The sequence below is a fragment of the Tropicibacter sp. S64 genome, from assembly GCF_049803835.1.
Taxonomy (GTDB): Bacteria; Pseudomonadota; Alphaproteobacteria; order Rhodobacterales; family Rhodobacteraceae; genus Pacificoceanicola.
This window is the reverse complement of sequence record NZ_JBNAGK010000002.1, coordinates 1-42,997: the sequence shown is the minus strand read 5'-3', so window position 1 is coordinate 42,997 and position 42,997 is coordinate 1. Positions and strand designations below refer to the sequence as shown.

Sequence of the window (42,997 nt, the reverse complement as noted above, 5' to 3'; positions counted from 1 at the left end):
GGGCTTCGGGGGGCACCGGGCTCCCCCTGAGGTTTTCCGCCCGGGCGGCCCCCGGGCGACCGGCGCGGGCCTGCGGCCCGCGTTTTTCGAGTATTTTAGAAGAGAAGAAACAGGGGGCCGTCCTTCGGCGCGACCGGCGCGGCAAATCGCGCAGGGGCTTCGTTTTGCACGCGGTATCGCGTATATGATGCTCAGGTATGCGGATCGGGACGGGAGGCCGGAACATGGCTCTTAAATCGCTCAAGAAGAAACGCCGGATCCAGGTGATCGCGCTGGCGGCGGTGGCTTTGCTCGTGTCGACCTCCCTCATTGGCTATGCCATGCGCGATGGCATCAATTTCTTCCGCTCTCCCAGCCAGGTGATGGAGACTCCGCCGGCACCGTCCGAGACTTTCCGCATCGGCGGTCTGGTCGAGGAAGGCTCCCTGGTGCGCGGTGACGGGCATCAGATCCGCTTCAACGTGACCGATGGTGGCGCAACGGTTCCGGTTGTCTACAGCGGGGTTCTGCCGGACCTGTTCGCCGAGAAGCAGGGCATGGTCGGCACCGGGCGCTATGTCGACGGCGTCTTTGAGGCGCACGAGATCCTGGCCAAGCACGACGAGACCTACATGCCGAAGGAAGTCATCGACGCTCTGAAGGAGCAGGGCACCTACGTCGATCCGGGCAGCTGAGCCGGTCAGGCACGGGGCAGCAGCAGCGTCGCGCAGAAGCCGCCGCCGTCGCGGTTGGCGAGCAGCAGGGCGCCGCCGGATTGCCCCGCGAACCCCTGCACGGCCGAGAGGCCGAGGCCCGAGCCCTGACCGACGGATTTCGTGGTGAAGAACGGCTCAGCCAGCATCTCCAGCGAGTCGTCCGCAGCGCCTGGGCCGTTGTCCTCGACCGTGATGGCAAGGTAGGGCGGCGGTGCGTGCGGCGCACCATCCGTCGCCGGGCGTTCGAGCTGGCTGCGGGAGTGCAGCCAGATGTTGCCGCGTCCTTGCAGCGCATCCTGCGCGTTCAGGCAGAGCTGGATCAGCACGGTTTCCAGCATGTCCCGATCCACGAAGGTCACGAAGTCCGGTTCCCGTGCGGCGGATTGCAAGGTTATGCCGGGCTCCAGGAGGTCGTGCAGGACGGCCTCCATCTGCCGGTGCAGCTCGCGCGCGGTGATCGGTTCCGGACGCAGCCGGGAGCGACCGCTGGTGGCCAGCAGCTGGCGCACGGTGATGGCTGCGCGTTCGGCGGCCTTGTGCGCCTCGGACAGTGCCTCGTCCCGTTCCGCCTTGCTGCCCAACATGCCGGCGAGTTCGAGATTTCCCATGATCGCCGTCAGGATGTTGTTGAAGTCATGCGCCACGCCGCCGACGAACTGGTTCAGGGCACGGGCCTTCTGGGACTGGGCATAGCGTCGGCGCGACTCCCGCAACGCCGAGTCCCGGGACAGCTGCGCCGCAACGCCCATGCCGTAATAGGCGCAGAGCGCGACGGCGGCGGCGATCACTGCGATCCGGTTGATCGTGCCGTCGACATGCGGCAGTCGCATGGCGACGATGCTCAGCACGGCGAGCACGAATTGCAGTCCGTTGATGACGGCGATCGCGCGGTCTTCCTGCCAGTGCTGCATCTTGCACAGCAGCGTCGCCACCAAGGTCAACGCGCCGGTCAGGACCAGACCGGGAATGCCGGACCAGATCAGGTAAAGTGGCCCTGTGATGAAGACCATCAGGGCGAGCGCATAGAGTGCGAGCGAAATCCGGAAATGCACCCGAGCGGTGCGCGCGGTCCGGCGCCACCTCAGCGCACAGGCCAGTGACCCCTCGCTGACCAGCATGCCGGCAAGCCAGGCAAGCAGAACCCGTTGGTCCGAAAGCATGCCCAGCATGACCGCCGCCAGGGAGACGAGTGTCAGCCGGAAGGCGACTTCGATCCGCGAACCGAACTCGGCTCGCATGAGGCTGTCGAGGCGCGCATGGATCGGGTGTGTGACCATCGAAATTGTTCAGCAATTAAATTACGTACAAGCCGAGAATACGGGCAAACAAGCAAAAAAGAAGGGGAATGTCGCACAAACACGCATCACTCGGCGATGCGACGCGACTGTCAGCAAAAAAGGGCCACCTCAATGCGGCCCTTTTCTTCCGGTCTTGCTCGTCCGGTTGCGCGGTGCGCCGGAAGTCCCGGCGAACCGTGCGTTCACTTGAGGATCGAGCGTCCCGCGTATTCTGCCGTCTCGCCCAGCATCTCCTCGATGCGGATCAGCTGGTTGTATTTGGCCAGCCGGTCGGAGCGGGCGAGGGAGCCGGTCTTGATCTGGCCGCAGTTGGTGGCAACCGCGAGATCCGCGATGGTGCTGTCTTCGGTCTCGCCGGAGCGGTGCGACATGACGTTGGTCATCCGCGCCCGGTGCGCCATCTCGACGGCCCGCAGGGTCTCGGTCAGGGAGCCGATCTGGTTGACCTTGACCAGCATGGAGTTGGCGCAGCCGCGCTCGATGCCCATGGCGAGGCGGGCCGGATTGGTCACGAAGAGGTCGTCGCCGACGAGCTGGATCTTGTCACCGAGCGCGTCGGTGAGCAGTTTCCATCCCTCCCAGTCATCCTCGGCGCAGCCGTCTTCGATGGAGATGATCGGGTAGTCATTCACCAGCGCTTCGAGATAGGCGACGTTTTCGGCGGAGGTCAGGGACTTGCCTTCACCCTTCATCTCGTACTTGCCGTCCTTGAAGTACTCGGTCGAGGCGCAGTCGAGCGCGAGGTAGATGTCCTCGCCGGGGGTGTAGCCTGCCTTCTCGATGGACTTCAGAATGAAATCAAGCGCTTCTCGGGTGGAGGCGATGTTCGGGGCAAAGCCGCCCTCGTCGCCGATTCCAGTGGAGAGGCCCGCGGCGGACAACTCCTTCTTCAGCGTGTGGAAAACCTCGGAGCCCATGCGGACTGCCTCGCGGATGTTCTCCGCGCTGACCGGCATGATCATGAATTCCTGGATGTCGATGGGGTTGTCCGCGTGCTCGCCGCCGTTGATGATGTTCATCATCGGCACCGGCAGGACGCAGGCGGAGGTGCCGCCGACGTAGCGGTAGAGCGGCTGACCAGTGTATTCGGCTGCGGCCTTCGCCACGGCGAGCGACACGCCGAGGATGGCGTTCGCGCCGAGGCGACCCTTGTTGTCGGTGCCGTCCAGCTCGATCATCGCGAGGTCGATGGCGACCTGTTCGGTGGCGTCGAAGCCGACGATGGCCTCGGCGATCTCACCGTTCACCGCTTCCACGGCCTGCAGCACGCCCTTGCCCATGTAACGCGACTTGTCGCCGTCGCGCTTTTCGACGGCCTCGTGCACGCCGGTCGAGGCACCGGAGGGCACCGCGGCGCGGCCCATGGTGCCGTCTTCGAGGGTGACGTCGACTTCGACGGTCGGATTGCCGCGGCTGTCGAGAATCTCGCGGGCGTGGATGTCGATGATGGTGCTCATGGGATTTCCCCTTATGGCGGTGTGATTTGTCCGCACTCATATCAGCCGGGGCGGGAATGTAAACAATTCTGTTACCGCTAACGGCCCCTTTGTTTTATAGGGTTGCGCTAACCGTTTGCGATAACGGCGGCTTTTGCGAGGCGGCGCTCGCGCAGGAAGCTGTAGAGCCCGGCCCCGAGGATCATCGCGCCGCCGATCAGCGTCCAGCCATCCGGCCAGACGTCGAAGATCACGATGGAGAGGATCGTGGCGAAGATCAGCCGGGTGTAGCGGAACGGCGAGACCACGGAGGCCGGCGCCATGCGCATGGCCGTTGTGATCGCGAGATAGCCGGAGGTTGTCACGAGCACCGCGCCGAGGATGTACATCGCGGTTTTCGGCTCGCTTGTCAGGGGCTTGTCAGCCATGGCGAGCAGCACGAGCGCCGGCAGGATCGTCGCGGCGAAACCCCAGGTCGAGATCGAGAGGGCGGTGATATGGGCGGGCGCAAGGCGGGTGATGAGGTCGCGGGCGGAGAGGGCGGTGATCCCGAGGACGGCGAACAACTCCCATCCGGTGAAGGACGCGCTCCAGGGCCGGATGACGATCATCATGCCGGTCAGGCCGACAAGCACGGCGAGCCAGCGGCGCAGACCGACCTGCTCCTTGAGGAACAGCGCCGCACCCATGGTGACGATCAGCGGCCCGGCCTGGGTGATCGCGGCAAAGACCGGCAAGGCGGTGTAGGTGACCCCGACGATCATGCCCACGGCGGCGACGATCTCCGTGGCATTGCGCAGCAGGACCATCGGGTGCAGCGCGTCGCGGGTGAAGACGGGAACGCGGCGGACCCGGGCGAGCAAAAGGAACAGGATCGTGCCGCCCAGGCTCATGCCGAGCATGGTCTGCCCGATGGAGGCCGTGGCGGTGGCGAGCTTGATGAAGGCATCTGTCCCGGCGAGCAAGGCCATGGACAGGATCATCAGCAGAATGGCGCGTATGGTTTCCAAGGGGTCCGGGCGGGCCTTAGGTGATCACGTCCGGTTCCGCGCGTCCTGTCTTTTCCCGGATCCCGGCCAGCGCTTCGGCCGCTGCGATCACCGGCGCGAGGGCCTCCTGTGCATCCATGTGCAGGTTTTCTGTCTCAAGGGTTTCGAGGTAGACGCGCAAGGTCGCGCCCACGGTTCCGGTGCCCGACAGGCGCAGCACAAGCCGCGCGCCGGTCTCGAAGCCGATGCGGATGCCTTGATGTTCGGTGCGCGAGCCGTCGATTGGATCGTCATAGGCGAAGTCGTCGGCGGTTTTCACCGTCAGGCCAGCCACCTGCGTGCCGGGGAGGGTGGCCATCCGGGCGCGCAGGTCGTCCATCAGTGCGTTTGCAGCCGCCGCGTCGACGCCTTCGTAATCATGCCGCGAATAGTAGTTGCGCCCGAACTCGGCCCAGTGCTGCGCCATCAGCTCCTTCACGGAAATCTTTTTCTGTGCCAGGATGTTGAGCCAGAACAGTACGGCCCAGAGACCGTCCTTTTCGCGCACGTGGTCGGAGCCGGTCCCGGCGCTTTCCTCGCCGCAAAGCGTGCAGCGCCCGGCGTCGAGCAGGTTGCCGAAGAACTTCCAGCCGGTCGGTGTCTCGAAGCAGTCGATGCCCAGAGAGGCGGCAACCCTGTCCACGGCCTGGCTCGTGGGCATCGACCGCGCGACGCCCTTGAGACCGCCGGAATAGGCCGGAACGAGGGTAGCATTCGCGGCCAGCACGGCGAGGCTGTCGGAGGGGGTGACGTATTGATGCTTGCCCACGATCATGTTGCGGTCGCCGTCGCCATCGGAGGCGGCGCCGAAGTCCGGCGCACCCTCGGACATCATCTCATCCATCAGGGGCTTGGCCCAGATCGGGTTCGGATCTGGGTGGCCGTTGCCGAAATCGGTGGAGGGTATGCCGTTGATCACTGTGCCCTTTTCCGCGCCGAGCGTGTCTTCCAGGATGGCGTGGGCATAGGGGCCGGTGATGGCGTGCATGGCGTCGAAGCGCATGCGGAAACCGGAGGCGAAAAGCGCCTTGAGCGCGTCGAAATCGAAGATCGACGCCATCAGGTCGGCATAGTCGGCGACCGGGTCGACGACCTCGATCACCATGTCGCCCATGGTCTGCTCTCCCAGGGCGGAGAGGTCGGCGTTCTGGGTCTCGAAGATCCGGTATTCGGTAATGTCCTTCGTCGCCGCAAAGATCTTTTCCGTCACGCTCTCCGGCGCGGGGCCGCCGTTGGCGGTGTTGTACTTCACGCCGAAGTCGCCCTCCGGACCGCCGGGGTTGTGGCTGGCGGAGAGGATGATGCCGCCGTCGGCGTGGCGCTTGCGGATCAGGTTGGAGGCGGCGGGGGTGCTGAGCAGGGCGCCCCGGCCGACGATCACCCGCGCGGCGCCGGAGGCGGCGGCCATGCGCAGCACCACCTGCGCCGCCTCGGCGTTGAAGTGCCGCCCGTCGCCGCCAAGCACCAGCGTCTTGCCCGCGACACCGCCGATCCCGGTCCAGATCGACTGGATGAAATTCTCAAGAAAATGAGGCTGTTGGAAGACCCTGGTCTGTTTCCGCAGGCCTGAGGTGCCGGGTTTCTGACCTGCGATGGGCTGCGTGGCGACGGTGTGGATGCTCATTGGATCGACCTTGCTTGCGGTAACAGTCCCCCATGGTATCGCGTGTAACCGGGCCTCGTGCAAGCGGCGTGATGCGCCGCATCACCACTGCTGCGCGGACTGCCCGGTTAACGGAACGCGCGGTCCGGTTAACGGGGCGCACGGCGGGGGCTGCATGGCCGATGGTGTGTGCGCCGCTTGCCATTTCACAAGGCTGTCCGGTCCGGAGGCCCGGGTGCCGCGCAGGTCTTCACGGAGTTTGGTGCGATTCTGGCCAAGTTTCGTACATATTCCCGAACGTGACTGACGCGTGGTACCGATACCATCGGGTTTCAGGCGGTGACCTTGCGTCAGATATGGTTAATGCAGGCGGTTTCGCGTGTCGGCGGCCTGCGCCAGCCCCACCCCAACCCTCCCCACGGGGGAGGGCGCGGCACCCGGACAGGAGCGGCGACGCGGGAGGATGGCGGGATTCCCTCCCCCTTGGGGAGGGGCAGGGTGGGGGTGATTCAGGGTGGGGGTGTGACGCGGCCGGTCTACCCGGCCACCGCCTTGACCTCGGCCACGATCCCGTCGACCACCCGGGTCAGCAGCCCCTCGTCCTCGCATTCCGCCATCACACGGATCAGCGGCTCGGTGCCTGATTTGCGGATCAGAAGCCGCCCCTTGCCGGTCAGGTCCGCCTCGGCGCTGGCAATGGCCTGCTGAACCGCCAGCGTCTCCAGCGGCGTCTTGCCCGCGGCGTAGCGCACGTTCTTCAGCAGTTGCGGCACCGGTTCGAAGTTGCGGGCGAGGCGCGAGGCCGGGTGGCCGGTGCGGACCATCTCGGCGAGGAACTGCAACCCCGCCATCAGCCCGTCGCCGGTGGTGGCATAATCGGTCATCACGATATGGCCGGACTGTTCGCCGCCCAGGTTGAAGCCCCTGGACCGCATGGCCTCGACCACGTAACGGTCGCCCACCTTGGTGCGCTCCAGCCGGAGCCCGCGGCTCTGCATGAACCGCTCCAGCCCAAGGTTCGACATCACCGTCGCCACCAGCGCACCGCCGCGCAGACGCTCTTCCTCGGCCCAGCGGGCCGCCATCAGCGCCATGATCTGATCGCCGTCCGCCACCGCGCCGGTCTCGTCGATCAGGATGATGCGGTCGGCGTCGCCATCGAGGCAGAGTCCCACGTCCGCGCCATGGGCGATCACGGTTTCCGCGGCGATCTGCGGCTTGGTCGAGCCGCATTCGGCGTTGATGTTCAGGCCATTCGGCGTGGTGCCGACGGGGATCACGTCCGCGCCCAGTTCCCAGAGCACCTCCGGCGCGGTCTTGTAGGCGGCGCCGTTGGCGCAATCGATCACCACCTTCACCCCGTCGAGCCGCATGCCGTGCGGCAGGGTGGACTTGACCCGCTCCTGGTAGCGGAAGCGGCCGTCGTCGACGCGCTTGGCGCGGCCGATGTTGCCGGGGGCCGCGGGTTGCGGGCCCTCGTCCACCAGCTCCTCGATCTGCGCTTCGACCGCGTCCGAAAGCTTGAAGCCGTCCGGGCCGAAGAACTTGATGCCATTGTCATCGGCGAGGTTGTGCGAGGCCGAGATCATGATGCCGAGGTCGGCGCGCATCGAGGTGGTCAGCAGGCCCACGGCGGGTGTCGGAACCGGACCGAGCAGCAGCACGTTCATGCCGGTGGAGGTCAGCCCGGCGGTCAGGGCATTCTCGAACATGTAGCCCGACAGGCGGGTGTCCTTGCCGATGACGACGCGGTGCACGCCCTGGTGCTCGCGGCGGAAGTGCCGGCCCACGGCGGCGCCGAGGGTCAGCGCCAGTTCCGGTGTCATCGGGTAGGTGTTGGCCTTGCCACGCACGCCATCGGTGCCGAACAGTTTGCGGGTCATGACGGGTTACTCCTGGAATCCGAGGGTGATCGCACGCCAGAGCGCCAGCGCCTGGGCGGTCTCGGCAACGTCGTGGACGCGGATGACCTGCACGCCCTGGGCGGCGCCGGCGAGGGCGGCAGCAATGGAGCCGGGCATGCGGGCATCGGCCGGGTTCGCGCCGGTGATGGTGCGGATGAAGCCCTTGCGCGAGGCCCCGAGCAGCACGGCGCAACCGGTGGCATGGAACAGCGACAGGTTGCGCATCAGGGTGAGGTTGTGCTGCAGCGATTTGCCGAAACCGATGCCGGGGTCGACGAGGATGCGGGCGCGGGGGATGCCGCGCGCCTCCAGCAGGGCGATCTGCGCCATGAGGAAGTCGAAGACATCGAGCAGCACATCGCCGTATTGCGGGTTCAGGTGCATGGTTTCCGGCAGGCCCTGGGTGTGCATGACGCAGACCGGCAAGGCGGTTTCGGCGCAATAGCCCGCGAGGCAGGGGTCAAAGGTGAAGCCGGAGACATCGTTGACTAGCGCCGCGCCTTCGGCGACGGCGACGCGCGCCACGGCGGTCTTTCGGGTGTCGATGGAGATCGGCACGCCAACCTCGTGGCGCAGAGCGCGGATAACCGGCTCGATCCGGGCGATCTCTGCCTCGGCGGGCACTTCCAGCGAGCCGGGACGGGTGCTCTCGCCGCCGACGTCGATGATGTCCGCGCCCTGGCTTGCCATGGCCAGTGCGTGCTTGAGCGCGAGGGCCGCGATGTTGTGCCGGCCGCCGTCGGAGAAGCTGTCGGGGGTGACGTTGAGGATTCCCATCAGGTTCGGATGGTCGAGCCTCATCCCGGCGATGTCGGGCCGCGGCGCACTGATCCGGTCGCGCCAGTCCTGCGGGACCGCGTCGAGCGGAACCTCGGTGGCAGGCGCGCCGCGGCGCAGGTGATCGGCATGGGTGAACCATCCCGGGCCGCCCGCGACAGGCAGGGCATGGTCCGGGCGGGGCGCGTCGAAGCGGATCAGCGGGCGATAATAGTCGGTGTTCATGGCGGTTGACTGGCGCATCGGGTCTGACTTGGCAAGATACAACTGCGGACATGGACGGTTCCGGCGGCGGATTTCGCCCGATGCCCTTCGGCGCGGCAGGGGCGGCGGGAGCGCTGTCCCGGGCTTCTTTGGTCCATAAATACCTCATTCGGACCTCTGCAAACGCGCCTCCCTCCGAGGCTGCAAAGACCGGGCGACCGCGTGCCTGCTGTAAGACTGTGCAACAGATCCGTGATCGGCGGGACGCTGCGTAGCCCGGGGCTGTGCCCCGGGCCGCCTGCGAAGGGTTCTGCGCTCTGGTGTCTGGCCAAGCCACGTCCCATATGAAATACCCCAAGCAGAGACAGGTAAAGGACACGTCATGAGCGAATTCGACTACGATCTCTTCGTCATCGGCGGCGGCTCCGGCGGCGTGCGTGCGGCGCGGGTCGCGGCGGGAGAGGCGGGCGCGAAGGTGGCGCTGGCGGAGGAGGATCGTTACGGCGGGACCTGCGTGATCCGGGGCTGCGTGCCGAAGAAGCTGATGGTCTTTGCCAGCGAGTACCGCCATGCGGCGCAGGAGGCGCGGGCTTATGGCTGGGACATGGCGGACGGGGATTTCCACTGGGATCGGTTCAAGGCCAAGCTGGAGGCCGAACTGGACCGGCTGGAGGCGGTCTATCGCAAGCTGCTCAAGGGCTCCGGGGTCGAGACCTTCGACGCCCGCGCCCGGTTGAAGGATGCCCACACGGTGGAGCTGTCCACCGGCGAGGTGAAGACCGCCCGGCACATCCTCATCGCCACCGGCGGGCGGCCGGTGCGGCCGGATCTGAAGAACGCGCATCTGGGGATGGTGTCGGACGACATCTTCCATCTCGACGCGCTGCCGAAACGGGTTCTGATCGTCGGCGGTGGCTATATCGCCTGCGAATTTGCCTGCATCCTGCACGGGCTCGGCGTCGAGGTGACGCAGTATTACCGCGGCGCCCAGATCCTGCGCGGCTTCGATGACGAGGCGCGGGGGTTGATCGCCGACAGCATGGAGCAGCGGGGCATCAATCTGCACCTCGGCACCGACATCGTGGAGATGCATTGCGGCGACGAGGACGAGGACGACGGGCTGATCGCGCCGGTGGAAGACCTGCAATACGGCGGCGCGCCGAAGGACTCGAAGGTCCAGCCCGGCAAGCCGATCCACGTGAAGGCCACCAACGGCCAGACCCGGGAATTCGACGCGGTGTTCTTTGCCACGGGCCGCAGGCCAAACACCGATGACATGGGTCTGGAGGCGCTTGGCATCGAACTGGGCCGCAAGGGCGAGATCAAGGTGGATGGCTACAGCCAGACGACGGTGCCTTCGGTCTATGCCATCGGCGACGTGACGGACCGGGTGAACCTGACCCCGGTGGCGATCCGCGAGGGCATGGCCTTCGTCGAGACGGTGTTCAAGGGCAACCCGACCGAGGTCGACCACGACCTGATCCCGAGCGCGGTGTTCACCCAGCCGGAACTGGGCACCGTCGGTCTGAGCGAGGAGGCCGCGCGGGAGCAGGAGGAGATCGAGGTCTATGCCACCTCCTTCCGGCCCATGCAGACCGCCTTTGCCGAGGGTGAGGGGCGCGTGTTGATGAAACTGATCGTTTCCAAGGCGACGCGGAAGGTTCTGGGCTGTCACATTGTCGCGCCCGGCGCGGGGGAGCTCATCCAGATGGTGGGCATTGCCGTAAAGATGGGCGCGACCAAGGAGGATTTCGACCGCACGGTCGCGGTGCATCCGACCATGTCGGAAGAACTCGTGACCATGCGAAACCCGGTGAGAACCGCTTGAATCTCCCGAATATATGCACAGATTAGGCATCAAGCCTGACAAAAAACCTACACTGATCGGGCAGCGTCCCGGGTAACGATCAAAGACCAAGAAGGAAGGAACGGACTTCATGGCAGGAAACAGCGGCGGCCCCTGGGGGGGCGGCGGTGGTTCGAACGGTGGCGGTTCGCGCCCCCCGTCGGGCGGCGGAGGCGGCGGCGGACGCCGTCCCGAGGACAGCCAGATCCCCGAGATCGACGAGCTGATGAAAAAGGGTCAGGAGCGCCTGCGCGTGCTGATGGGCGGCAAGGGCGGCGGCTCCGGCCGGCCCGGCGGCGGCATGGGCGGCGGCGGACAGGGACCGGGCTTCGGCAAGGGCACCGTGGCACTGGGCGTGCTGGCGCTTGTCGTGCTCTGGGGGTTCGGCAGTTTCTACACGGTGAAGCCCGAAGAGCAGTCGGTCGAGCTTCTGCTCGGCAAGGAGTACGGCATCGGCGACCCGGGTCTGAACTTCGCGCCCTGGCCCTTCGTGACCTATGAGGTCGTGAACGTCACGTCCGAGCGCACCGAGAACATCGGCGGCGGCCGGGCGGGCAACGACGGGCTGATGCTGACCACGGATGCCAACATCGTGGACATCGAGTTCCAGGTGGTCTGGAACATCAACAACCCGGCGAACCTGCTGTTCAACATCCGCGACCCGGAGCTGACTGTGCAGGCGGCTTCGGAATCGGTCATGCGCGAGATCATCGCCGCCAGCAATCTCGCCCCGATCCTCAACCGGGACCGGGGGCTCATCGCCGATCAGGCCCGGGAGCAGATCCAGGCGACGATGGACGAATATGACAGCGGCATCAGCATCGTGCGGGTGAACCTCGAAGGGGCCGATCCGCCCCGCGAGGTGATCGACGCCTTCCGCGAGGTGCAGGCCGCCGAGCAGGAGCGCGACCGGCTCGAACGGCAGGCCGACGCCTATGCCAACCGGGTCGTTGCCGAAGCGCGCGGTCAGGCGGCGCAGACCGTGCAGGTGGCCGAAGGTTACCGGGCGCAGGTTGTGAACGACGCGCTGGGTGAGGCCAGCCGGTTCAGCGCCGTGCGCGAGGAATATGCCAAGGCGCCGGAGGTGACGCGGCGACGCATGTACCTGGAGACGATGGAAAATGTTCTGGGCAGCGTCGACAAGATGATCCTTGACGAGTCGCTGTCCGGGTCCGGCGGGAGCGGGGGTGTCGTGCCCTACCTGCCGCTGAACGAGCTGCGCCGGGGGGAGAACTGAGATGCGGAAGACAACCTATATCCTGCCCGCCCTCGTGATCCTGCTGGTGGTGTTCCTGTCGTCGATCTTCGTGGTCGACGAGCGGGAGAAGGCGCTCGTGCTTCAGTTCGGCCAGATCAAGGCCGTCAAGGAAGAGCCGGGCCTCGCCTTCAAGATCCCGCTGATCCAGGAGGTCGTGCGCTATGACGACCGCATCCTGTCGCTCGATACCGAGACCATCGAGGTCACGCCCTCCGATGACCGTCGTCTGGTGGTCGATGCCTTCGCCCGCTACCGCATCTCCGATGTGGTGCAGTTCCGGCAGGCGGTTGGCGTCGGTGGCCTCAGGACGGCGGAGGACCGGCTGTCGTCGATCCTGAACGCGCAGATCCGTGAGGTTCTGGGCGCTGATCAGGTGACGTCGGATACGATTCTGTCGGAGGACCGGCGCGAGCTGATGAACCGCATTCGCGACCAGGCCCGGGCCGAGGCGCGGTCCCTGGGGCTCGACGTGGTGGACGTGCGGCTCAAGCAGACCAACCTTCCGGCGCAGAACCTCGAAGCCACCTTCGCCCGGATGCGCGCCGAGCGCGAACGCGAAGCGGCGGACGAGATCGCCCGCGGTAACGAGGCGGCGCAGCGGGTACGGGCTCTGGCCGACCGGACCGTGGTCGAGACCCTGTCCGAGGCCGAGCGCGAGGGCAACGTGATCCGCGGCGAGGCCGATGCGCAGCGCAACGGCATCTTTGCCGAGGCCTATGGCGCAGATGCGGAGTTCTTCGCCTTCTACCGCTCGCTGCAGGCCTACGAGACGGCGTTGAAAGGCGGCAATTCGACGATGGTGATCACGCCGGACAGCCAGTTCTTCGAGTATTTCGCCAACGAGAATCCGGGCGCGACCCCGCTGTCGGCGGCGCCGCCGCAGGTGCAGACCGAGGTGACGGCGCCGGAGGCTCCGGCGGCGGAAGGCGGCGACGGAGCGCCCGCGCCCGGTTCGCAATGAGCGGATCGGACATCCTGGCCGGGATCGGCATGGTTCTGGTGATCGAGGGGCTGGTGTACGCACTGGCCCCTTCGCTTGTGGAGCGCCTGCTCGAGGCGCTGCGTGCCATGCCGCTGGAGGCGCGGCGGTCGCTGGGGTTGCTGACGCTGGTGACCGGGGTGATCGTGCTCTGGATCGCGCGGGGGTGAATTCAGACCGAAATTATCCGCCCTGTCCGGGCTGGCCGGTGCGCCAGTCTTCGACAGCGGCGCAGTCGCAGCTGTCCCAGGTGCAGAGCGCGGCGGGGGGCAGCAGGTCGTCCCGGGGGTCCACGGATTGCAGCGCCGCCCAGGTCTCGCCGGGCGCGAGCAACCCGGCGGGCGGCCAGGACGGATCGCCGCCGCGCTGTCGCCACGCCCGCCAGGCACCGAGAAACGCGGCATCGTCGTTGATCAGCGTGTCGCCGGGGCGGGTCAACCAGTGGCAGGGGCGGTCCACCCCGTCCGGCAGGCGGACCTGGGCATCGCCGAAGCTGTTGCGCAGCGCCTTGGCGTAGAGCAGCCTGTCGAGTTCCGGCTTGCCGGTGATCGGCGCGGCGCTCCGCAGGTCGAGCCCGGCGAGCGCACTCCCCGCGAAGGCGGCTGTCGGCAGGTCATTGACGATCTGGGCCAGCAGTTGCGGGCTGGTCGGCCCGTTCAGCAGGTCGGAATATTGCCTGCCTGCCGCTCCGAGCCTGACGCCATGCAGGGCGTCCGACTCGTAGGGCAGCCAGATCAGCGCCGTATCGAGACGCGCGCCGGACAGGTCGGCGTTTCGCATCGAGAAGAACTGTTCGCTGGCGTTGCCGAAGCGGCCGCGGAGGGTTCCGCCCAGCGTTGCCAAGTCCATCCGTGCGCCCCGGAAGTCGCCCTCGATCGCCTCGCCCCGATCCGGGTCCGAGGTCAGCGCAGCGCCGCGCAGGTCGCTGCGGCGCAGGTCGAGCCGGGCCATGGTGCCTTCGGCGGGGGAGAGCCGGGCGGCGATGAGGTTGGCCTGGGACAGGGCGGTGCCGTCCAGCCCCGCGCCGGTCAGCGTGGCCTCTTCCAGCGTGCTGCCGGTCAGGGTCGCGCTGTCGAGCCGTGCGCCGTGCAGGTTTGCCCCGGTCATTTCGCTGAACGCGAGGTTGGCGCCGCGCAGGTCGCGCGGGCTCGGGCCGGTCTTCGGCAGCGCCTTGATGCGGGCGCTGCGCTCCTGCGCGAAATGGGCGAGGAACGCCGGGTCCTGCAGCGCCGCTCTCACGGCGTCCGGGCCGACGGGACAGTCCTGCGTGTCGGCGCGCTTGCACCAGGTGGTCAGGTGATCGCGCTGCGCCGTATCGCGGTCGCGCCAGTCGGCGGGCAGGGTGGTGAAGGCCGATTGCGGCAGATCGGCGGTGCGCATCGGCGGGGCCAGCCACACCGGCAGGGCCGACAGCCCGGCGGGCAGAGCGCCGATGCGCGACAGGCTGATCGTGGCGATGGCGGCCGCGGCGAGCGCGAACACCAGCACCGAGACGCCATAATACGCCAGCTGACCGCCGGGCAGGCGCGTCGCGTTGGCCGGGTCCGGGCGGACCATTTCGACCGTTCCCTTGCCAAGGATCGTTTTGGTGTTCTGGGGGCGTTGCGGCGTCTGCGACCAGAATCTCGGCTTGATCCTCATGTGTCGGCCTCCGGGTCGGGCAACATCGACAGGACCAGCGATGAGGCGCTCAGCCAGGCCGTGAGCAGGCAGTAGAAGAAGAACGCGCCGTTGAGCAGCACGGGCACGGGGGCGTGGACGATCGCGGCCTTGGCCCAGTAGACGGCGACCACCGCCGGTCCGGCGGCCCAGATCAGCAGCGCAATGCCGAGCGATCCCATGATGCCAAGAGGCGAGAAATGCGAGGAGGGCGACTCCTTCGGCCGCAGCCAGCCGCGCAGAGACAGGGCGAAGTCGATCAGCAGCCAGACCGGCAGCTGCGCCGAAATGGCCAGCCCGTCGTCGCCGGTGGGCGGCAGATCCGCCAGATCCTGCCAGAGCTGTTCGATCAGGTTGTGCAGGTAGCCATAGACCACGGCGATCAGCGCCGGGGCGAGCACGACGAACCACGTGAAGTCGACCGAGAAATTCAGGATCGGCAGCTTCGTCTCCGCGCCGCCGGTGAAGAAGGCGCGATCCTCCAAACCCATGATCGTGATCACTGCATAGGCGAGTACGCCGAAGAACCAGAACCAGTTGCTCCGCGAGGCGGCAGAGACTTTCTCGATGCGCTTGATGCGGGCGGCGGTGGCGTCCGATTCCGCTTTCTTTCGCGCCTTTTCCGCCTGTTCGGCCTCGCCCAGCTCGGGTTGCCAGCGCTCCAGCGCGGCAACGAGACGGGTGTTGAACTCGGCTTGATCCATGAATTTTGCCCGGCTGTGGGGTCAGAAAGCAATTCTCGTTACAGGCGAGCGCAATTTCCCGCCTGCGTCAAGCCTTCCGGTCGGCGGATGTTCCCTCACAGCAGGATCACTCTTGCTTGAGATGCGCATTTCGCGGCTTTGGTGTTGCGCGTAAACCCCTATGTTTGCCACACTGGAAAACAGGAGGCAGGCGGCGGTGTATGGGAGTGCACGCCCTCTGGCACAAACGAAGGAGTTCCAAGTGAAACCTCAATCCGAAGCATTGATGCGGGACCGGGCCACACCCCTGCGGGTGTTCTGGCTGTCCACGCTGTCGATGGTGCTCATTCTTTCGCAATCGCTCATGGCCCACGCCCGTGGTGCCCCCGAGACGTTCGCGGACCTCGCCGAGGCAATCAGCCCCTCCGTGGTCAACATCACGACCTCGACCACCGTCGCGGGCCGCACGGGTCCCCAGGGGATCGTGCCAGAAGGCTCGCCCTTCGAGGATTTCTTCCGCGAGTTCCAGGACCGTCAGGGCCCGGGTGACCGCCAGCCGCGCCGCTCGTCCGCGCTCGGCTCCGGGTTCGTGATCTCCGAGGATGGTTTCATCGTCACCAACAACCACGTGATCGAAGGTGCCGACGAGATCGAGATCGAGTTCTTCGAAGGCATGACGCTGCCGGCGCAGCTGATCGGCACCGACCCGAACACCGACATCGCGCTCTTGAAGGTCGAGGCGGACAAGCCGCTGAAATTCGTGAGCTTCGGTGACAGCGACAAGTCGCGCGTCGGCGATTGGGTCATGGCGATGGGCAACCCGCTGGGGCAGGGCTTCTCGGTCTCCGCCGGGATCGTCTCCGCCCGCAACCGGGCGCTTTCGGGCACCTATGACGACTACATCCAGACCGACGCCGCCATCAACCGCGGCAACTCCGGCGGCCCGCTGTTCAACATGGACGGCGAAGTGATCGGCGTGAACACCGCGATCCTGTCGCCGAACGGCGGCTCGATCGGCATCGGCTTCTCGATGGCGTCGAACGTGGTGACGAAGGTTGTCGATCAGCTCAAGGAGTTCGGCGAGACCCGCCGCGGCTGGCTCGGCGTGCGCATCCAGGACGTGACCCCGGACGTGGCCGAGGCGCTTGGCCTCGACAAGGCCGAGGGCGCGCTGGTTTCCGACGTGCCGGACGGTCCCGCCAAGGACGGCGGCATGCTGGCCGGTGACGTGATCGTCAGCTTCGACGGTGTCGATGTGGTCGATACCCGCCAGCTGGTGCGCGTGGTCGCGAACACGCAGGTCGGCAAGACCGTGCGCGTGGTGGTGAACCGCGAGGGCAAGACCGAGACGCTGAAGATCACCCTTGGCCGCCGCGAAGAGGCGGAAGGCGCGGTGCCCGCGTCGATGTCCGGGGATGACCTCGAACAGGAAGCGCCCTCCAGCCTGGAGATCATGGGTCTGACCCTGTCGCCGCTGACCGAGGACCTGCGCGGCGAGCTGCAGCTCGACGAGAGCACCAAGGGCCTTGCCGTGGTCGGCGTGGACGAGACCACGGAGGCCTTCGAGAAGGGCCTGCGTCAGGGCGACGTAATCACCGAGGCGTCGCAGAGCCAGGTTCTGACGCTGGACGATCTGCAAGCCCGCATCGACGAGGCCCGCGAGGCGGGACGCAAGTCCATCCTCCTGCTGGTCCGCCGCGGCGGCGACCCGCGCTTCGTGGCGCTGACGCTGGATGAGAGCGAATAAGCCTGAGAGAAGGCCGGTCTGACAGGACCAACGGGGCGTCCCTTCGGGGGCGCCCTTTTTCGTTTCGGGATTACGGCTGCGTGCGCGGCAGATACAGGGCGGCGGCGTGGCGGAGGGCGTCGAAAGCCGGGCCAGAGCCAAGGTTGCGGGTGGCGATGGCGCGCGCGTCGTAGTCGGCATTGCCATCGCAGGAGAGGCTGTATTGCCCGAAGAAGCCGCCATTCCTCAGGGTCGTCTCGACATACGCGGCGAAGGGCAGGGCGACGGGTTCGATGCGCAGGGCCTCTGGCCGCAGGACTTGCAAGGCAGGCAAGTCGAGGTCCGGAAAGAGCAACTGGTCCGGTTGGGGCGGGTTGCTGTGCTCCTTCACCGGAAGCCAGAAGCCATAGCCGGATCCGCCGGAGACATCGGCCTTGTGACAGGCATCCATGGCGAATTCGATGAAGACCGCGCCGTGGTCGGCACGCTGCTGCTCGAAGATGTCCGGGTCGGCCATGTCAGCGGCGAGGTAGTCGGGTTGGAACACGAAAGGGTCGAAGGTGGCCAACGCCCGAAGCGGCGCGGAAGGGTCGTGCGGGCGGGCGTGGCGCAGGTCGACATTGCCCAGCGTTTCCACAGCCGAACGGTAGTGTTCTGGCAGTCGGCCGAGGGAGTCGACTGTGTCGAGCGCACGTTTGGCGGCGTCGCTGGCCGGCTCCATGGGTTCGCGGCCTTCGGTCTCGGCGGCGAAGGGAAAAGCGTGGCTGCGCAGGGTGTCGAGGATGGCAAGAAGCGCCTCGCGCCAGTCGGATACCGGGTTGGTCATCGTCCGCGTCTCACAGGGGTGTCGTTTTGCAGATGAGAGCGGTTTGCGGGAAGGGTGTCAATGAACCGGGAGGCGTTGAGGGTGCCGATTTCCTGAAAGGAAATCGCCCCGGATTCTTTGAAAGAATCCGGGTCCGCCCCCGGTGAAGCCAAGTCACGCCGTTACACGGTTCGCAAGGTCAGCGCGAGCGCGCTGGTCGCGGTCATGTTGAGCGAGGCGGAGGCGTAGTGGTCATATGTCTGGGAGAAGGCCACGGTTGTCCCCCGCGCCTTCGACGCATCGACCGAGACCTGTTGGTCGGCCCAGACCGTCTTCGTCGTCACCGTGGCGGCAATGCGGCCCGCCTTGTAATCCTGCATCAGGCCATCGACCATGCTCTTGCGCCGGGTCTGCAGCGCCAGCCGTCCGGTGGCGCGGCGCAGGGACAGGGCGCGGTCGACCTGGTCCCGGCTGGCGCCGGTCATCTGCAACAGCGCCGCGCCGCGCAGGGCGTCGAGTTCCATCCGGACCTTTTGCGGCTCGATCTGCGCGTCGACAAGCATGCCGACGGCACGCTGGACATGGGCGACGGTCGCATCGCCGGTGTCGGGGCCTTTCAGGTTGGTGAAGGTCCGTTCCAGCTTGTCCAGCGTCTTGTGGAATTTCTCCGCATGGCGGGTGAAGGTGTCGGCGGCGCGGACCAGATCGGCCTGCCCTTGCTCCCCGGCGAGGTCGCGCAGGGCGGCGAGGGTCGGGGCTTCGCCATCCTCATCCGTTGCGGGCACCCCCAAAGCCTCCGCCATGACCAGGGTGAGGTCCGCCTCCGAGCGGGCGAGCACCTCCGCGCCACCGCTGCGCAGGTGCGCGACCATGGTCAGGCCCATCTCCGCGCCGCTCATCGGATTTTCCGCAAGCGTGCCAAGAAGCGGGTTGTCGTAGGTCCGCAGGGGCTTGTCCGTGACGGTGATCTGCGCGCCCCTGGGGGCGGCCTGCGAGGCGGGCGAGGTCCGGGACAGGGTGACTGCGGTGACCTCCTTGGCCGCCCGCCCGGATTGCAGCCCGAAATAGCTGCCGGGGGAGGCGCTCAACGCGGTGTTCAGGGCAAAGGCGAAAGACATGGCGCGGGTTCCGGCACGGTGACGACCGAGCGTAGCGCCGGAGGCGTTAACGGACCGCTAGGCCGGATCGGCGACTTGCGTCGGGTTGTCGCGATTTCGGTCGCTGTCCGGGCGCACAGGCCCGGTGTCCGGCTATCCCGCGTCAGCGTCCACGGCCACCAGCCCAAGCGACCGCGCGGTTTCCAAGGACAACTGTGCGCTGGCGAGGCCGCGGTCGGATTGGTAGCGCTCCACGGCGGCGGCGGTGGGGGCATCGAAGGTGCCGGTGACATTGCCCGCGAAATAACCCCGCGCCCCGAGCGCCCGCTGCAGCGAGGCGATGAAATCGGGGGTCAGGGCCTCGGGGCAGGGCGCTTCGAAACTGATCTCGGCGCGGGGGCGGACGACCCTGGGCACCGGGGCCTTGCGGTAGATGGGTGGGCGCAGGACGGTGCCGTCGGGGGCGATCTCGGCCTGCACCACCTGAACCTCGCCCATGACCTGTTCGTAGACCGCCGGGGTCTGCTCGCTGGCGCGGCAGATGCGGGGAGCAGACTGGACGGCGGGTGTGGCCCCGGCGGCCCGCACCGGGTTGAGCCGCACCGGCGCGGCTTCGGAGAGCGGGCGCAGGGCGCTGTCGACCGAGGCTTCGATGGCGGCGATGTCGAGCGAGTCTGATGACACCGGCGCAGCCGTTTCGGTGCGGCTGACCGCGTCTGTCCGTCCTCCGGGCGCACAGGCCGCGAGGGCCAGCGCCGCGAGGGGGGCGAGGGGAAACTTCATCTGCCCGGGGCCTCTTGCGTGCCTTTTTGTCCGGACAAGACTAGCCTGTAACGGGAGCCGTGGGAAGCGCCGGATCGAGAAGACGGTCGAGCAGTTGCGAGATATCCTCAATCTCCTCGGCGAGAACATGCACGACGTCGTTCTCGCGCTGCAGCCGCCCGGTGACGCGCAGCAGCCGCCCGGCGATCACCGCGCGGCGAAAGCGCTCGTAGAGCTTGCGCCAGACGATGACGTTGACCACGCCGGTCTCGTCCTCCAGCGTGAGGAAGATGACGCCTTTGGCGGTTCCGGGCCGCTGGCGCAGGATCACGAGACCGGCCACGGTGACCCGCGCGCCGTTCGGCGGCAGCAGGATCTGCGCGGCGGTGAGCGCGGCGGGCGGGCGCGGCCAGTCGGGGGGAGAAGGGTAGATCATGAGAACAAGTGTAGAACATTTGCGATTGCAAGGGAAGCGCGCCACGCGGCGCTGCAAAAGGGACTGGCGGTGCCGCGCGCGCGCGTTTAGGTAATGGCCCGAAGACGAGACAGGAGCAGCTGGCATGGCGAAGATCACCTATATCGAGCACAACGGCACCGAGCACGTGGTGGAGGTCGCGAATGGCCTGACCGTGATGGAAGGCGCGCGCGACAACAACATTCCGGGCATCGACGCGGATTGCGGAGGTGCCTGTGCCTGCTCGACCTGCCACGTGTACGTGCACCCGGACTGGGTGTCGAAACTGCCGGCGCGGGAAGACATGGAAGAGGACATGCTCGACTTCGCCTTCGAGCCGGACCCGGCGCGCTCGCGCCTGACCTGCCAGCTGAAGGTGTCGGACGCGCTGGACGGGCTGATCGTCCAGATGCCGGAAAAGCAGATCTGATGGCAGGGGCGCCGCGTCTGCCGCTGCGTGCGTGGCACGGGCGGGTGCGCGGCGCGGTGCTGACGGCGGCGCTCGTTGTGGTGGCGGCAGGGGCGTCCGCCTGCGAGGCCGTGGGCGACGGATACGGCCTGCCGGGGCGGTTTGCCGAAACCGAGGTTGCGAATGCGACGCCGGGCGGCGGGCGGCACGAAGGCTGGGCCCCGCGCGGGGCTCGGTTCGTGATGCATGCCGGCTATGATGTCGAGACCGACGAATACGGCCACGGCGTGCTGGGCGGGCTGCGCGATGCTAAGGTGCTGACAATCCACCTGAGGATACCCGGCGACGCCCGCATCACCTGCCCGAAAGGCGTGAGGCTGCCGGAAGGGCAGGTCTTCGAAGACATCGCCCCGCGACTCGCCGATCTCGACGGCGACGGCATGCCGGAGATCCTCGCGGTGCGCTCTACCGTGAATGGCGGTGCGTCACTGGTTGTCTACGACCGCTTCGGTCGCGAACGGGCGGCCACGCCGCCGATCGGCCAGCGCAACCGCTGGCTCGCGCCGGTCGGGGCGGCGGATCTGGATGGCGACGGCGCAATGGAGATCGCCTATGTCGACCGCCCGCATCTCGCCAAGGTGCTGCGCATCTGGCGGTATGACGGCGTGAGCCTGCGGGAGGTTGCAGCCGCCGAAGGGGTCAGCAACCACCGTATCGGCCGGGAGCACATCGCCGGCGGGGTTCGGAACTGTGGACAGGGTCCGGAGATGATCGTCGCGGATGGCGATTTCGACCGGCTGCTGGCGTTGCGTTTCACGGGGACGGCTCTGAGTCGCCGCGATCTTGGCACCTGGTCGGACGGCGCGGCGCAGGCGGCCCTGGCTTGCCGGTAGGGCGTTGCCCACGCCGCCGTGAGACTCCACCGCGGTATGTGTAGAATCCGAGAAACAAGAGGATCGGGCCCGGCCATTGGCAATCCCTCCGGTGTCCGGATTGAATGTTTGCCCAAAGCCCTCTCCAAGGGGCCAAAGCACCTGCCAGGACGCAACCCAGGCTTCTTTGGTCCCCAAATACCTGGGGGCTCCGGGGGCAAAGCCCCCGACAAAAATTTTGCGAAGACAAAATTTTCCCCCGCGCCGCAGGCGCGCGGGTCGGTGCGCGCAGCGCACCGAAACACCTCTTCGGCGCTTTTCCTCTTCAATTCCGCGCGGCACATCTCTAATCCTCGCTCCCCATGAGACTACTCTTTCTTGGCGATGTGGTGGGCCGCTCCGGGCGGCAGGGGATTCAGGACCGGCTGGCGAAGCTGCGTGAGGACTGGCGGCTGGATTTCGTCGTGGTCAACGGCGAGAACGCTTCCAACGGGGCGGGCCTCACCGCGGCCCATGCGAAGCTGCTGTTCGACGCGGGTGCCGATGTGGTCACCCTCGGCGATCATGCCTTCGACCAGAAGGACATGCTGACCCACATCGAGAGCGACAATCGCATCATCCGCCCGATCAACTTCGCCAAACAGGCGCCGGGGCGGGGCGTGGCGCTGTTCAGCGACCGGCGCGGGCGCAAGGTGCTGGTGGCGCAGGTGCTCGGGCAGGTCTTCATGAAGCGGGCCTTCGACGATCCCTTCTCCGCGCTCGATGACGTCTTCCGCCGCCATCCGCTTGGCGGGCAGGCGCAGGCGATCATCGTGGACATCCATTGCGAGGCAACTTCGGAGAAGATGGGCATCGGCCATTTCAGTGACGGCCGGGCGAGTCTCGTGGTCGGCACGCACACCCATGTGCCCACGGGCGATGCGCAGATCCTGCCCGGCGGCACCGCCTTCATGGCCGATGCGGGCATGTGCGGCGATTACAATTCCGTCATCGGCATGGACAAGGCCGAGCCGCTGCGCCGGTTCGTGACCGGCATGGCCAAGGGCCGCTTCCAGCCGGCGGAAGGCGAGGCGACGCTCTCCGGCCTCTTCGTCGAGACCGACGACCGCACCGGCAAGGCCCTCTCCGTCAAGATGGTCCGTCAGGGCGGGCGGCTCGAACAGAGCGGGCCTGCGTGAGCGCGGTCGGGCCGCGCTGGCTGCCGTTTGCGGCGCTGATGGTGATCGGCGCGGCCTGGGGCGCGACGCAGCCGATGAGCAAGATCGCGGTCTCCGAAGGCTACCGCCATTTCGGTCTGCTGTTCTGGCAACTGGCGCTCGGCGCGGTCATCCTGCGCACGATCATGGTCTTTCGGGGTACGACCCTGTCGCTCCGCCCGGAGCATCTGGCGCGCTATCTCCTTATTGCCCTGCTCGGCTCCGTCCTGCCCGGCATCGCCTCCTACAGCGCGGCGGCGCATCTGCCGTCCGGCGTGCTGTCGATCCTGCTCAGTTCCGTGCCGATGCTGGCCTTTCCCGTGGCGCTGGCCCTCGGGCTGGAGCGCTTCGCGCTGCGTCGGCTGCTTGGCCTGTCGCTCGGCATGCTGGGTGTCGCCCTGCTGATCCTGCCGGAGACTTCCATGCCCCGGGCGGTGCAGCTGACCTGGGTGCCGATCGCGCTGCTCTCCTCGCTGTGCTACGCCTTCGAGGGTAACCTCGTCGCGAAGATCGGGCGCGGCGGCATCGGCCCCGTCGCGCTGCTGGCCGGGGCCTCCCTCGTCGGCGCGGTCATCTGCCTGCCGCTGGCGCTCCTCACCGGGCAGTTCATCGACCCGCGCGGGCCCTGGGGCGCACCGGACTACGCCTTGCTGACCTCCTCCGTACTGCATGCAGGCGCCTATACTGGCTATGTCTGGCTGGTTGGCCTCGCCGGGTCGGTCTTTGCGGTGCAGGTGAGCTATTTCGTCACGCTGTTCGGCGTCGGCTGGGCGATGCTGATCCTCGGTGAAGGCTACGGCGGCTGGATCTGGACGGCGCTCGCGCTGATGCTCGGCGGCATGGCCCTTGTGCAACCGCGTCTGCAGGCTCTTGCTCCGCCGCCGCCAAGCGGTCAGAATGTGGAGCCGCAGTAAAGAGGCAGGCAGGGGCAGCAGACACCATGAATTGGTTTGAATTGAGCCAGACGGGGCAGGCCGGTGTGACGCTTGCCGTCGTCGCGGTCATGTTCGCGCTCTTCGTGCGCGAGGTCTATCCGGTCGAGGTGACCGCCATCGGCGGGGTCTCCGCCCTGCTGCTGCTCGGCGTCTTGCCTTATGACGCGGCGCTTGCGACCCTGTCGAACCCGGCCCCCTGGACCATCGCGGCGATGTTCATCGTCATGGGCGGGCTGGTGCGCACGGGCGCACTCGACGTCTTCACCCGCTATGCGCAGGACCAGGTGGTGAAGCGGCCAAGGCGGGCGATGATCGGAATCATGGCCGTGGTGGTGCTCGCCTCCGCCTTCATGAATAACACGCCGGTCGTGGTCGTGATGCTGCCGGTCTTCGTCCAGATCGCCAAATCGCTCGGGATCGCGCCCTCCAAGCTGCTGATCCCGCTCAGCTATGCCGCCATTCTGGGCGGCATGACCACGCTGATCGGAACCTCGACCAACCTGCTTGTGGATGGCGTTGCGCGGAACGCGGGGCTGGAGCCGTTCTCCATCTTCGAGGTGACGCCCATGGCGGTGATCCTGGTCGCCGTGGGCATGGGATACCTGGCGCTGGCCGGGCGCGTGCTGTTGCCGGAGCGGGCGTCGATGGCAGGGATGCTGTCGGACCGCTCGAAGATGAAGTTCTTCACGGAGGCCGTCATTCCGCCGGAATCAAACCTGATCGGCCGCGAGGTTCAGGGCGTGCAGCTGTTCAAACGGGAAGGCGTGCGGCTAATCGACGTGATCCGTGGCGACGAATCCCTGCGCCGCAATCTTGCCGGCGTGACTTTGGAGGTCGGGGACCGGGTGGTTCTGCGCACCCAGATGACGGAGCTGCTGTCGTTGCAGCGGAACAAGTCGCTGAAACGGGTGGACCAGGTGTCCGCGAAGGAGACCAACACCGTCGAGGTGCTGATCACGCCCGGGTGCAAGATGGTCGGCCGGTCGCTCGGCGCCCTGCGTCTGCGGCGGCGGTTCGGCGTCTATCCGCTGGCGGTGCACCGGCGGAACCAGAACATCGGGCGGCAACTCGATCAGTTGGTGGTTCGGGTCGGTGACACTCTGCTGCTCGAAGGCGCGCCGGACGATATCCAGCGACTGGCGGAGGAAATGGACCTCGTCGACGTCTCGCATCCCTCTGCCAAGGCCTTCCGGCGCGGGCATGCCCCCATCGCCATCGCGGCGCTGGTCGGCGTGGTCTTCCTCTCGGCCATCGAGGTGGCTCCGATCCTGCCGCTGACAGTCATTGCCGTCGCGGTGATCCTCTTCGCCCGCTGCATCGACGCCGAAGAGGCATTTTCCTTCATCGAGGGTCGCCTTCTGGCGCTGATCTTCGCCATGCTCGTGGTCGGCGCGGCGCTGGAAAGCTCCGGGGCGGTCAACCTGATCGTCAATGCCATCGCGCCGCACCTGGCGGACCTGCCTCCGGTGCTGCTCGTCGGGGCGGTGTTCTTCCTGACCTCGGCACTGACGGAAGCCATCAGCAACAACGCGGTCGCCGTGGTGGTTACGCCGATCGCGATTTCTCTGGCGAATGCCGTGGGCGTCGACCCGAGGCCGCTTGTGGTGGCGGTGATGCTGGCCGCCTCCTGCGCCTTTGCCACGCCCATCGGGTACCAGACGAACACGCTCGTCTACGGCCCCGGCGGGTATCGCTTCACGGATTTCGTCAAGGTGGGGATCGGGATGAACCTGATCATCGGCGTGATCGCCTCGATCCTGATCCCGGTGTTCTGGCCGCTGTGAGGCGGCGCGACACGATCCCGGACCTGATCCGGGATCTGCTGCCATGAGGCCCCGGGTCAGGCCCGGGGCTGCGGCGGGCAGGCGTTCAGCGGACGATCTTGCCGCCCGCCGCTTGCCAGTGTCCCAGTCCGCCGATGTTGTGGACCTCCTCGTGGCCCATACGCTGCAGCAGGCCCTTGGCCATGGCGGAGCGTGCGCCGGAGGCACAGTAAACCGCGATCGGCTTGCCCGCCTTCAGCGCGTCGAGGCACTCCGGGCTGCGCGGATCGGCGCGCATCGCCAGCGTGGCGGAGGGGATCGAGACGGCACCCTCGGCCATGCCGGACGCGCGGATTTCCATGGGATCGCGGATGTCGATCAGCACGATCTCGCCGCTTGCCACCAGCGGCAGCGCCTCGGCGGCAGTCATGTCGCCCCCGCGCAGGGCGTTCGAAAGAAATGCAAACATTGGGCGTCTCCTGAAGACTTGCTCGATTCATATACATTCAGAAATGGGAATGTAAAGGGCACGGTGACGTGTTCTTGTAAAGTTCTCATTTTTCAATTGGCGATCCGGATGGTATCGCCTATCTGTTAAGCGGTCTTTAACCCCGGGGGGCGTCATGCCTGAGCTGAAGTACATCGAGGTGCGCGGTGCGCGCGAGCACAACCTCAAGAACATCGACGTGGACATTCCGCGCGATGAGCTTGTGGTGATCACCGGGCTGTCCGGCTCGGGCAAATCCTCGCTGGCCTTCGATACGATCTATGCCGAGGGGCAGCGGCGGTATGTCGAGTCGCTCAGCGCCTATGCCCGGCAGTTCCTCGACATGATGGAAAAGCCTGACGTGGACCACATCAGCGGTCTTTCCCCGGCGATTTCCATCGAGCAGAAGACCACGTCGAAGAACCCGCGCTCCACCGTCGGCACGGTGACGGAGATCTACGATTACCTGCGCCTGCTCTTCGCGCGCGTCGGCACGCCCTATTCGCCCGCCACCGGCATGCCGATCGAGGCGCAGCAGGTGCAGGACATGGTGGACCGGGTGATGGCGCTGGAGGAGGGCACGCGCGGCTATCTCCTCGCGCCCATCGTCCGGGACCGGAAGGGCGAGTACAAGAAGGAGTTTCTGGAACTGCGCAAGCAGGGTTTCCAGCGGGTGAAGGTCAATGGCGAGTTCCACGAGCTCGACACGCCGCCGACGCTGGACAAGAAGTTCCGCCACGACATCGACGTGGTGGTCGACCGCATCGTGGTGCGTGAGGGTATGGAGACGCGGCTGGCGGATTCGTTCCGGACGGCACTCGACCTAGCGGATGGGATTGCCATTCTGGAGACGGCCCCGAAGGAGGGCGACCCGGAACGCATCACGTTCAGCGAGAATTTCGCCTGTCCGGTCAGCGGCTTCACCATCCCGGAGATCGAGCCGCGCCTGTTTTCCTTCAACGCGCCGTTTGGCGCTTGCCCGGAGTGTGACGGCCTTGGGGTCGAGCTGTTCTTCGACGAGCGGCTGGTGGTGCCGGACCAGACGCTGAAGATTGCGGACGGGGCGCTGGCGCCCTGGCGGAAGGGCAAGAGCCCGTATTTCCTCCAGACCATCGAAGCCATCGCAAAGCATTACGAATTCGACAAGAAATCCCGCTGGAAGGATCTGCCCGCGCATGTGCAGCAGGTTTTCCTCTATGGCTCCGGGGACGAGGAAATTCAGTTCCGTTACGATGAGGGCGGGCGGATCTATCAGGTGTCGCGGACCTTCGAGGGGGTCATTCCGAACATGGAGCGGCGCTATCGCGAAACGGATTCGAGCTGGATTCGAGAAGAGTTCGAGCGCTACCAGAACAACCGCCCCTGCGGCGCCTGCGGCGGCTATCGTCTGCGGGAAGAGGCGCTGGCGGTGAAGATCGGGCCTGCGAAGGACAAGGAGCATCTGCTGCATGTCGGGCAGGTGGTGCAGATGTCGATCCGGCAGGCCTATGACTGGTGCCAGACGGTGCCGGAGAACCTGACCAACCAGAAAAACGAGATTGCCCGGGCCATTCTGAAGGAGATCCGGGAGCGGCTTGGATTCCTGAACAACGTGGGATTGGAATACCTTACGCTGTCCCGTTCAAGTGGTACGTTAAGTGGTGGCGAGAGCCAGCGCATCCGGCTTGCCAGCCAGATCGGCTCCGGCCTGACGGGTGTGCTTTACGTTCTGGACGAGCCGTCCATCGGTCTGCACCAGCGCGACAACACGCGCCTGCTCGACACGCTGAAAAACCTGCGCGATCAGGGGAATACGGTGATCGTGGTGGAGCACGACGAGGAGGCGATCCGCGAGGCGGATTATGTCTTCGACATCGGCCCGGGCGCCGGTGTGCATGGCGGGCAGGTGGTGGCGAAAGGCACGCCGTCGGAGATCATGGCGGACCCGGCGAGCCTGACCGGGCAATACTTGAGCGGCACCCGCGAGATCCCGGTGCCGCAGCAGCGGCGCAAGGGAAACAAGAAGAAAATCAAGGTGGTGAAGGCCACGGGCAACAACCTCAAGGAGGTCACGGCGGAGTTCCCGCTGGGCCAGTTCGTTTGTGTGACGGGCGTCTCCGGCGGCGGCAAGTCGACGCTGACCATCGAGACGCTGTTCAAGACCGCCTCCACGGCGCTCAACGGTGCGCGGCAGACGCCTGCGCCCTGCGAGACGATCAAGGGGCTGGAGCATCTCGACAAGGTCATCGACATCGACCAGCGCCCCATCGGCCGGACTCCACGTTCGAATCCAGCCACTTACACCGGGGCCTTCACGCCGATCCGGGACTGGTTCGCGGGTCTGCCGGAGGCGAAGGCGCGGGGCTACAAGCCGGGGCGGTTCAGCTTCAACGTCAAGGGCGGGCGCTGCGAGGCGTGCCAGGGCGACGGCGTCATCAAGATCGAGATGCACTTTTTGCCGGATGTCTATGTCACGTGCGAGACTTGCAAAGGCCACCGCTACAACCGTGAAACTCTGGAAATCAAGTTCAAGGGCAAGAGCATAGCCGACGTTCTTGATATGACGGTCGAGGATGCGCAGGAGTTCTTCAAGGCGGTGCCGTCGATCCGGGACAAGATGGATGCGCTGATGCGCGTCGGCCTTGGCTACATCAAAGTGGGCCAACAGGCGACGACGCTGTCCGGCGGCGAGGCGCAGCGGGTGAAACTGTCGAAGGAACTGGCGAAGCGGTCCACGGGACGCACGCTCTACATCCTCGACGAGCCCACCACTGGCCTGCACTTCGAAGATGTGCGCAAGCTCTTGGAAGTGCTGCATGAACTGGTCGATCAGGGCAACACGGTGGTGGTCATCGAGCACAATCTCGACGTGGTAAAGACAGCGGATCACATCATCGACATCGGTCCCGAGGGTGGTGACGGTGGCGGCGAGGTCGTGGCTGTCGGCACACCCGAAGAGGTGGCGGCGGTGGAGCGCTCGCATACGGGCCGGTATCTCAAACCGATGCTGAAGACGGGGAAAGTGGCGGCGGAATAGCCGGGATTGTTGACGTTTCGGCAGTTGCCCGGTTCGTGATTTGGATCGAATCGCCGATTTTGTTAATGTTCTGCTTTGGCCTTCTGCTTGGCCTGTCCTTGTACACGGTGCAATTCATGCTGCGTTTCAAACTCATGGCGGCCCTGCTGCTGGGCCTGCTGCCTGCTTCCCTCAGCGCTCTGACGGTCATCCCGGACACGGATGAGGGCGGCGTTGCGCCCACTGCCGTGCTGACAGTGGCCAAGGGTAATGACGTCAAGGCCGGCGAGATCAATGCCGCGCTGCTTGACTTCATCAACCAGTTCACCAGCCCGGAGTTCTCGGTGATCCGCGCGGGTGACGTCTACAAGGTCGACGATCCGGTGACCGCCTCCGGTTTCGATTTCACCGCGCTCGATGGCGCGCCAAAGGGCGAGTCCCGCAATTTCAGCTGGTCGACCGACGATGCCTACCAATTCGTGGTTTTCAAAGCGGGCCAAGGGTTTGTCGCGCATTACTACGCAGGGGGCATCACCGGAAACGCGGTGACCCTCGACAAGGGCATCAGCCATCTGAGCTTCCTCGTTCCGCGTGGCTATCCGGGGATCGTGGTCTCGACGCCGGTCCCCGTACCCGCCAGCGGCCTGCTGATGCTCGGTGCGCTCGTCGCGCTCGGTGCACGGAGACGGTGGCTAACCCGATAGAACGCATCGGCGCAATCCCGGCCAGCGCAGGCGCGTGGGCCGGGTGCGGTTCGCGGCTCCGTCGGCCCGGGTCAGTCCTTCGTCTTGCAGGTGTTGATGCCGAGCAGACTGTACGGCGGGCAGGAGCCCATGGCGGCTGTTGCCAGCATCGCCACGCCGACGATGAGCGCGAGCCATTTCAGGATGCCTCCGGCCATCGAGAAGAAGACGATCAGCAGCACGATACCGATGAACGTGCGGATGAAGCGGTCGGATTGACCCATATTCTTGGCAAACATGTTTGATCCCCTTGGTAAAGTTCAGTTTCCGGGCAATGTTTTCACCATACAACGCATTTTGAATATGATTTGTATCAAATTTTCCGGAGCGGGCGCGAAAAGACCGCCGGGGAGACGGTCTTTCGGTCAGTTGGTCAGCGCCTCGAACGCGCCGATCAGTTTCATCACGGCGTCGGTCTTCGGGTTGACCTGGTAGACGGTGCCATCGACCCGGTAATACGTCAGGTTTGGATTGAGCCTGTAAAGGGAGGGGTCGCGGATCAGCACGTAGGGACGCTCGATGCGCTCGCCGATCTCGTAAAGCCCGCTGTGGCGCTCCTGCTCGGGCGCGGTATTCTTCGCGAGGCCCGGCGGCATGCAGGCCGGATCCTTCTTGGCCAGGCCGGGCGGGCAGGCTTTCGGGCTGGCGGTTGCGGCAATCGGGCCGGTGGCGGTGATCAGGCCCAGCAGGGCCAGTGTGACAAGGCGTTTCATTGGTCTGCTCCTTTCTGTAGGCGGTTAACGCTGCAGAGCAGAAAAGGTTCGGCGGGCCAGCTGCGACAAGCTGCCGCCGAACCCGACGTCAGCCGCGACCGCGCTTTTCGAACCGGGGGAGCATGGCGGAGAAGTCCATGCCTTTGCCGTCTTCCTGCTCGACGAATTGCGCGTAGAGGTCCATGGCGGCCCGGCCCATGGGGGTATCGGCGTCGGCGCTCTCCGCGGCCTGCTGGGACAGGCGCAGGTCCTTGAGCATCAGGTCGGCGGCGAAACCGGGCTTGTAGCCGTTGTCGGCAGGTGATTGCGGGCCGATGCCCGGCGCGGGGCAGTAGGCGTTCATCGTCCACGAATATCCGGAGGAGGTGCTGACCACGTCGAACATCGCCTGCCGGTCGAGGCCGAGCTTGTCGGCCAGGGCGAAGGCTTCACAGGTGGCGATCATGGTGACGCCAAGGATCATGTTGTTGCAGATCTTCGCCGCCTGTCCGTTGCCGGAGGGCCCGCAGTGCACCGCCTTCTGGCCCATGATGTCGAAGAGGGGTTTGGTCTTGGCGAAGGCCTCTTCGGAGCCGCCGACCATGAAGGTCAGCGTCCCGGCACTGGCCCCGCCAATGCCACCCGAGACCGGGGCGTCAAGGGCACCGAGGCCCGCTTCGGCAGCCTGAGCCGCGACGGCGCGGGCGCTGTCCACGTCGACGGTGGAGCAATCGAGCAGCACCGCGCCCGGGGTCATGGCCGGGATGACCTCTGCCGCCACATCGCGCAGGATCGCGCCGTTGGGCAGCATGGTGATGACCACATCCGCGCCGCTGGCCGCCTGCGCCGCGCTGCTTGCCACAGCGGCGCCCTCCACGGACACGCCTGCCACGTCGAAGCCGGTCACGTCATGCCCCGCCTTGATGAGGTTCGTGGCCATGGGGCCGCCCATGTTGCCCAGTCCGATGAATCCGATCTTCATGCCTCTCTCCCTGAAAGTCAGCGCGTCCTTGCCAAGCGGCGTCAACATGCGGCTGACGTCCACAGCCGGCACCTTGCTCAGATCATGCCGCCATTTCGGCGTCTTGTCCTTGTCGATGATCGCCGCGCGGATGCCTTCGAGGAAGTCGCCCTGTTCCATGATGCGATGCGAGACGCGGTATTCGAGTTCCAGCGCCTTGCGGATGGACAGGTCCAGAGCGGTGCGCAGGCGGTGGATCATCTCCAGCGTGACGGCCATCTCAAGCGGCGCGTTGCGCTGCAGCGTTTTCAGCGCCTTCGCGGCGAAGTCGCTGCTCTCGGCACTCAGCGCGTTCACGATGTCCTGCAGGCTTTCGCCACCGAACAGCGCGTCGATCTGCGCTTGCTGCTCCGCCAGCGGGCTGTGCGGCGCGGGCAGGGCGCAGGCGATGACATGGCCGGCATCGCCGGTCTCGCACAAGAGGGTCTTGAGCGCGGGCCATTCCGGCGCGGGGATGTAGCAATCGGCAAAGCCCGCGTGGATGGCATCGCCGGGCCCCATGCGGGCGGCGGTCAGACCGAGATACTCGCCCAGCCGCCCCGGGGCCTTCGCCAGCCGGAAGGTGCCCCCGACGTCGGGCACGAAGCCGATGCCGACCTCCGGCATGGAGATCTGCGTGTCGTCACAGACGATCCGGTGCGAGACATGCCCGCCAAGGCCGACGCCACCGCCCATGACGAAGCCGTGCAGGAAGGAGACGATCGGCTTGTCGTATTCCGCCAACTTGGCGTTCATGCGGTACTCGTCGCGCCAGAAGGTGCGGCCGTAGTCGAAATTGCCTTCGATGCCGGTCTGGTACATCTCGGCAATGTCGCCACCGGCACAGAAAGCGCGGTCGCCCTCCGCGTCGATCAGGACAAGATCGACTTCCGGATCCTGACGCCAAGCGTCGAGCGCCTTTTCGGTGGCGAGGCACATGTCGTAGCTGAGCGCGTTCAGCGCCTTGGGCCGGGTCAGCGTGATGTGCCCCGCGCGGCCGTGTTTTCGGATGCGAATGTCAGTCATTTGGTTCCTGTTCGGTGCGTCTGGAGGAAAGTCCGTCGACGGACCTTCCGATGTCTTCCAGGACATTTGGGCGCGTCAGCCTTTGAGCAAGTGCCGGGCAGTGATCATGCGCATGATTTCATTGGTGCCTTCGAGGATCTGATGCACCCGCAGATCGCGCACCAGCTTCTCGATGCCGTAGTCGGCGAGATAGCCATAGCCGCCGTGCAGCTGCAGGCACTGGTCGACGATCCGGCTGCCCGCCTCGGTCACGAACTTCTTGGCCATGGCACAGAATTTCGTGGCGTCCGGCGCCTGCGTGTCGAGTTTCCACGCCGCCTGCCGCAGGAAGGTCCGTGCGGCCTGCAGCTCGATTTCCATGTCGGCAAGACGGAATTGCAGCGCCTGGAACTGGTCGATCGACTGGCCGAAGGCCTTCCGTTCGGACATGTACCGCAGGGTCATGTTGAGCGCCGTCTGCGCCGCGCCGAGCGAGCAGGCGGAAATGTTGAGCCGACCACCGTCGAGGCCCGCCATGGCGTAGCTGAAGCCCTTGCCTTCCTCTCCAAGGAGGTTCTCCGACGCCGTGAAACAGTCGTCGAACTGCACCTGCCGCGTCGGCTGCGATTTCCAGCCCATCTTATCCTCCAGACCGCCGAAGGACAGACCCTCAGCGCCATCTTCGACGTACAAAGCCGATATGCCTTTCGGCCCGTCCCCGCCTGTGCGGGCCATGACAACATAGGCGTCGGAATACCCGCCGCCGGAGATGAAGGCCTTGGTCCCGGTGAGCCGGTAGCCCTCGTTGCTCCGCTCCGCCCGCGTCTTCAGCGCCGCCGCGTCGGAGCCGGAGCCGGGTTCGGTAAGGCAGTAGCTCAGCACCGTCTCCATGGTCATTGCCTTGGGCAGGATGCGCGCCTTCATCTCGTCGGAGCCGAAGCTGTCGATCATGCGGGCGCACATGTTGTGGATCGACAGGAACGCCGCGACGGAGGGGCAGGCCATGCTGAGCGCCTCGAAGACAAGCGTGGCGTCGAGCCGCGTGAGACCGGAGCCGCCCGCCTCCTCGCTGACGTAAAGCCCGCCGAAGCCCAGTTCGGCGATGCGTGGCCAGAGATCCTTGGGGATCGTGCCCTCCGCCTCCCACTGACGGGCAAACGGCGCGATATGCTCCTGCCCGAAGGCGTGGGCCATGTCGAAGATGGCAGTCTGCTCTTCGCTCAGCGCAAAATCCATGGTCGGTCTCCTCCCGTCCGAAATTGAACACTTGTTCAGATTGTGCCGGGAAGGGCCGCAGGATGCAAGCCGCGCAGGTGCAAGGCGGTTTTGCAGAAATGCAAAACTCTGCGTCTGTTTCCGGTCGATTGTTTGCGATAACGCAGGGTTTTCAGAGCGCTTGGCGGATCACCGCTTCGACCCGCTTCAAGCCGACCTCGTTGTCGAATTTCGTCTCCGCCGTGGCGCGGGCCGCCGCAGCCATGGCGCTGCGGTCGCTCAGGTCGAGAATATCGGCGATCTTCCGGGCGAACCCGGCTTCGTCCCATTCGTCCACGAGAAGCCCGTTCACCCCGTCCTCGACTGCCTCGGGAATGCCCGCATGGCGGGTCGAGAGCGTGATGCAGCCGCAAGCCAGCGCCTCCTGGATCGCTGTGGGCAGCCCTTCGGTGTTGCCATTGGCCGCCGTCACCGAATGCTGGAGAAAGACTTCGGTGGTCAGCAGGTGCTCGCGCACCTCAGCATGCGGCAGGGCGCCGGTGAAGGTCACCTGTCCGGCGATGCCGAGCGCCTCCGCCTGCGCCTTCGACGGCTCCAGCAGGGGGCCGTCCCCGATGAAGGTCAGATGCGCCGCGCGTCCCTTCGCGGCCTCGGCAAAGGCCCGGAGCGTCACCTGCGGCGCCTTCTTCTCGACCATGCGGCCGACGGCGAGAAAGCTGCCGGGCACCTTCTCCCCCGGGGAGAAGCGGCGGATGTCGACGCCGGAGGGCACGACATGGGCGTTCGGGTGGCTGATCCCGTGCCGGGCGAGGTTGTCGAGCAGGAATTGGCTGACCGAGAACATCCCCGCAAGACGCGGCATCATCAGCCGATAGGACCGAACCCTCTGGCGCGAGGTCAGCGCGGCGGAGGCGTCCGTTCCGCGCCAATAGGTGAAGACCGGAAGGCCGAGATCATTACCGAGTTTCGCCACCACCAGCGCCTGCGTGCCGAATTCGGCGAGGATCGCCTTGACGCCATGCGCGCGCAGGAATGCCGCCATTGCCGCGCGGTTGTCGCCGTAGGGCAGGCGGGACGTGCCATGCAAGGCCGCCCCGAACACCGCGGAGATGGGCGCCAGCACCTTGTCCTTTGCCGAAAGCCGCCCGCGCCGCTCGAAAATCGGTTTGCCATAGGGATCGCTGCCGTTGAACCGCCCGCAGACCACAACGGTCTCCCCGCCGAACATGTGCTCGATGTGCCGGTTGATGAAGGTCTCCCCCGGCACGAAATAATCGGAGGTGGCGATGGCGATGGTCATGGGGTGCTCCCGAAGTCTGCCCACGGTCCTAAACCGACGTCCAAGGCAAGCCAAGGGCGCGGCCTGCATCTTCTTTGGTCCGAAAATACCGCGGGTGAGCGCCGCAGGCGCGAGGGCAGAGCCCTCCCGGCGCTACAGGTCCGCCATGAATTCGTCGACGAGATGCTGCACCACCGCGCGCATCTGTCCTTCGTGATCCTTGCCCTCCGCCTGCGCTGCGGCGAGGACGGCCCGTTGCCGCGTGCTGCCGTTGCCCCGTTCCGCGATGCCGCGCACCCGCTCGACCTCGCGCAGGCAGCGCAGGATGCCACCGTCCTGTTCGACGATCTCGACCAGGTCCTCCATGAGTTGCGGGAACGGCACGATCTCGCCCGCGCCGAAGTCGATCAGCCCTTCCGAGACGCCATATCGTTGCGCCCGCCAGCGGTTCTCGCCGATCAGGAAGGGATCGTAGATGCGCCAGCGCTGGTTCTTCACCCGCAATCGCCAGAGCATCCGCAAAAGGCACTGGTTCAGCGCCGCCAGCGTCAGCGTGTCCTCCAGCCGGGGCTGCACATCCATGATCCGGCTTTCCAGCGTTGGAAAGCGCGAGGAGGGGCGCAGGTCCCACCAGATCCGGCTCGAATCCTCGATCACGCCAAGGTCGATCAGGATCTGCACCGAGCGTTCGTAGTCCTGCCAATTGGCGAACTGCGGCGGCAGGCCGGTGCGGGGCAGGTTGTCGAAGACCGAGATGCGGTAGGATGCCAGCCCGGTGTCCTCGCCCTGCCAGAACGGCGAGGAGGTGGAGAGGGCCAGAAGATGCGGCAGGAAATAGCTCATCTGCCGCATCAGGTCCGCGCGGAGGGGATCGTCGTTCAGCCCGACGTGCACGTGCATCCCGCAGATCAGCATCCGCCGCACCACGCCGCCAAGGTCGCGGCTGAGCTCGTTATAGCGCTGCTTGTCGGTGTGATGCTGGGTTTTCCAGTCAGCCAGCGGATGGCAGGAGGCGGCGATCGGCGCGAGACCGCGGACGCGGGCGTGGCGGGCGACGGTGCTGCGCAGCCGCTTGAGGTCTTCGCGGGCGGCGGCGATGTCGGCGCAGGGCTTGGTGCCGATCTCGATCTGGCATTGCAGAAATTCCGGGCTGACCTGTCCTTCCAGCTCGGCGGCGCAATCCTCCATCAGCCCGTCCGGCGCCTCGGCCAGCGCCATCGTCTCGAGATCGACAAGCAGGTATTCCTCCTCGATGCCGATCGTGAATTCCGGTTCGGTCATGCTCCCTCCACCGCGCTGCTGCGGACAGTTGAGCGCAAAAGGACCGGGCAGGGCAACACCAGTTTGGTCGGGAATGCCGTGCGACGCGTGCGTTCAGCTGCCGTCGTCCGGGACCCGGACCGCGTCCAGCATGTCCTTCAGACGGTCTTCGGGCAGCCCGAGCACCTCTGCGGCGGCGCGCACGGTTCGGGTCAGGTGCAGGCTGAACGCCACGTTGTTCTCGACGATCTGCTGGTACATGCGGGCCATGCCGAACTGCACGTCGCGCTCGCACAGGACAACGTAACGGACTGTCTCGGGCATCTCCGCATGGACGTCGCGCAGCCGCGAGGCGAGATGGGCGATGCCACGGTAGTCGGCATCGAAGAAACGCACGTCGCGCAGGTCCGTCACAAAGTCGAAGTCCGGCGAAAAGGCTTCGTCTGCCATGATCTGCCGGGTTGCGCTCAGGCACATGTCAGGATGGTAACGCCCACCGAGTCGGTACACGATGCATCTGTTTTCGCTGTATATTCGATATCGGAAGGCCATGCATCAGATCCACCGGTTTGATCGTTACGCGCGTACTGTGTGACGTAGTTGGAGTGCCGTCTTCATAGCACAATTTGGGCGCACTTGTGCAATTTGTCATACTTATAATGCAGGTCCGTGCGACGTTCCACGATACAGTCATCCCACTGTTTCGGTCTGGGCGTTTGCGGCCACAATGTTGCCGCAAAGTGTTTCGAAACGATTCTCCTTCTGCCCGACCAGCCGGAGCGCTTCGTGTTCGTCCCGGGTCACGACGATGCGAATCTTCGACAGAGGGTTCTGCAACTGCTCCAGCAACCGGCCAATCCCGAAGAACAGATCGGTCCGGGTGTAAATCACGCTGATCACCGGGCGCGGGAATTGCCGCAAGGATTTGTGCAGAGAGAACAGGTGCGTCATCATTCCGCGGCTGGAGGTGTCCACGGAGGCGAGGGCGCGTGTGTCGCTCAGCATCGGAAAGTCCGGATCGAACGCGGGATGTCGGACATACCGCTCGAATATCTCCGCGCCTTCGCGGGTGTCGACGGTTTTCTGGAACCGGAACAGGGTCAGTCTCCGGTCAGGATGGATTGAAAACGAAATGGTCACGACGGCCCCATCAACAAGAAATGTGCGACTCCGTAGTCTCAGCGTTGCAGTTGGTTGACGCTAGGGCAAGGGCGGAACACGCAAAAAATCATCCCCCGCAGGACGAAGATCTCATTTTGCAATTATCCGTTGTTCCCACCCGGGGAGTTAAATCGCCCGAGAGTTGCACGGTATGCCTGCCTCGCCGGCGGAAAGTTACAGTTGGGGGCAATAAAAAAATCCCCCCGACGGATATCGGGGGGAGTGTTGCCTGTTTGGAGGGGCGATTCAATCAGTCCATCGCCTTGAAGTTGAATTCGCCGCCTTCCTTGATGCCCGAGAACCAGCGGGCGGTGACCGTCTTGGTCTTGGTGTAGAAGCGGAAGGCGTCCGGGCCGTATTGGTTCAGGTCGCCGAAGGCCGACTTCTTCCAGCCCCCGAAGGTGTGGTACGACAGCGGCACCGGGATCGGGAAGTTGATGCCGACCATGCCGACGTTGACCCGATGGGCAAAGTCGCGGGCGGTGTCGCCGTCGGCGGTGTAGATCGCCGTGCCGTTGCCGTAGGGGTTGTCGATCACGAGGTTCAGCGCATCCTCATAAGTGTCGCGGCGCACGGTCGACAGGACCGGGCCGAAGATCTCTTCCTTGTAGATGTCCATGTCGGGCGTCACGTTGTCGAAGAGCGACGGGCCGCAGAAGAAGCCGTTCTCGTAGCCCTGAAGCTCGAAGCCGCGCCCGTCGATGAGCAGGTCCGCGCCCTGTTCCACGCCGGAAGCGATGAGGCCCTCGATGCGCGCCTTCGACGCCGCTGTGATGACCGGGCCATAGTCCATCTCCTGATCGGAGGTGTAAGGCCCGACGCGCAGCTTCTCGACGCGCGGCACAAGCGCCTCGATCAGCTTGTCGGCGGTCTCCTTGCCAACCGGCACCGCAACGGAGATCGCCATGCAGCGCTCGCCCGCCGCGCCATAGCCAGCCCCGACCAGCGCGTCCGCCGCCTTGTCGATGTCGGCGTCGGGCATGATGATCATGTGGTTCTTCGCCCCGCCGAAGCACTGGGCACGCTTGCCGTTGTTCGCAGCGCGGCCATAGATGTACTGGGCGATCGGGGTCGAGCCGACGAAGCCCACCGCGGCGATGTCCTCGTTGTCGAGGATCGCGTCGACGACTTCCTTGTCACCGTTGACCACCTGCAGGACGCCGTCGGGCAGGCCGGCCTCCTTGATCAGTTCCGCAAGGCGCAGCGCGGTGGAGGGCACGCGCTCGGAGGGCTTGAGGATCATGGCATTGCCGCAGGCCAGCGCCGGGGCCATCTTCCACAGCGGGATCATCGCCGGGAAGTTGAACGGGGTGATGCCGGCGACAACGCCGAGCGGCTGGCGCATGGAATAGAGGTCGATGCCAGGGCCGCCATCATCGGTGAATTCGCCCTTGAGCAGGGACGGCGCTCCCATGCAGACCTCGACCACTTCAAGACCGCGCTGTACGTCGCCACGGGCGTCCGGCAGGGTCTTGCCATGCTCGCGGGAGACCAGCTCGGCCAGCTCGTCCATGTGCTGGTTGATGAGCGCCCCGAAGGCCATCATCACGCGGGCGCGGCGTTGCGGGTTGGTCGCGCCCCAGGCCTTCTGGGCCTCGACGGCCTTGGCCACGGCGTCGTTCAGCTCGTCCACGGAGGACAGCGGCGTTCTTGCCTGTACCTCGCCGGTTGCCGGGTTGTAGACGTCCGAGAAACGTCCCGACGCGCTCTTCACGCGGGCGCCGTTGATCCAGTTGGTGAGTTCGGTCATGGAATCCTCCTGTCTCCAGTTGGCGCGGACCGTATCCTTGCAAAAATGCCGAATAAAGAGGTAATCTGGCAAAAGGGTTTTGCGTTTATGCAAAGACCCTGCGTCAAGGGGGCGCGTGATGTCGGACAGTTGGGATGACCTGCGGATTTTTCTGGCGGTGGCCCGGGGCGAGAGCCTGTCTGCTGCGGGGCGTGTGCTGCGCATGGACCCGGCGACGGTGGGGCGCCGGATTGCGCGGCTGGAGCAGACCATGGGCGCATCGCTTTTCGTCAAGAGCCAGCAGGGTTATGCCTTGAGCGAACCCGGCGCGCGTATGTTGCGCCACGCGGAGGCGGCAGAGCAGGCGCTGTCACTGGCGACGGAGGCGGTGCAGGGTGAGGCGGAGGGGCTGTCCGGACAGGTCCGGATCGGTGCGCCGGACGGCTGTGCCAACTTCCTGCTGCCACAGGTCTGCGCCGCGATCGCGGATCACAACCCCGACCTCGAAGTCCAGATCGTCGCATTGCCGCGCGTGGTCAACCTGTCGCGGCGCGAGGCGGACATGGCCATCGCCGTCAGCCCGCCCACCGCTGGGCGTCTCGTCGTGCAGAAAATAACCGATTACCGGCTGCATCTGGCCGCGTCCGAGGCTTATCTTGCACAAAATGCCCCAATTCGTGCGGTTTCTGACCTGCACGGCCATCGCATCACTGGCTACATTCCGGACATGATCTTCGACAAGGAGCTGGATTACCTCGGCGATCTGGGTCTGACCCGCGTGCCGCTCGCATCCAACTCGGTTTCGGTCCAGTTCAACTGGGTCCGGCAGGGGGCGGGCCTCGGGATCGTGCATGACTTTGCCCTGCCGACCGCCCCGGACCTGCGCCGCATCCTGACCGACCAGGTCAGCCTCAAACGCAGCTTCTACCTGGTGCGCCATACCGATGACCGCAGGCACGAAAGGATGAACAGATTTGCAAAAGCGCTGACCCAGGGCATGCGCATGGAGCTGGCCCGTCTCGAGGCACTCTGCCTAAACGTCTGACTTGACAAATTGCCGCACCCTGATGGACGCTTGACGTTACGGAGCACCAAAGGAGGCCATCGATGCAAGTGCAGAACATTCTGAAAAGCAAGGGATCTGACGGCGTGGTGACGGTCAAGCCCGGCACGCTGATCGAGGAAGCGGCGAAGATCCTTGCAGAAAAACGCATCGGGACCGTGGTGATTTCCGAGACCGGCAAGGACGCGCTCGGCATTCTGTCGGAGCGCGACATCGTGCGCGTTCTGGCCACCCGCGGCGCATCCTGCATGGGCGAGACCGTGGACAGTTACATGACCCGCAAGCTGGTCACCTGCACCCGGTCAGACCTGTCGGACAGCGTGCTCGAACAGATGACCGAGGGTCGCTTTCGCCACATGCCCGTGGTCGAGGACGGTGTCATGATCGGCCTGATCACCATCGGCGACGTGGTCAAGGCGAGGCTGTCCGAACTCGACATGGAAAAGAAAGCGCTCGAAGGCATGATCATGGGGCACTGAACCCGTCCGGAGATTTCCGGGTTGCAATCCGACGCGCAATAATGTTGCGTGCGCTGGAACGTGACACAGGGGGCCAAGACCCATGCGCATCGCTTTGTATCCCGGAACCTTCGACCCCATCACGCTGGGGCATATCGACATCATCCGGCGCGGCGCGGCGCTGGTTGATCGGTTGGTGATCGGCGTGGCGATCAACCGCGACAAGGGGCCTCTGTTCTCTCTCGAAGAGCGCGTGGCGATGATCGAGGACGAATGCGCGGCGCTGTCGAAAGAGACCGGCACACAGATCGTGGCGCACCCTTTCGAAAACCTCCTGATTGATTGCGCCCGCGATGTCGGGGCCCAGATCATCGTGCGCGGCCTGCGGGCCGTTGCAGATTTCGAGTATGAATATCAAATGGTTGGCATGAACCGGGTGCTCGACAGTTCGGTCGAGACCGTGTTCCTGATGGCGGAGGCGCGGCACCAGGCGATTGCGTCCAAGCTGGTCAAGGAAATCGCGCGGCTGGACGGGGATGTGTCGAAATTCGTCACGCCGCCGGTGCGTCAGGCGCTGCTCGCCAAGCTCGGCAAGACGCCGCGGTGAGCGCCGTCCGGGGTCGTCAGACCCGCGATCGGCGCTCGGTGTCGAAAAGGTCGGGCAGGGCCCGTTGGACGGCGATCACGGCTCAGCCGTAGACGGCTTCATGGGCGATGCGGCGTGCATCGGCCGGATAGATACCGAGATCCTGGGCCACGTCCTGCGGCATGCTCTGCAGTTCGCGCAGGGTGCGGTTGTACTTCGCGCGCTTTTCCATCCGGATGCGCAGGGTGTCAAAGAAACCGTTCATGGGTTCTCTCCTTGGGTTGTCCAGCAGGGCACCATACCTTGCTGATAGCGCCAACATAGGCGTTGCTGCGGTGCAGAACAATTGTCGGGATGGTCTTGCCGCGTTGCAGAAACTGCATGGGCAAGCGCGGTATCGTTAACGTCTCGATACGCCGGTCCGGGCTTCCGGGCCTGATTTCAAAGGCGCTAACCTTTTCTTTACCTGATTCTGGTTAACCTCGCTGCATCACGAGGCTGTCCAGTGCCGCCAAACCGGCGAAACGGACCCTCGCAAGGACGGAGAGTCACATGCGTATCGGATATGCATCGGCGCTTCCCTTGACCAGCACGCCGGGCCGGGGGGCGGCTATGGTGCAGGAAGTGTCTGCGGTGAAACCCGTGGCATCGCAGCCCGGATTTCAGCCACCCACCCCGGTGTCCACCCAGTTTCTGCCGCCCGGCGCGGTGCAATCCCTGCCAGCCGCCGCGGCGCAGGCCGCCTCTGCGTACAAGGCCGCAAAGGGTGCGGTCGCCGCGACACGGGCAACGGCAGACCGCTGAGGCCCCAGGTCAACCGGCAGTGCAGGTGAAGCGGATGGTCACGTCCTGAAGCGCGACGCGACGGTGTGTGACCATGGTGCCGGTCTGGATGACGTCTGTAACGTAGCGGATCCCGCCGCGGGTGACGTCGGTCACGGTATAGCCGGACGGACAGGTCTTCCGGGCGACCGGCTCGCAGGCATAATACGCCGTCACAGGTTTCCCGGCGTTTGGTCCGATCTGCGCCCGGCGCCCGATCACCGTCGGGTCGATGTCGCAATCGGTCTCAAACAGGGGGTTTCCGTCCTTGGTTCCGATAGCGGTCGCGGGCCGTGCCAACGCTTCATAAAGGCAGCCAGACAGGGCGAGACAGGCGAGGGGTATCAATAGCGGTTTCATCGTTACGATCCTGACAAGACAAGAAAAACCCCGGCCCGAGAGGAGCCGGGGTTCGCGCACGGCGCGTCCTGTCCAATGTCAGATCAGCTTGCCCATGGCAACCGCCGTGTCGGACATGCGGTTGGAAAAGCCCCATTCGTTGTCATACCAGGTCAGGATGCGGACCATGGTGCCGTCCATGACCTTGGTCTGGTCCGTGTGGAAGACCGACGAATGCGGGTCATGGTTGAAGTCGGAGCTGACGAGTTTCTTGTCGGTGTAGCCGAGGATGCCCTTGAGCGGGCCGTCGGCGGCATCGCGGATCGCGTCGTTGATCTCCTGCACCGTGGTCGCGCGGGACGCCTCGAAGGTCAGGTCGACGACTGAGACGTTCGGCGTCGGCACGCGGATCGCGACACCGTCGAGCTTGCCGTTCAGTTCCGGCAGAACCAGCCCCACGGCCTTCGCCGCGCCGGTGGACGTCGGGATCATCGAGAGCGCGGCGGCGCGGGCGCGGTAGAGGTCCTTGTGCATGGTGTCCAGCGTCGGCTGATCACCGGTGTAGCTGTGGATCGTGGTCATGAAGCCTTTCACGATCCCGACGGTATCGTTGAGCACCTTGGCCACCGGCGACAGGCAGTTCGTGGTGCAGGAGGCGTTGGAGACGACGATGTCGACGCTGGTCAGCACGCTGTCATTGACGCCGAAGACGATGGTCTTGTCGGCACCGTCGCCGGGGGCGGAAATCAGCACGCGCTTAGAGCCATTCTCCAA

Annotated in this window: 42 protein-coding genes and 1 pseudogene; 17 read left to right on the top strand and 26 right to left on the bottom strand. The window is 65.6% G+C overall.

What is annotated here, in order from left to right; translation table 11 throughout:
• Positions 1–224 precede the first annotated feature (224 nt).
• Entirely contained in the window at positions 225–674 is a 450-nt protein-coding gene (gene ccmE / locus ACP159_RS03425) for a cytochrome c maturation protein CcmE (RefSeq protein WP_425098236.1), read from the top strand.
• A 5-nt stretch (positions 675–679) separates the two neighbouring features.
• Here ccmE and ACP159_RS03420 read toward each other — a convergent pair whose 3' ends face one another.
• The 6 genes from ACP159_RS03420 to folP form a co-directional block, all read right to left on the bottom strand.
• On the bottom strand, positions 680–1,972 hold the full coding sequence (locus tag ACP159_RS03420; protein WP_425098235.1) for a sensor histidine kinase: 1,293 nt from the start codon (positions 1,970–1,972) through the stop codon (positions 680–682).
• A 203-nt stretch (positions 1,973–2,175) separates the two neighbouring features.
• Complete coding sequence (gene eno, locus ACP159_RS03415) at positions 2,176–3,450, bottom strand: phosphopyruvate hydratase (RefSeq protein ID WP_425098234.1); 1,275 nt, start codon at positions 3,448–3,450, stop codon at positions 2,176–2,178.
• Positions 3,451–3,557: 107 nt separating this feature from the next.
• Positions 3,558–4,439 carry a DMT family transporter gene (locus ACP159_RS03410; RefSeq protein ID WP_425098233.1) on the bottom strand — a complete coding sequence of 294 codons (882 nt, stop codon included), beginning with the start codon at positions 4,437–4,439 and terminating at the stop codon, positions 3,558–3,560.
• A 16-nt stretch (positions 4,440–4,455) separates the two neighbouring features.
• Positions 4,456–6,081: an alpha-D-glucose phosphate-specific phosphoglucomutase gene (locus ACP159_RS03405; RefSeq protein WP_425098232.1), complete on the bottom strand. Its 1,626-nt coding sequence runs from the start codon at positions 6,079–6,081 to the stop codon at positions 4,456–4,458.
• A 515-nt stretch (positions 6,082–6,596) separates the two neighbouring features.
• Positions 6,597–7,943, bottom strand: coding sequence for a phosphoglucosamine mutase (gene glmM, locus ACP159_RS03400; RefSeq protein ID WP_425098231.1), 1,347 nt, complete (start codon positions 7,941–7,943; stop codon positions 6,597–6,599).
• Positions 7,944–7,949: 6 nt separating this feature from the next.
• Positions 7,950–8,966: a dihydropteroate synthase gene (gene folP / locus ACP159_RS03395; RefSeq protein WP_425098230.1), complete on the bottom strand. Its 1,017-nt coding sequence runs from the start codon at positions 8,964–8,966 to the stop codon at positions 7,950–7,952.
• Between the two features lie 361 nt (positions 8,967–9,327).
• Here folP and ACP159_RS03390 point away from each other — a divergent pair, with 361 nt between their 5' ends.
• The 4 genes from ACP159_RS03390 (at position 9,328) to ACP159_RS03375 (ending at position 13,198) form a co-directional block, all read left to right on the top strand.
• Positions 9,328–10,773: an FAD-dependent oxidoreductase gene (locus ACP159_RS03390; RefSeq protein WP_425098229.1), complete on the top strand. Its 1,446-nt coding sequence runs from the start codon at positions 9,328–9,330 to the stop codon at positions 10,771–10,773.
• 109 nt (positions 10,774–10,882) lie between these two features.
• Complete coding sequence (gene hflK / locus ACP159_RS03385; RefSeq protein WP_425098228.1) at positions 10,883–12,028, top strand: FtsH protease activity modulator HflK; 1,146 nt, start codon at positions 10,883–10,885, stop codon at positions 12,026–12,028.
• A gap of 1 nt (position 12,029) precedes the next feature.
• Positions 12,030–13,010 carry a protease modulator HflC gene (gene hflC, locus ACP159_RS03380; RefSeq protein WP_425098227.1) on the top strand — a complete coding sequence of 327 codons (981 nt, stop codon included), beginning with the start codon at positions 12,030–12,032 and terminating at the stop codon, positions 13,008–13,010.
• Positions 13,007–13,198, top strand: a complete 192-nt coding sequence (locus tag ACP159_RS03375; protein WP_425098226.1) for a DUF2065 domain-containing protein — start codon at positions 13,007–13,009, stop codon at positions 13,196–13,198. Before hflC ends, ACP159_RS03375 begins: the two co-directional genes overlap by 4 nt.
• A 13-nt stretch (positions 13,199–13,211) precedes the next feature.
• Here ACP159_RS03375 and ACP159_RS03370 read toward each other — a convergent pair whose 3' ends face one another.
• Together ACP159_RS03370 and ACP159_RS03365 are read right to left on the bottom strand one after the other, a co-directional pair.
• A complete protein-coding gene (locus tag ACP159_RS03370; RefSeq protein ID WP_425098225.1) occupies positions 13,212–14,669 on the bottom strand; it encodes a pentapeptide repeat-containing protein in 1,458 nt (485 codons plus the stop codon).
• Positions 14,666–15,391: a hypothetical protein gene (locus tag ACP159_RS03365; protein WP_425098224.1), complete on the bottom strand. Its 726-nt coding sequence runs from the start codon at positions 15,389–15,391 to the stop codon at positions 14,666–14,668. The genes ACP159_RS03370 and ACP159_RS03365 overlap by 4 nt, the downstream gene beginning before the upstream one ends.
• Positions 15,392–15,707: 316 nt before the next feature.
• Between ACP159_RS03365 and ACP159_RS03360 the strand changes: the two genes are divergently transcribed.
• Complete coding sequence (locus tag ACP159_RS03360; RefSeq protein ID WP_425098673.1) at positions 15,708–17,117, top strand: DegQ family serine endoprotease; 1,410 nt, start codon at positions 15,708–15,710, stop codon at positions 17,115–17,117.
• 70 nt (positions 17,118–17,187) lie between these two features.
• Here ACP159_RS03360 and ACP159_RS03355 read toward each other — a convergent pair whose 3' ends face one another.
• From ACP159_RS03355 to ACP159_RS03340, 4 genes are all read right to left on the bottom strand, one after another.
• Complete coding sequence (locus ACP159_RS03355) at positions 17,188–17,922, bottom strand: hypothetical protein (protein WP_425098223.1); 735 nt, start codon at positions 17,920–17,922, stop codon at positions 17,188–17,190.
• A gap of 161 nt (positions 17,923–18,083) precedes the next feature.
• Positions 18,084–19,019, bottom strand: a complete 936-nt coding sequence (locus ACP159_RS03350; protein WP_425098222.1) for a hypothetical protein — start codon at positions 19,017–19,019, stop codon at positions 18,084–18,086.
• 132 nt (positions 19,020–19,151) lie between these two features.
• Positions 19,152–19,781, bottom strand: coding sequence for a peptidoglycan-binding domain-containing protein (locus ACP159_RS03345; protein ID WP_425098221.1), 630 nt, complete (start codon positions 19,779–19,781; stop codon positions 19,152–19,154).
• Between the two features lie 40 nt (positions 19,782–19,821).
• Positions 19,822–20,196 (bottom strand): OB-fold nucleic acid binding domain-containing protein, encoded by a 375-nt coding sequence (locus ACP159_RS03340; protein ID WP_425098220.1) that lies wholly within the window; start codon positions 20,194–20,196, stop codon positions 19,822–19,824.
• A gap of 124 nt (positions 20,197–20,320) precedes the next feature.
• On the opposite strand from ACP159_RS03340, the gene ACP159_RS03335 reads away from it, so the two are divergent.
• The 5 genes from ACP159_RS03335 to ACP159_RS03315 all read left to right on the top strand — a co-directional run bounded on the left by ACP159_RS03335 (position 20,321) and on the right by ACP159_RS03315 (position 25,410).
• Positions 20,321–20,644 (top strand): 2Fe-2S iron-sulfur cluster-binding protein, encoded by a 324-nt coding sequence (locus tag ACP159_RS03335; RefSeq protein ID WP_425098219.1) that lies wholly within the window; start codon positions 20,321–20,323, stop codon positions 20,642–20,644.
• Complete coding sequence (locus ACP159_RS03330; RefSeq protein ID WP_425098218.1) at positions 20,644–21,516, top strand: FG-GAP repeat domain-containing protein; 873 nt, start codon at positions 20,644–20,646, stop codon at positions 21,514–21,516. The genes ACP159_RS03335 and ACP159_RS03330 overlap by 1 nt, the downstream gene beginning before the upstream one ends.
• A gap of 341 nt (positions 21,517–21,857) precedes the next feature.
• On the top strand, positions 21,858–22,673 hold the full coding sequence (locus ACP159_RS03325; RefSeq protein WP_425098217.1) for a TIGR00282 family metallophosphoesterase: 816 nt from the start codon (positions 21,858–21,860) through the stop codon (positions 22,671–22,673).
• Positions 22,670–23,605: a DMT family transporter gene (locus tag ACP159_RS03320; RefSeq protein WP_425098216.1), complete on the top strand. Its 936-nt coding sequence runs from the start codon at positions 22,670–22,672 to the stop codon at positions 23,603–23,605. The genes ACP159_RS03325 and ACP159_RS03320 overlap by 4 nt, the downstream gene beginning before the upstream one ends.
• Before the next feature lie 26 nt (positions 23,606–23,631).
• Positions 23,632–25,410 (top strand): SLC13 family permease, encoded by a 1,779-nt coding sequence (locus ACP159_RS03315; protein WP_425098215.1) that lies wholly within the window; start codon positions 23,632–23,634, stop codon positions 25,408–25,410.
• An 85-nt stretch (positions 25,411–25,495) separates the two neighbouring features.
• Here the strand turns inward: ACP159_RS03315 and ACP159_RS03310 are convergent, their stop codons facing one another.
• Positions 25,496–25,858: a rhodanese-like domain-containing protein gene (locus ACP159_RS03310; protein ID WP_425098214.1), complete on the bottom strand. Its 363-nt coding sequence runs from the start codon at positions 25,856–25,858 to the stop codon at positions 25,496–25,498.
• Positions 25,859–26,012: 154 nt separating this feature from the next.
• Between ACP159_RS03310 and uvrA the strand changes: the two genes are divergently transcribed.
• Both uvrA and ACP159_RS03300 read left to right on the top strand, forming a co-directional pair.
• Positions 26,013–28,892 carry an excinuclease ABC subunit UvrA gene (gene uvrA, locus ACP159_RS03305; protein ID WP_425098213.1) on the top strand — a complete coding sequence of 960 codons (2,880 nt, stop codon included), beginning with the start codon at positions 26,013–26,015 and terminating at the stop codon, positions 28,890–28,892.
• Positions 28,893–29,008: 116 nt separating this feature from the next.
• The gene (locus tag ACP159_RS03300) at positions 29,009–29,575 is read left to right on the top strand and encodes a VPLPA-CTERM sorting domain-containing protein (protein WP_425098212.1); all 567 of its coding nucleotides are present in this window, start codon (positions 29,009–29,011) and stop codon (positions 29,573–29,575) included.
• A 71-nt stretch (positions 29,576–29,646) separates the two neighbouring features.
• On the opposite strand, the gene ACP159_RS03295 is transcribed toward ACP159_RS03300, so the two are convergent.
• The 10 genes and pseudogenes from ACP159_RS03295 to ACP159_RS03250 form a co-directional block, all read right to left on the bottom strand.
• The gene (locus tag ACP159_RS03295; RefSeq protein ID WP_425098211.1) at positions 29,647–29,853 is read right to left on the bottom strand and encodes a YgaP family membrane protein; all 207 of its coding nucleotides are present in this window, start codon (positions 29,851–29,853) and stop codon (positions 29,647–29,649) included.
• 126 nt (positions 29,854–29,979) lie between these two features.
• Positions 29,980–30,327, bottom strand: a complete 348-nt coding sequence (locus tag ACP159_RS03290) for an excinuclease ABC subunit A (protein WP_425098210.1) — start codon at positions 30,325–30,327, stop codon at positions 29,980–29,982.
• A gap of 88 nt (positions 30,328–30,415) precedes the next feature.
• Complete coding sequence (gene mmsB / locus ACP159_RS03285; protein ID WP_425098672.1) at positions 30,416–31,288, bottom strand: 3-hydroxyisobutyrate dehydrogenase; 873 nt, start codon at positions 31,286–31,288, stop codon at positions 30,416–30,418.
• A gap of 27 nt (positions 31,289–31,315) precedes the next feature.
• Positions 31,316–32,332 (bottom strand): annotated as a pseudogene (locus tag ACP159_RS03280) (enoyl-CoA hydratase/isomerase family protein); the annotation flags it as partial.
• A gap of 75 nt (positions 32,333–32,407) precedes the next feature.
• A complete protein-coding gene (locus tag ACP159_RS03275; RefSeq protein ID WP_425098209.1) occupies positions 32,408–33,547 on the bottom strand; it encodes an acyl-CoA dehydrogenase family protein in 1,140 nt (379 codons plus the stop codon).
• A gap of 151 nt (positions 33,548–33,698) precedes the next feature.
• Positions 33,699–34,826, bottom strand: coding sequence for a glycosyltransferase (locus tag ACP159_RS03270; protein ID WP_425098208.1), 1,128 nt, complete (start codon positions 34,824–34,826; stop codon positions 33,699–33,701).
• A 132-nt stretch (positions 34,827–34,958) separates the two neighbouring features.
• Positions 34,959–36,086, bottom strand: a complete 1,128-nt coding sequence (locus ACP159_RS03265) for a carboxylate-amine ligase (protein WP_425098207.1) — start codon at positions 36,084–36,086, stop codon at positions 34,959–34,961.
• A 93-nt stretch (positions 36,087–36,179) separates the two neighbouring features.
• Positions 36,180–36,515, bottom strand: a complete 336-nt coding sequence (locus ACP159_RS03260) for a hypothetical protein (RefSeq protein ID WP_425098206.1) — start codon at positions 36,513–36,515, stop codon at positions 36,180–36,182.
• 240 nt (positions 36,516–36,755) lie between these two features.
• Positions 36,756–37,040: a hypothetical protein gene (locus ACP159_RS03255; RefSeq protein WP_425098205.1), complete on the bottom strand. Its 285-nt coding sequence runs from the start codon at positions 37,038–37,040 to the stop codon at positions 36,756–36,758.
• Positions 37,041–37,476: 436 nt separating this feature from the next.
• Positions 37,477–38,976 carry a CoA-acylating methylmalonate-semialdehyde dehydrogenase gene (locus ACP159_RS03250; RefSeq protein ID WP_425098204.1) on the bottom strand — a complete coding sequence of 500 codons (1,500 nt, stop codon included), beginning with the start codon at positions 38,974–38,976 and terminating at the stop codon, positions 37,477–37,479.
• A gap of 118 nt (positions 38,977–39,094) precedes the next feature.
• On the opposite strand from ACP159_RS03250, the gene ACP159_RS03245 reads away from it, so the two are divergent.
• The 3 genes from ACP159_RS03245 to coaD all read left to right on the top strand — a co-directional run bounded on the left by ACP159_RS03245 (position 39,095) and on the right by coaD (position 41,083).
• Positions 39,095–40,000, top strand: a complete 906-nt coding sequence (locus tag ACP159_RS03245) for a LysR family transcriptional regulator (protein ID WP_425098203.1) — start codon at positions 39,095–39,097, stop codon at positions 39,998–40,000.
• A 62-nt stretch (positions 40,001–40,062) separates the two neighbouring features.
• The gene (locus ACP159_RS03240) at positions 40,063–40,497 is read left to right on the top strand and encodes a CBS domain-containing protein (protein ID WP_425098202.1); all 435 of its coding nucleotides are present in this window, start codon (positions 40,063–40,065) and stop codon (positions 40,495–40,497) included.
• An 82-nt stretch (positions 40,498–40,579) separates the two neighbouring features.
• Positions 40,580–41,083 (top strand): pantetheine-phosphate adenylyltransferase, encoded by a 504-nt coding sequence (gene coaD, locus ACP159_RS03235; protein WP_425098201.1) that lies wholly within the window; start codon positions 40,580–40,582, stop codon positions 41,081–41,083.
• Between the two features lie 82 nt (positions 41,084–41,165).
• On the opposite strand, the gene ACP159_RS03230 is transcribed toward coaD, so the two are convergent.
• Positions 41,166–41,327 carry a hypothetical protein gene (locus ACP159_RS03230; protein ID WP_425098200.1) on the bottom strand — a complete coding sequence of 54 codons (162 nt, stop codon included), beginning with the start codon at positions 41,325–41,327 and terminating at the stop codon, positions 41,166–41,168.
• 287 nt (positions 41,328–41,614) lie between these two features.
• Here ACP159_RS03230 and ACP159_RS03225 point away from each other — a divergent pair, with 287 nt between their 5' ends.
• Positions 41,615–41,866, top strand: a complete 252-nt coding sequence (locus tag ACP159_RS03225; RefSeq protein ID WP_425098199.1) for a hypothetical protein — start codon at positions 41,615–41,617, stop codon at positions 41,864–41,866.
• Positions 41,867–41,875: 9 nt separating this feature from the next.
• Here ACP159_RS03225 and ACP159_RS03220 read toward each other — a convergent pair whose 3' ends face one another.
• Both ACP159_RS03220 and ACP159_RS03215 read right to left on the bottom strand, forming a co-directional pair.
• Positions 41,876–42,244, bottom strand: coding sequence for a hypothetical protein (locus ACP159_RS03220; protein WP_425098198.1), 369 nt, complete (start codon positions 42,242–42,244; stop codon positions 41,876–41,878).
• Positions 42,245–42,322: 78 nt separating this feature from the next.
• Positions 42,323–42,997: type I glyceraldehyde-3-phosphate dehydrogenase (locus ACP159_RS03215; RefSeq protein WP_425098197.1), on the bottom strand; the 675-nt coding region annotated here is incomplete at its 5' end.

Bases quoted from the DNA above. Each gene is read 5' to 3' on its own strand.
- ACP159_RS03420 (WP_425098235.1), bottom strand. From the start codon at position 1,972: ATGGTCACACACCCGATCCATGCGCGCCTCGACAGCCTCATGCGAGCC.
- ACP159_RS03220 (WP_425098198.1), bottom strand. From the start codon at position 42,244: ATGAAACCGCTATTGATACCCCTCGCCTGTCTCGCCCTGTCTGGCTGC.
- ACP159_RS03340 (WP_425098220.1), bottom strand. From the start codon at position 20,196: ATGATCTACCCTTCTCCCCCCGACTGGCCGCGCCCGCCCGCCGCGCTC.
- ccmE (WP_425098236.1), top strand. From the start codon at position 225: ATGGCTCTTAAATCGCTCAAGAAGAAACGCCGGATCCAGGTGATCGCG.
- ACP159_RS03325 (WP_425098217.1), top strand. From the start codon at position 21,858: ATGAGACTACTCTTTCTTGGCGATGTGGTGGGCCGCTCCGGGCGGCAG.
- ACP159_RS03250 (WP_425098204.1), bottom strand. From the start codon at position 38,976: ATGACCGAACTCACCAACTGGATCAACGGCGCCCGCGTGAAGAGCGCG.
- ACP159_RS03360 (WP_425098673.1), top strand. From the start codon at position 15,708: ATGGTGCTCATTCTTTCGCAATCGCTCATGGCCCACGCCCGTGGTGCC.
- ACP159_RS03335 (WP_425098219.1), top strand. From the start codon at position 20,321: ATGGCGAAGATCACCTATATCGAGCACAACGGCACCGAGCACGTGGTG.
- ACP159_RS03275 (WP_425098209.1), bottom strand. From the start codon at position 33,547: ATGGATTTTGCGCTGAGCGAAGAGCAGACTGCCATCTTCGACATGGCC.
- uvrA (WP_425098213.1), top strand. From the start codon at position 26,013: ATGCCTGAGCTGAAGTACATCGAGGTGCGCGGTGCGCGCGAGCACAAC.
- ACP159_RS03365 (WP_425098224.1), bottom strand. From the start codon at position 15,391: ATGGATCAAGCCGAGTTCAACACCCGTCTCGTTGCCGCGCTGGAGCGC.
- coaD (WP_425098201.1), top strand. From the start codon at position 40,580: ATGCGCATCGCTTTGTATCCCGGAACCTTCGACCCCATCACGCTGGGG.
- ACP159_RS03295 (WP_425098211.1), bottom strand. From the start codon at position 29,853: ATGTTTGCCAAGAATATGGGTCAATCCGACCGCTTCATCCGCACGTTC.
- ACP159_RS03405 (WP_425098232.1), bottom strand. From the start codon at position 6,081: ATGAGCATCCACACCGTCGCCACGCAGCCCATCGCAGGTCAGAAACCC.
- ACP159_RS03260 (WP_425098206.1), bottom strand. From the start codon at position 36,515: ATGGCAGACGAAGCCTTTTCGCCGGACTTCGACTTTGTGACGGACCTG.
- ACP159_RS03270 (WP_425098208.1), bottom strand. From the start codon at position 34,826: ATGACCATCGCCATCGCCACCTCCGATTATTTCGTGCCGGGGGAGACC.
- ACP159_RS03370 (WP_425098225.1), bottom strand. From the start codon at position 14,669: ATGAGGATCAAGCCGAGATTCTGGTCGCAGACGCCGCAACGCCCCCAG.
- folP (WP_425098230.1), bottom strand. From the start codon at position 8,966: ATGAACACCGACTATTATCGCCCGCTGATCCGCTTCGACGCGCCCCGC.
- ACP159_RS03300 (WP_425098212.1), top strand. From the start codon at position 29,009: ATGCTGCGTTTCAAACTCATGGCGGCCCTGCTGCTGGGCCTGCTGCCT.
- ACP159_RS03315 (WP_425098215.1), top strand. From the start codon at position 23,632: ATGAATTGGTTTGAATTGAGCCAGACGGGGCAGGCCGGTGTGACGCTT.
- mmsB (WP_425098672.1), bottom strand. From the start codon at position 31,288: ATGAAGATCGGATTCATCGGACTGGGCAACATGGGCGGCCCCATGGCC.
- ACP159_RS03355 (WP_425098223.1), bottom strand. From the start codon at position 17,922: ATGACCAACCCGGTATCCGACTGGCGCGAGGCGCTTCTTGCCATCCTC.
- eno (WP_425098234.1), bottom strand. From the start codon at position 3,450: ATGAGCACCATCATCGACATCCACGCCCGCGAGATTCTCGACAGCCGC.
- ACP159_RS03390 (WP_425098229.1), top strand. From the start codon at position 9,328: ATGAGCGAATTCGACTACGATCTCTTCGTCATCGGCGGCGGCTCCGGC.
- ACP159_RS03230 (WP_425098200.1), bottom strand. From the start codon at position 41,327: ATGAACGGTTTCTTTGACACCCTGCGCATCCGGATGGAAAAGCGCGCG.
- ACP159_RS03225 (WP_425098199.1), top strand. From the start codon at position 41,615: ATGCGTATCGGATATGCATCGGCGCTTCCCTTGACCAGCACGCCGGGC.
- ACP159_RS03375 (WP_425098226.1), top strand. From the start codon at position 13,007: ATGAGCGGATCGGACATCCTGGCCGGGATCGGCATGGTTCTGGTGATC.
- ACP159_RS03240 (WP_425098202.1), top strand. From the start codon at position 40,063: ATGCAAGTGCAGAACATTCTGAAAAGCAAGGGATCTGACGGCGTGGTG.
- ACP159_RS03350 (WP_425098222.1), bottom strand. From the start codon at position 19,019: ATGTCTTTCGCCTTTGCCCTGAACACCGCGTTGAGCGCCTCCCCCGGC.
- ACP159_RS03330 (WP_425098218.1), top strand. From the start codon at position 20,644: ATGGCAGGGGCGCCGCGTCTGCCGCTGCGTGCGTGGCACGGGCGGGTG.
- hflC (WP_425098227.1), top strand. From the start codon at position 12,030: ATGCGGAAGACAACCTATATCCTGCCCGCCCTCGTGATCCTGCTGGTG.
- hflK (WP_425098228.1), top strand. From the start codon at position 10,883: ATGGCAGGAAACAGCGGCGGCCCCTGGGGGGGCGGCGGTGGTTCGAAC.
- ACP159_RS03290 (WP_425098210.1), bottom strand. From the start codon at position 30,327: ATGAAACGCCTTGTCACACTGGCCCTGCTGGGCCTGATCACCGCCACC.
- ACP159_RS03245 (WP_425098203.1), top strand. From the start codon at position 39,095: ATGTCGGACAGTTGGGATGACCTGCGGATTTTTCTGGCGGTGGCCCGG.
- ACP159_RS03310 (WP_425098214.1), bottom strand. From the start codon at position 25,858: ATGTTTGCATTTCTTTCGAACGCCCTGCGCGGGGGCGACATGACTGCC.
- ACP159_RS03265 (WP_425098207.1), bottom strand. From the start codon at position 36,086: ATGACCGAACCGGAATTCACGATCGGCATCGAGGAGGAATACCTGCTT.
- glmM (WP_425098231.1), bottom strand. From the start codon at position 7,943: ATGACCCGCAAACTGTTCGGCACCGATGGCGTGCGTGGCAAGGCCAAC.
- ACP159_RS03345 (WP_425098221.1), bottom strand. From the start codon at position 19,781: ATGAAGTTTCCCCTCGCCCCCCTCGCGGCGCTGGCCCTCGCGGCCTGT.